Below are 57,671 nucleotides of genomic sequence, written 5' to 3'. Positions count from 1 at the left end.
TCGCGAGAGTCGCCGCCGGGGAAAAACCCTCCGGGAGCGTCAGTGCAACCCGGAAGGCGAGCCGGTGGATGCGCCCGAGGGGCTCGAGTTCCGAAGGATTCGACACCGCGAGACCGGGTTCGATGTCCGCCGCCAGGATGGTCAGTTCCCCGCTGCCTCTCGGGAGGTCGCCAAGCTGCATCAGTGCGCTTTCTTGTGCTTCGTCAGTCTTCGGCCACAGGACGTCATCGAGTGCCGCCTTGGCCGCGGGGGCATCAGCCCGTCGGAGCAGAAACCAGAAGTGGCGTTGCGCACCGGTGGCGGCCTGCCGCGCGGGCGTCGCGTACGACGTATTGAGCATCGTGGCATGCCGCCCGCGCCACGGCGGGGTGAGCGTGTAGATGTACGCGTCCCATTCGTCGGATCGGGACTGCGTCGGCCCGATCTCGAACTCCCAGCCGCTCTCGTCGCCTGAGGGTTCCAGGCGAAATGTCAGCCCCATGCCGAGATTGACGCGAAAGGCGTCCTGGCCCACGACCTCACCGTGGAAACTGATGCGTTGGCACGCCGACGGCGCGCCCAGACACGGGCCCGCGAAGAGCATCAGGGCAAGGACGGAGACGACGAAGAGGATCGCTCGTTCCATGAGGTGTCACCGAAGGCTGGGTCGCGCAGCAATGCTAGAGTTTTGGAGCGCAGTGCGCGAGCTCACGGGAGGTTGACGGAGATTGATAATTCATTCCAGCCGAAGCCGCTTCGCCAATCGGCTTCATTCGGGCGTTAGACGATGAGTAAAGATCTTCCAGCACAGAACCAGACAATCTCGGACAACATCCGGGCTTTTGGCTGGCACTGCCTCCATGTCTTTCCTACCCAGGACAATCAAGACAAGTTCACCTACTCGATTGGCTTCGGTGAATCCTATGGCGCGCCAGAGGTTCTGATCTTCGGCGTCGAGCGTGAAAAGGCACATGCCCTGCTCCATGAGTGCGCCTACCTGCTCAAGAACGGCCACACCATCCAGCCAGAAGTCGAGGACGAGAACATTCTGACTGGCGGTTATAGCGTCATCTTCAAGTGCGTCAGGCCCGAGCACTTCGATGAGTACCTGGGAACGGCTGTGCGCTACTACCAGGACAAGCCCTTTGCCGCCGTGGTCATGTTCTTTCCTGACAGGCAGCATCGTTTCCCGTGGGATGAGGGTTACGATTACATTCCCGCGGGCGAGCCACTGGCAATCGTCTGACAATTCATTCAAGCCCAAGCCGCATCGCGGCTCGGCTCGACTTGAATCGGGCTGCCCAGGAGAAGTGCGATGAACCCCCATCCCGCAGATGCAACAGCAGGCGCGACGACGCTGTATCACAACGCCCGCTGCTCGAAATCCCGTGGCGCGCTGGAACTGCTGCGCGAGCGCGGCATCGAGCCGCAGATCGTCCACTATCTCGACACGCCGCTCGACGCGTCGCAGCTGCGTGCCCTGCTCGACCTGCTGGGCTTGCCCGCACGCGACCTGCTGCGTACCGGCGAAACCGAGTTCGCCGAACTCGGGCTGGACGATCGCGCGCTCGATGACGCTGCCCTGATCGCGGCGATGGCCGCACATCCACGGCTGATCGAGCGACCCGTGTTCGTGCACCGTGGGCGCGCGGTGATCGGTCGTCCACCCGAACGTGTGCTCGACCTGCTGGACTGAGGCGCGCCGCACACTGCGGCCCGCCCTGCTCCACCGGGCACTGCAAACCCGCCCGCTAGAACGACTTGCTGTTCCGCATCGACTGCACCTTCTCGGGCGCGGCGAACGAATCACTGCGCGCGTTCGGCCAGAACGCCTGGAACACCGCGTGCTCGGGCACCTTGCCGATCAGATCGCCAGGGGCGAGGAATCGGTAGATGGCGCCAAGCGAGCGCACCTCGGTCGGCGACATCCGCCGCAGGATGTGCTCCGGACCGATCTGACCGGGGTGCCCGATACCCGATGCGCACAGCAGATCGCGCAAGGCCTTGAGCGTGTTGTTGTGGAAGTGGTGCACGCGCGATGCCTTGTCGGGCACGTCCAGGCGCCCCCATCGCGTCGGGTCCTGCGTGGCCACACCGCTGGGGCAGCGATCGGTGTGGCAGCTCTGCGCCTGGATGCAGCCCAGCGCGAACATGTAGCCACGCGCCGCATTGCACCAGTCCGCGCCCATCGCCAGCGTGCGTGCGATGTCGAACGCACTGGTGATGCGACCGGCCGCGCCGATCCGCACGCGGTCGCGCAATTCCAGGCCCACCAGGGTGTTGTGAACCAGCATCAGCGCCTCGTGCATGGGCACGCCGACATGGTCGATGAACTCCGCCGGCGCCGCACCGGTGCCGCCCTCGGCGCCATCGACCACGATGAAATCCGGCAGCAGACCGGTCTCGGCCATTGCCTTGGCAATGCCGAACCACTCCCAGGGATGGCCGATTGCCAGCTTGAAGCCGGTTGGCTTGCCGCCGGACAACTCGCGCAGCTGCGCGATGAACTCCAACAGGCCGCGCGGGGTGTCGAAGGCGGCATGGCGCGCGGGCGACACGCACTCCACGCCCTCCGGGACGCCGCGCGTGGCGGCGATCTCGGCGGTGACCTTGGCCGCTGGCAGCACGCCGCCGTGGCCGGGCTTGGCGCCTTGCGACAGCTTCAGCTCGATCATCTTGACTTGCGGGTCGTGCGCGTTCGCCGCGAAGCGCTCGGCATTGAAGCTGCCGTCGTCGTTGCGGCAACCGAAATAGCCCGAACCAATTTCCCACACCAGGTCGCCGCCGTTCTCGCGGTGATAGGGCGAGATCGAACCCTCGCCGGTGTCGTGGTAGAACCCGCCGCGTCGCGCGCCCTCGTTCAGCGCGCGAATCGCGTTGGGCGACAGCGAGCCGAAGCTCATCGCCGAGATGTTGAACACGCTGGCCGAGTACGGCTGCGCCGAAGACTCGCCGATCACCACCCGGAAGTCGTGCGAGCCATGCGGCGCGGGCAGCAGCGAATGGTTGATCCATTCGTAGTCGTTGCCGTACACGTCCTGCAGCGTGCCGAAGGGGCGCACGTCGTTGACCGACTTGCTGCGCTGGTAGACCAGTGCGCGCTGCTCGCGCGAGAACGGCACTTCCGCCGTGTCGGCCTCGATGAAGTACTGACGCATCTCGGGGCCGATGGATTCCAGGCCGTAGCGGAAATGCGCAAGGATCGGATAGTTGCGACGCAACGTGCTGCGCTTCTGCAGCAGATCGACGGTGCCAAGCACCGCGAGCGCCCCGAACCCTCCCACGCCCCACGCCCAGGCCGGGTCCGCTCGCATCAACAACAACGACAGCGCGGTCAGCAGCAGGCTCAGGGCATAGAGGGTGTAACGCGACATGCGGATTCCGACGGCGGTGGCAGACGCCGCAGCATAGCGCCCAGCATACGGCCGGCGACGGATCGCACGACCGCGCTTGGCGGCTATTTGCGGCCGCTTTCGGGCATCGGTGGCGGTGGGACGACGGGAGCGATCGCGGGCAGCGCGATCGGCACCTTTGCCGATGTCGCGGGCGATGTCGCAGGCGGTGTCGCAGCCGGTGCGCCATCGCGCAGCGCCCGCAGGATCTGCTGGCCGGCGCGGCCGTCGACGGGCTGCAAGCCGAGCCGCAATTGCTCCTGCTGGATTGCCTGGCGCGACAGCGTGCCGATCATGCCGTCGGCCTCGCCGATGGCATGCCCGCGCGCGAGCAACAGCACCTGCAACTCGCGTCGCTCGCTGCGTGACAGGCCCGGGTCCGGCGTCGGCCACGGTGTGCGCAGGCCGGTGCCGCCACGCAGCCGATCGGACAACAAGGCGATCGCGAGCGCGTAGCTTTCGGCCGCGTTGTAGGAGTAGATCGCGTCGAAGTTGCGAAAGACCAGGAACGCGGGGCCTTGCCGCCCGGCCGGCAGCAAGAGGGCCGCGGGCGTCGAAGGCGGAAGCGTGATTGCACCGCCGTCGGCGCGCACGATGCCTTGCGATGTCCAGTTGGACAATGGCAGCCGCTCGGTGCGACCGCTGACCGTGCCAGCGCCCGCTTCCGGCAACCGCACCTCATAGCCCCACGGCTCGCCGCTGCGCCAACCGGCAACCTTCAGGAAGTTTGCGGTCGATGCGAGCGCGTCGGGCACGCTGGCAACCAGATCGCGACGCCCATCGCCGTCGCCGTCCACGGCAATGCGCTGGAACGTGGATGGCATGAACTGCGTGTGGCCGAATGCGCCCGCCCAGGAACCCACCAACGCCTGCGCCTCGACATCGCCGGACTGCACGATCTGCAGTGCGCTGATGAGTTCGCCGCGGAAGAACGCCTGCCGTCGGCCCATGCACGACAGCGTGGTCAGCGAGACCAGCAGCGGGCGCTTGCCGAAATTCCTGCCGAAATTGCTTTCCACGCCCCACACCGCGACCACGCTGGGGGCGTCCACGCCGTACTGCGCTGCCACCCGCGACAGCGTCTGCGCATGCGTGGACAACATCGCCTTGCCGTCGTCGACACGCTCCTGGTCGACCAGTCCGGAGAGGTAGTCCCAGATCGGCGTCGAGAACTCAGGCTGCTTGTCCAGCAGCGGCAGCACCGTGAAATCGGGTGTCAGGTGGCGTACGTGCCGGTCGAACACGGCCGCGTCGACGCCGGCCGAAAGCGCCTGCGCACGTAGCCCGTCGATGCACTGCACGAACTCGGGCGGGAGCAAGTCGGGGGGGAGCATGTCGGACGGGGCGATCGTGCCCTGCGCGGGTGCGACCACCGGCGTCGGTGCCGCGTTGGGCACGGCGGAGGTCTGCAGCAGAAATGGCAGGAACAACGCGGACGCGATCGAAGCGGACGCGGTCAACGTGGATATCGACATGACGCTGCCTTCAACTGGGATCGGAGCGGAGGTCAACGTACAGGTTTGGGCGTAGTCGATGTGTCGGCAACGGTCGCGTCGTTCACCAGCACGTCATTCCTGGCCACGATCGTGGGCGCGCGCCGGGCGTCTTGCGCGCGAAGCCTGAGATGCTCGCATCGTGGCGGCTTGTGTGGCACGGACGCGGGATCGGATTCCCGCCGACCTGCGAGAGCGCCCTGGCGGCGCGGACCCACCGCATCGTGGGGCCGCCTGGTGCTCAATGGATTGGAAGATATCCAATCGCGTTTCGACGTGGTGCCCGAAGCCGGACTCGAACCGGCACAGCCGCAAAGCTGGCGGATTTTAAGTCCGCTGCGTCTACCGATTTCGCCATTCGGGCAGTCGAGGGGCGCTAGCTTACGACACGAACACACCGAGCCGCTGGGCCGCCGTCCAGGAACCGCGAGCGGCCGGTTGCCGTCGGGTGGGGCGTCGATCGGATCGAGCAAACCGCAGAAACGACAAACCCCGCCATGGCGGGGTCTGGTGCGTCCGATGGAGAACGGACGACGGAGGCACTAGGCCTGAAACTGGAGCGGGAAAAGGGACTCGAACCCTCGACCCCGACCTTGGCAAGGTCGTGCTCTACCAACTGAGCTATTCCCGCATTGTGAGGCGAAATTCTAACAAAGAATCTTCTGACTGAGAAACCCTTTGCGAAGCACGCTGCGAAGAAATTCTCGTCAACGAACCGCCGCGACACACTTCTGAAACCAATGATGAATCGTACTGCTATAAAACGTGAAGCTTGGAGGCCGAGGTCGGAATTGAACCGGCGTACGCGGATTTGCAGTCCGCTGCATAACCACTCTGCCACCCGGCCGGTGACTTCATTTGCCGTAGACCGAAGTCTGCGGCGACGGCTGCACGATACACCGTGCCGTCCGCCTTAAAAACAAAACCCCGCTAGCGGGGCTTTGTTGGAACCTGGAGCGGGAAAAGGGACTCGAACCCTCGACCCCGACCTTGGCAAGGTCGTGCTCTACCAACTGAGCTATTCCCGCGAGGCAGAACGAGAATTCTACCGATCACAGCGAACGTGTCAACTCCTGTCTTCCTCTTTCTTCAGCGTTGGCCACGCTGCGCGCAGGTATGCGGCGCCCGACCACAGGGTCAGAATCGCCGCCACCGCGAGCAGCCACTCGCCGATCGCGAACACCGGCAGTCCGAACAAGGGCTCCTTGTAGAGCAGGAACACCAGCGCGACCATCTGAACGATGGTCTTGAACTTGCCGATGGCGGCAACCTTGACCACGGCCCGCTCGCCCAGCTCGGCCATCCACTCGCGCAGCGCCGACACGGCGATCTCGCGGCCAATGATGACCGCGGCCCACAGCGCCATCCAGATCGTGTGGTGGCTCTGCACGGTGATCACCAGCGCCACGGCGACCATCAGCTTGTCGGCAACCGGATCGAGGAAGGCGCCGAACGCCGAGAACTGGTTATAGCGGCGCGCGATCCAGCCATCGAGCCAGTCGGTGACGGACGCAAACGCGAAGATGAAGGCCGCCGCGAAATTGGTCCATTTGAACTCCAGGTAGAACACCAGCACCAGCACCGGGATCAGGACGATCCGCAGCAGGGTCAGCATGGTCGGTACCGTCAACTTCATCCTTCACTCCGCGAACCGGTGTTGGGCACGTCCCTGGCCGGCGAATCCAGCCCGTGCAGGGTGGCATAGATACGCTCGGCCAACGCGGCGTTGACGCCTTCGACCCGGGAAATTTCCTCGACGCCGGCCGCCTTGAGTCCGCCCAGTCCGCCGAAATGCCGCAACAGGTTAGCCCGACGGCGCGGGCCGATGCCGGGAATATCCTCGAGACGGCTGCTGTTTCGCACCTTCTGGCGTCGACCACGGTGCCCGGTGATCGCGAATCTGTGCGCCTCGTCACGCACTTGCTGGACCAGCTGGAGAGCCGGGGAGTCGGCGCCCGGGCGCACGCTACGGCCGTCGGGCAGCAGCAACTCCTCGTCGCCGGGACGACGTGCCGGGCCCTTGGCCACGCCCACCAGTACCACCGCGTTGATGCCCAGCTCGTCGAGTACGGCACGCGCCTGTGCGACCTGCCCGGCACCGCCGTCGATCAGCAGCACGTCCGGCAACACGCCGAGGGGCTCGCCGCGCGCGCGTTTGCCGGCGGGCGCGGCTTCGGTGGGCACGGCATCGGGGAGCACGGCATCGGCGGACGCGTCGCCGCCCTGCCCTGACGCCATTCCCTCCGTCCCATCACGCAGCGCGGCCTCTTCGACCGCACGCCGGAAGCGCCTGTGCAGCGCCTGGTGCATGGCGGCGTAGTCGTCACCTGGCTCGATGCCGCTGATGTTGTAGCGCCGGTACTGCCCGCGTACCGGACCCTGCGCGTCGAACACCACGCACGAGGCGACGGTAGCCTCGCCCATGGTGTGGCTGATGTCGAAGCACTCGATGCGCGCGGCGATCTCTTCCAGGCCCAGCAACTTGCGCAGATCGTCGGCGCGCGCGTGCTGGGCCGCGTTGCTGGTCTGCTCGCCGGCCAGCGCGATGGCGGCGTTGCGTCGCGCCAGATCAACGTAACCGGCGCGCTCGCCGCGCACGTTGCACCGGATCTGCACGCGGCGATCGCCTGCGCTGGACAGCGCCTGCTCGATCAGCTCGCGGTCGGGAATATCGCGATCGAGCACGATCTCACGCGGCGGCATCTGCTCGCCGTAGTACTGCGACACGAACGCGGCCAGCACTTCTTCTGCGTTGTCGCTGCCGTTGGTCTTGGGGAAGAAGGATCGCGTGCCCAGATTGCGGCCATCCCGGAACGCCAGCAGCAGCACGCATGCCTGTGCGCCGTGCATCGCGCAGGCAAGCACGTCCAGATCCGCGGCGCGGCCATCGACGTACTGGCGCGCCTGCAGCGTGCGGATCGACGCCACCAGGTCGCGCAGGCGCGCAGCCTCTTCAAAGTCGAGGCGATCGCTCGCGGCCTGCATCGTGCGTCCGAGTTCGTCGGTCAGCTCGTCGCTGCGGCCGTCCAGCAGCAGCGTCGCGCGCCGGACGCTGTCGGCATAGTCGCGCGCCTGCACCAGCCCCACGCAGGGTGCGCTGCAGCGGCCGATCTGGTGCTGCAGGCAGGGTCGCGAGCGATTGCGGAACACGCTGTCCTCGCAACTGCGCAGGCGGAACAGCTTGTGCATGAGGTTCATCGTCTCGCGCACCGCCAGCACACTGGGGTACGGACCGAAGTAGCGCCCGGGCACGGCGCGCGGGCCGCGATGCATCGCGATGCGCGGCCACGGCTCGCTGGTCATCAGGACGTATGGGTAGCTCTTGTCGTCGCGCAGCAGCACGTTGTAACGCGGCTTCAACGACTTGATCAGCTGGTTCTCGAGGATCAGCGCCTCGGCCTCGGTCCGGGTGACCGTGACCTCCATGCGTGCGACCTGGGACAGCATCGCCATGATCCGCGCCGATTTTGGCGTCGCATTGAAGTAGCTCGACACGCGGTTTTTGAGCGCACCGGCCTTGCCCACGTACAGCACGCTGTCGTCGGCGGCGAGCATGCGGTACACGCCCGGCGCGGTGCTCAGCGCACGAACGAAATCCTTGCCGTCGAACAGCGGCGGCGCGACCGGGGACGTCATCGGGTGCGCTCCAGCTGGGCCCGCGCGCGCGGCGGCGCGCACGACGCGGGGCGCGCGGTCGTGGGCGGGAAGGCAAGCAACAGGGGCTGCAGGATGGCGGGCATCGACAATGAGATGGTATCGGCAAGCGTCACGATCAAGCACGTTGCCGTGATTGGGTCGAACCGCACACGGTCGGGTCGCGCAGCCCGGTCCGGATCGATCACGTACGACAATGCGTCGGGCGGCTCAGCTGCGCCAGCGGGAAACCGGCAACTGCAGCAAGCGTTGGACGGCGGCCTGCGCGGCGGTGTCCAGCAGCCGCCAGGCGTACTCGAATTCCGGCTCGCCGCCGGTGTACGGGTCCGGCACTTCCGCGCCCGCCACCGACCCGTCGCACCAGTCCAGCAGCAGCGCGGCACGCGCGCGGTCCTGGTGGGGCAGTCGCGCGCGAACGTCGCGCAGGTTGGTGGTGTCGGCGCACAGCAGCCAGTCGTGCTGGCCTGCGTCGACGACGCCGAACTGCCGCGCGCGCTGCCCGGAGATGTCGACGTGGTGCCGCGCCGCCATGGCCACCGCGCGCGGGTCCGGCGCATGCCCGACGTGCCAGTCGCCGGTGCCGGCCGAATCGACCTCGACCCGACCCGCCAGCGGCGACGCCGCGATGCGCGCACGCAGCACGCCCTCGGCCATCGGCGAGCGGCAGATGTTGCCCAGGCACACCACCAGCAGGCGCAATGGCTCAGCCATGGCCGCCGGCGAGGTGCGCCTCGGCGCGGATGAGGTCGTCAGGCGTATCGACGCCGGGAGGGAACGGCTCCGGCGTCAGCGCGACCGCGATGCGATGACCGGCCTCAAGCACACGCAACTGCTCCAGCGATTCGACCTGCTCCAGCCGCCCGGCGGGCATCGCCGCGAACTGCTGCAGGAAGCCGGCGCGGTAGCCGTAGATGCCGATGTGGCGAAGCCAGTGTCCACCCGAAGGCAGGCGCGAGCGATCCGCGGCGAATGCATCGCGCGGCCAGGGCAACGGGGCACGGCTGAAGTAAAGGGCGTCGCCATTGGCGGCACGCACGAGCTTGACGGCGTTCGGATCGAACAGGGTGTCGACGTCGTCGATCGGCGTCGCCAGCGTGGACATCACCGCCCCGCTCGCCCGCAGGCACCCCGCCACGGCGCGGATGCCGGCCGCGGGCGCGAAGGGTTCGTCGCCCTGCAGGTTGACGACGATGGTGTCATCGCTCCAGCCGGCGATACGCGCGCATTCGGCGAGGCGATCGGTGCCGGACGCGTGGTCCGGCGATGTCATGGCGACGCGCACGCCGCAGCCGGTCAGCGCGGCGGCGATGCGATCGTCATCGGCAGCGACCCACACCTCGCGCGCGCCAGCGGCCAGCGCCCGGCGTGCGACGTGCAGCACCAGCGGCTCTCCGGCAAGCGCACGCAACGGCTTGCCGGGCAATCGCGATGCGGCGTAGCGCGCCGGGATGGCCACGACAAAACCGTCGGCATCGCGGGGGTCGGCTGGTGTCATTTGGGCTCCCTGGCCGGTCGTGGCAGGCGATCGAGCAACGCGACCCAGAAGGCCTCGGGCAGATCGGCGCGCACCGGCACGCTGTAGTGCAGCTCGGTGACGAATTCGGCGCACTTGACCGCGTCTTTTTCGGTCATCAGCACCGGCAACCGGCTACCGAACTCGAAGTCTTCCGCGCTGTACCGATGGTGATCGGCAAACGCGTGCGGCACCACGGCAATGCCCAATCCACGCAGCATCGAGAAGAAGCGCTCGGGATCGCCGATGCCGGCGACCGCGTGCACGCGTAGTCCGGCAAACGACACCAGCGGCCGCGGACGACCACCGCCCAGCGGCAACGCCTGGTCAGCGAGCAGTCGCATCGGCCATTCGCCGAATCCTGCACCGGGCTGCCCTGGCCCACCGCCGTTGACCACGCGGAAATCGCAGGCCGCTCCGCGCTCCGGCGGTTCGCGCAGCGGTCCGGCTGGAAGCAGTTGGCCGTTGCCGTAACGGCGCCGGCCATCGACGACCTCGATCTCGACATCGCGGGCGAGCCGATAATGTTGCAGGCCGTCGTCGCAGACCACGATATCGCAGCCCGCCGCGGCCAGCGCGCGCGCAGCGGCCGCGCGATTGCGGTCCACGCGCAGGCGCACGCCGGTGCGTCGCACGATCAGCACCGGTTCGTCGCCACCTTCCACCGGATCCATGCCGCGCTCGACCCAGATGGGTTTGCGGGCGTTGTTTCGGCCGTAGCCGCGACTGGCCACGCCCGGGTTCCAGCCGGCCGCGCGCAGCCGTTCGACCAGCTCGATCGTCAATGGGGTCTTGCCGGCGCCGCCGGCGGTGATGTTGCCCACCACCAGCACCGGAACACCCGGATGACGGCGACGCAGGAGGCCCGCGTGATATAGGCGGCGACGCAATGCGGTGACACCGGCATACAGCCCGGCGAGCAGGCGCGCGTGCAGCGGAACGGGCGTATCGCCGTACCAGTAAGGCGGTTGTTGCCCGCGCGGGGCGGATCCGGGTCCGCTCATTGGCCCTCGCGGAACTGCATGCGGTGCAGGTGCGCGTACAACCCGTCCCTGGCCAGCAGTTCGCGATGGCTGCCGCGCTCGACGATGCGTCCCTCGTCGAGGACCAGCACCTGGTCGGCGTGCTCGACCGTGGACAGCCGGTGGGCGATCACCAGCGTGGTGCGATCGGGCATCAGCCGTTCGAGCGCGTCCTGCACGAGGCGTTCGGATTCGTTGTCGAGCGCGGCGGTGGCCTCGTCGAGAATCAGGATCGGGGCGTCCTTGAGCATCGCCCGGGCGATCGCCAGGCGTTGCCGCTGACCACCGGACAACTTGCCGCCCTTGCTGCCGATGCCCGCCTGCAGCCCGTCGGGCAGCCGTTCGACGAACTCCATCGCGTTGGCGTCGCGGATCGCCTGCTGGAGGTTGTCGGCACCGGTATTTTCCAGCTCGCCATAGGCCACGTTGGCCGCAACGCTCCCGTCGAACAGCATGACCTGCTGGCCAACCAGGGCGATCTGCCGGCGCACGTCGGCCAGCGGATAGTCCTGGATCGGGTGGCCGTCGAGCAGGATCTGCCCGGCCTCGGATTCGTAGAAGCGCGGAATCAGCTTGATCAGGCTGGACTTGCCGCTGCCCGAACGTCCGACGATCGCGGTGACCGTACCCGGACGCGCGGTGAAACTGATATCGGCCAGTGCCGGCCGGTCCTGGCCCGGGTAACGCGCGGTGACGTCACGGAACTCGATCAGGCCCTGCGCGCGTGCCAGCGGACGCGTTCCCTCGTCGATCTCGTCCGCGGCGTCGAGCACGCTGAACAAGCGCTCGGCCGACGCCACGCCACGCTGCACCATGCCCTGCACGTTGGTCAGCTGCTTGAGCGCGGGGATCATCGCCATCATCGCCATCATCAGCGCGACGAAGCCGCCGGCGCTGAGCCGTCCGGCCGCGGCCTCGCGACCGGCAAAGAACAGCAGCAGCGCCAGTGCCACCGAGCCCATCAGCTGCACCATCGCCGAGGAGATGCTGCGCGTCGCCTCGACCTTCATGCTCAGCTTGAGGCCAACGTTGGCCTGGCGGGCGTAGCGCTCCAGCTCAACGCCCTGGGCGCCGTAGATCTTCACTTCCTGCTGGTTGGACAGCGCCTGGTCGGCAGCTTGGAGCAGCAGTGCACCGCTTTCCTGCACGCGGTGGCTGATGCTGCGGTAGCGCCGTCCGACACGGTCCATGATCAGCGCCAGCGGTGGCCCCAGGACCAGGATCGCCATCGTCACCTGCCAGCTGGTGGACAACATCACCACCAGCGCACCCAGGATCTGGAACGACTGCTGCAGCATGACCTTGAACGCGTCGACCGCGGCCTGTGCGACCTGGTCACTGTCCGAGCCCAGCCGCACCAGCATCGACGGCACCGGTTCGTTGTCGAAGCGCAGGCCCGGCAGGCGCAGGTATTTGCCCAGCACGTTGACGCGCATGTCGCGGGCGACGCTGCGTCCGGCGCGCGCCATGTTGGTGTCGGCGACGTAGCCGGCGATGCCGCGCACCACGAACAGTCCGACGATCGCCAACGGCAGCAATACGCTCAGGCGCGCATCACGCTCGATGAAGGTGTCGTTGACCACCGGCTCCATCAGCTTGGTGAAACCGGCACCGGCAGCCGCTTCCAGCAGCATCCCGACCAGCGCCAGCAGCAGCAGGCCGCGGTAGGGCCGGGCGAAGGAGATCAGCCGGCGGTAGGTCTGCCACGGCGATTCGGCCGTGGTCACCGGGTGGCACCTGCGGCTGCCCGTGCCTCGGGCGCGGTGGCGATCATTACGCGGCGGAAGCCGAGCTGGCCAAGCGCGTCGTACGCGGTGACAACCGCCTGGTGCGGCGTGCGCGCATCGGCGCGCAGCAGTACCGGGCGTTCCCGATCGCTGCCGACCACCTCGACCAGGGTCACCTTGAGCGACTCGATATCGTCGCGCAGCACCTCGCGGTCGTCCACGAAATAGCGACCGTCGGCGTTGACCAGGAGGCTCAGTGCCTTGTCGGTCTCGCGGGCTGGCTCACCGGTGGCGCGCGGCAGTTCGATCTTGAGGATCGAGCGGGCGTCGAAGGTGGCGGTGACCACGAAGAAGATGATCAGCACCAGGATCACGTCGATCAACGGAACCAGGTTGATCTCCGGCTCGTCGTCGGCGCGGTGGTCGCGAATGCGCATGCGGGCGGGACCTCAGGCGGTCTTCTTGGCCACGGGCGCGGGCGCCGGCGCGACCGGGCGCACCGCCGCGTGCGGCTCGATCACGTCGAGCAGCTGGATGGCCTCGTGCTCCATCGCGACGATGTACTCGGAAATGCGACCGCGGAACCAGCGGTGCGCCATGAGTGCCGGGATGGCAACGATCATGCCCGCGGCGGTGCACACCAGCGCCTTGCCGATACCGCCGGCGAGCTGGGTCACGTCGCCAATGCCGTGGTCGAGGATGCCCAGGAACATCTGGATCATGCCGACCACCGTGCCGAACAGGCCCAGCAGCGGACCGGCAGCGGAGATCGTGCCGAGCGTGTTGAGGTAGCGCTCCATGCGGTGCACGAGATGGCGACCGACGTCCTCGATGCGCTCGCGGATCAGGTCCCGCGGACGGTGACGGACGTCCAGGGCCGCGGCCAGCAGCTCGCCCAGCGGCGAATTGCTGCGCAGGGATTCGATGTGGGCCGGGTCGAGCTTGCCGCCCGCAGCCCAGGTCCGGACTTCCTTGCCCAACGCCGGTGGCAGCACCACCTTGCGACGCAGTGTCCAGGCCCGCTCCGCGATGATCGCCAGGGCGATCGCCGACAACAGCAACAGCGGGATCATCGGCCAACCGCCGGCCTTGACCAATTCCAGCACGCGAACCTCCGGCCCAAGGCCGTGTTATTCAGGCCGATAGGATAGCCCAGCCGGCGCCGTTGCCGACCGCCGGGCGGCGTCCCAGAAGCGCGGGCGTGCCGCACGTCGCGTTTCGACCTCCACCCCGGTTGCCAGCAGCCGCACCCGGACCGCGCCGTCGCGGGCGGTATCCACGGATTGCGCGCCAACCTTGGCCCACCGCGCAAGCACGTCCGGCTTGGGATGCCCGAACCGGTTGCCGTGGCCGGACGACACCAGCACCCGCTGCGGGCGCGTTGCCTGAACGAACCCCGGATCGGACGAGCCACCGCTTCCGTGGTGGGCCGCCAGCACCACGTCGGAGCGCAGCTCGTCCCCATGCAGACGCACCAGGTCGCGCTCGACCACCTGGCCGATATCGCCGGTCAGCAACGCCGAGCCGTGCCGGGCACGAATGCGAAGCACGCAACTCGACTCGTTGCCCAGGTAGGGAAAGTGCGGTGGAGGGTGCAGGAAGGCGAACTCGACCTCATCCCAGGTCCAGCGACGCCCCGCCTCGCACAGCGCCTTGCCCGCGACCGGCGAATCGGCCGGCGCGTAACCCGCATCGGCCGGAAACACGGCAGCGACGGCCGGGTAGCCGCCCGCGTGGTCGTTGTCGCCGTGACTGACGACGGCAGCGTCCAGCCGGCGCACGCCCAGCGCATGCAGCGCCGGAACCACGGCGCGCTCGCCGGCATCGAAGCCATCGCGCACGGCCGGCCCCATGTCGTACAGCAGGGTGTGATGGCGGGTACGTACCAGCACCGACAAGCCCTGCCCCACGTCGAGCATGGCCAGTTCGGCCTCCCCCGTTGCCGGCAGGTGCCGCTGTGGCCACAGCAACGGCAGCCACAGCAGCAACGCCAGCGCCTTGCCGGGAACGCCACGCGGTAGCAACAGCCAGAATGCGCCGAGCAGCGCGAGCGGCAACGCGTACCACGCTGCCTCTGGCAGCCACCACAGCGCCAGTCCGCTGCCGGCCAGCCAATCGAACAGTGGCCAGCTTTGCTGGAAGCACCATGCGGCCGCCTGCCAGCACCACTGCCCCCACCCCGCGTGCAGGCCTTCCAGGCCCGTACCCACCAGCGCTAGTGGCACCACCACCAGACTCCACCATGGCACCGCGATCAGGTTTGCGATCGGCCCGGCCAACGATGCCTGGCCAAACAGCACCACGCCCAGCGGCAACAACCCCAGCGACGCAACGCCCTGTGCCGACACCAGGTCGCCGATCATGGCGCCGCGGCTCGCGGGCTCGGACGATGGCGGCAGGCACCAGAGCAACCAAGCCACGCCAAGAAAGCTCAGCCAGAATCCCGCGGCGAGCACCGCCAACGGATCCACCAGCAACATCGCGATCGCCGCCAGCGCGAGCGTGTCGAACCCGCCGAGCGGGCGCCGTGCGACACGGACCAGGGCCAGGATGGCGATCATCAGCAACGTGCGCACTGTCGGCAGGGCAAACCCGGCGACCGCCGTGTACAGGCTGGCGCCCGCCACGGCAGCCAGCGCCGCGGCAATCTGCCGGGGCCAACGCCGCGCAAGACCGGGAAGCAGCCACCACAGCACGCGCGCCAGCAGGCTGAACAGCCCGGCCACCAGGCCGACGTGGAATCCCGAGATCGCGACAAGGTGGGTCAGGCCATTGGCGCGCAACACTGCCCAGTCGCCATCGTCGAGGCCGCGCGTGTCGCCAACCGACAGGGCCTGCACGAATCGCGCCGCCGGATTGGAAACGCTACCCGCAATACGCGTCGACATGCGTTCGCGCCAGGCCTGGAGTCCCGTGGGGGATGCCAGGAGCCGGGCAAGCGAGGGTTCGCGGATGTACCCGTTGGCCGTGACGCGGCGTGCCATCGCGTGCATCTCGGCGTCCATGCCACCGGGATTGCGCAGCCCGCGCGGTGCTCGCAGCCGCACGTCGAACTGCCAGCGCTGACCGGCCAGCAACTCGCGGCGAGCTTCCGGGTTGTCGCTGTACCAGGCCAGGCGCAGAAGCCGACCCCGCAGAGCAGCCGGCTGCGAGACATCGTTGTCGACGCGGACATCCAGCCGCGTGCGACGCGGCTCGTGCACGGGCAGCTCGACGATGCGCCCGGCAATCCGCGTTTCGAGGCGGGTCAGGTCTGCCGGCAATTGCAGCGAGAGGGCATGCGCGGCGTGCAGGCTGGCCAGCGCAAATCCCGTCAGGAGGGGGCCGTACCAGCGCCCAGCCCGGCCGTGCCACCAGCCGGCGACCCCGATGCCGAGCACGGCGAGCGCCAACCACCAAGGCGAAAGCCAGGGCAGCCCGAGGGCGGCGGTGGTTCCGATCAACAACGCCGCTGCGGCGGCAGTTCCAAACGGCGGCGTCCTTGCCGCGTCGTCCATGGCGACACCTCGTGCGGGCCAGTTGCTTCAGCGTGCCCTCGTGAGGGCGGCTGTGGTTCCGATCAACAGCGCCGCTTTGGCGGCAATTCGAAACGGCGGCGTCCTTGCCGCGTCGTCCATGGCTACACCTCGTGCGGGGCCAGTTGCCTCAGCTTGCCCTCGTGCAGTTCCAGCACGCGGTCCAGGCGCCGCGCGAGGCGGCGGTCGTGGGTTACCAGCACCAGACTGGTGCCCTGCTCCCGATTAAGCGAGAGCATCAGGTCGAACACGGTGGCTGCGGTTTTCTCGTCGAGATTGCCGGTGGGTTCGTCGCCGAGCACGCAGGCCGGACGATTGACCAGCGCCCGCGCCACGGCGGCACGCTGGCGCTCGCCACCGGAAAGCTCACCGGGTTTGTGCTGCAGTCGGTGGCCCAGGCCTACCGATTCCAGCAGTTCGCGCGCGTGCCGGCTGGCCTCGGCCACCGACGGACTGTCACGCCCGGTCCGCAGCAGCACCGGCAACATGACGTTCTCCAGCGCAGTGAACTCGGGCAGCAAGTGGTGGAACTGGTAGACGAAGCCGAGCGCGCGATTGCGCAGCGCCCCGCGTGCCGCGTCCGACAAGGCACTCATCATCGTGCCGGTGACGTACACCTCACCGGCCGAAGGTGTGTCCAGGCCCCCCAACAGGTGCAGCAGGGTGCTCTTGCCGGCGCCGGAGGCACCCAGCACGGCGACGGTCTCGCCCCGGCGCACGTCCAGCTCGAGGCCATCGAATACCGGCGTGTACAGGGTTCCTTCGGAATAGGTCTTGCTCAGGCCTTCGCAGCGCAACACCACCTCGTCGTGGCGTTCGCGCGCGGTTGCAGCACTGGTGTCGGATGGATTCTGGTGCATCGCCTCACTCATAGCGCAGCGCCTCCGCCGGCGGGGTACGCGCGGCGCGCCACGCCGGGTAGATCGTTGCCACGAACGCCATCAGCAAGGCCACGATCGCAATGGTGACCACGTCGGTGGTCTGCAGCTCGGTGGGCAAACCGGTGATGTAGTACACATCCTCGGGCAGCAGTTGGACGCCCAGCGCCCATTCGATTGCCGCCAGGATGTACTCCAGGTTGAGGGTCAGCAGCACGCCGCCGATCACACCCAGCACGGTGCCGATCACGCCGATAAGTGTGCCCTGCACCACGAACACCTGCATCACCGCGCGCGGTGCCAGCCCGAGCGTGCGCAGGATGGCGATGTCGGCCTGCTTGTCGGTGACCAGCATCACCTGCGAGGACACCAGGTTGAACGCGCCCATCGCGATGATCAGCGACAGCAGGATCGCCATGATGGTTTTCTCCATCTTGAGCGCGCGGAACATGTTGGCGTTCTCGCTGGCCCAGTCGCTGACGCGATACGGCCCGCCGAGCTTGAGCGCGAGGTCGCGCGCCACCTCGAATGCCCGGTCCATGTCGTGCAGTTTCAGGCGCACGCCGGTGACGCCATCGCCCATGCGCAGCACGCGCTGCATGTCGTGCATGTTGGCGAATGCCATGCCGCGGTCGAACTCGCTGTAGCCGGCCTCAAAGATGCCGCTGACGGAAAAACGCTTGAGTTGCGGCACCGCGCCCAGGGGGGTGCTGCGGAAATCGGAGGTGGTGACCACCACGCTGTCGCCAACGCCGACGCCCAGCCAGATGGCCAACTCCTTGCCGAGAATGATGTTGAAGCGGCCGGCGACCAGCGAGTCGAGACGGCCCTGCCCCTTGACCATCTTCTGGCCCAGCACCGACACCTTGCCTTCTTCGGTTGGCAGCACGCCGCGCACGATGGCCGGCTGGTTGCGCGAACCGGCCAGCAGCGCCTCCTTCTCGACGTAGGGCGCGGCGCCGGCGACGCGTGGATCGGCAGCGGCGACGGCGATTGCGCGCTGCCAGTCGGCGAGCGGCTCGCCGGCGGCGCTGACCGTGGCGTGCGACGCCATCTGCAGCATTCGGTCGCGGATCTCGCGCTGGAAACCGCTCATCACCGCCAGGGTGGTGATCAGCGCCGCCACGCCCAGGGCGATGCCGAGGATCGAGGCCATCGAGATGAAGGAGATGAAACCATTACGGCGCTTGGCGCGCAGGTAGCGCAGGCCGATCGCTACGGGGATGGGTTTGAACATGGGGCATCTATGCCTGCGGGGCCGCTATGGTGCCATCGATCGCGCCGGTGGCGCAGGCCGCCGCGCCACCATCGCCAGTCGCAGTTCACGCCGCCCCCGACGATCGAGGGTGTCGGGCCAGGCCGACATGCGCTGCAGGCGCCCTTTGGGATCACGCCAGCGCAGAAACGCCAGGGGGCCGCGCCAGACCACGCTGACGGAGGCCATGGCCTCGCCATCGAGCGTGGCGATGCCGTCGCCCTCGGGCAGCACCAGCTTGCGCGGAGGCAGCCGCCACTGGCGCCGGGCCAGCCAGGTCGCATGCGCCAACGCAGCCAGCGCCAACGGTACGGCGGTCGAACGTGGCATTTCACTGGCCAGCACCGAGAACCCGGAAAGCATTCCCAACATCAACAGCAACCCCGCGAGCAGACGCGAGGCGTGCCACTCAAGGCGGCAGGGTGCGGATGTGGTCGACCAGTGTGGCGAGTTCGGCATCGGTGGGACGCTCGTGGCCCATGAACCAGTGCCAGAGCCTATCGTCCTCGGTGTCGAGCAGTCGAAGGAAAACTACGCGTTCGTCGGTGGGCGCTTGCCGCCAGCAACGGTCGAGATACCGCCCGAGCAACTGGTCGAGTTCGCGCATGCCGCGCCGGCAACGCCAGCGCAAGCGACGCAGCTCGATCTCGTCGGCGTCGCTGAGCGGCGGTTGGGTCATGCCTGTAGCAGGCCGATTGCCAGCACGGCCCACAACGCCCACAGCATCGCGGCACCAGCGGCGTACGCGTAGAAGCGGTGCATCACCTTGTTGTAGCCGCACTGGATGGCGCTGTGCAGGACGCGAAGCCCCACGAACGCCCACGCCAGGCCGAGGATCGACGGCGCGACCTGCCCGGTCAACGCGGCCACCACCAACGCCAGGTAGAACAGCACCGGCAACTCGAACAGGTTGCGGAAGTTGTCGGCGGCGCGGCTGTCGGTCAGGCGCGCGGTGGCCTGGGACGATGTGGCCACGGCCTGCGGGTGGATGCGGTCGCGCTTCATCTGGCCCACGCGGAGGAAAAACATCCGCAGCCAGACCATCAGCGTCAACGTCGCCATCGCGACGGCCGGAAGGAAGATCGCCTTGCTCTCCATCAACAACCTCGTACTGGTTGTGGCCGTCCATGCCGGACGGCAAAGGTGCGAACGCACCGGGGGATCTACCACGCGCAGCGACGGTCAGCCGCTGCGGCACCTTGCCTGCCGGGAAACCCGGTCAACGCCGCTTCCGGGTGACGGAAGCGGTAGCACACCTGCCACCGTCAATCAGGCGCGGCGCGCGAGCATCAGCTTCTTGATCTCGCCAATCGCCTTGGCCGGATTCAGCCCCTTCGGGCAGGTCCGCGCGCAATTCATGATGGTGTGGCAGCGATACAGCTTGAACGGGTCTTCGAGATCGTCCAGGCGCGCACCGGTGTCCTCGTCGCGCGAGTCGACGATCCAGCGGTAGGCCTGCAGCAGCACGGCCGGGCCGAGGTAACGGTCGCCGTTCCACCAGTAGCTCGGGCAGCTGGTCGAGCAGCACGCACACAGGATGCATTCGTACAGACCGTCGAGCTTCTTGCGGTCTTCCGGCGACTGCAGGCGCTCGCGATCCGACGGGGTGGCGCTCTGCGTGCGCAGCCACGGCTTGATCGACGCGTACTGCGCGTAGAAATGGGTGAGGTCCGGGACCAGGTCCTTGACCACTTCCATGTGCGGCAGCGGGTAGATCGGCACCTCGGCCTTTTCGCAATCGCTGATCGCCTTGGTGCAGGCCAGCGTGTTGGTGCCGTCGATGTTCATCGCGCACGAACCGCAGATGCCTTCACGGCACGAACGCCGGAAAGTCAGGGTCGGATCGATCTCGTTCTTGATCTTGATCAGCGCGTCCAGAACCATCGGACCGCACGCCGCCATGTCCACCTCGTAGGTGTCCACGCGCGGGTTCATGCCGTCATCGGGATTCCAGCGGTACACCTTGAAGGTGCGCGGCTGCTTGGCGCCCTGGGCCGGGAAATGCCGGCCCTTCTGGATCTGCGAGTTTTTCGGGAGAGTGAATTCGGCCACGGTGATGCTCGCTCCAGATCAGTAGACGCGCTTCTTCGGCGGGATCACGGACACGTCGTCGCTCAACGTGTACATGTGCACCGGGCGATAGTCGATGCGGGTCTCGCCCTTGTCGTCCAGCCAGCACAGGGTGTGCTTGTGCCAGTTGACGTCGTCGCGCTCCGGGAAGTCCTCGCGGGCGTGCGCGCCACGCGACTCGGTGCGGTTTTCCGCCGAGACGATCGTGGTCAGCGCCTGGCCCAGCAGGTTGGACAACTCGTAGGTCTCGATCAGGTCCGAATTCCAGATCAGCGAACGGTCGCTGACCTTGACGTCGGCGAACGAGGCGTTGATCTCGCGGATCTTCTTGACGCCGTCGGCCAGGGTCTCGCCGGTGCGGAACACCGCAGCGTCGGCCTGCATCGTGCGCTGCATCTTGTCGCGGATGACCGCGGTGGGCGTGCCACCACTGGCGTTGCGCAGCTTGTCCAGTCGCGCCAGCGCCTGGTCGCAGGCATCGGCAGCGAGCTTGGCGTGCTTGCCGTCGCGCTTGACGGTCTCGGCGGCGCGGTTGGCCACCGCGCGGCCGAACACCACCAGGTCGAGCAGCGAGTTCGAGCCCAGGCGGTTGGCGCCGTGCACCGACACGCAGGCCGCTTCGCCGATGGCGTACAGGCCCGGCACGACTTCGTCGGGGTTGCCGTTCTTCAGCTGCACCACTTCGCCGTGGTAATTCGTGGGGATGCCGCCCATGTTGTAGTGCACGGTCGGGATCACCGGGATCGGCTGCTTCTCGACGTCGACGTTGGCGAAGATGCGCGCCGATTCGGCGATGCCGGGCAGCTTCTCGTGGATCACTTCCGGTCCGAGGTGGGTCAGGTCGAGCAGGATGTGGTCCTTGTGCTCGCCGACGCCGCGGCCTTCGCGGATCTCGATGGTCATCGAACGGCTGACCATGTCGCGCGGGGCGAGGTCCTTCACGCTCGGGGCGTAGCGCTCCATGAAGCGCTCGCCATTGCTGTTGCGCAGGATGCCGCCCTCACCACGCACGCCTTCGGTGATCAGGCAGCCGGCGCCGTAGATGCCGGTCGGGTGGAACTGGACGAACTCCATGTCCTGCAGCCCGAGGCCCGCGCGCAGCGCCATGCCGCCACCGTCGCCGGTGCAGGTGTGGGCCGAGGTTGCCGAGAAGTACGCGCGGCCGTAGCCGCCGGTGGCCAGCACGGTGCCCTGCGCCTTGAACAGGTGCAGCGTGCCTTCGGCCATGTCCAGCGCGAGCACGCCGCGGCAGGCGCCGTGCTCGTCCATGATCAGGTCGAGCGCGAAGTACTCGATGAAGAACTGCGCGTCGTGCGCCAGCGACTGCTGGTACAGCGTGTGCAGGATGGCGTGTCCGGTGCGGTCGGCGGCGGCGCAGGTGCGCTGCGCCGGCGGGCCTTCGCCGTACTGGGTGGTCATGCCACCGAACGGGCGCTGGTAGATCTTGCCTTCGGCCGTGCGCGAGAACGGCACGCCCTGGTGCTCGAGCTCGATGATCGCCGGGATCGCCTCGCGGCACATGTACTCGATCGCGTCCTGATCGCCCAGCCAGTCCGAGCCCTTTACGGTATCGAAGAAGTGGTAGCGCCAGTCGTCCTCGCCCATGTTGGCAAGCGCGGCCGAGATGCCGCCCTGCGCGGCAACGGTGTGCGAACGGGTCGGAAACACCTTGGTGATGCAGGCGGTCTTCAGGCCCTTCTGGGCCAGGCCGAAGGTCGCACGCAGGCCCGCGCCGCCGGCGCCGACCACGATCATGTCGAAGGTGTGTTCCTGGATCTTGTATGCGGCAGGCATGGTGTTCAGTTCCCCAGCGCGATGCGGATGACGGCGAGCACGCTGGCGATGGCAGCGAGGACACAGATAAAGCGGACGGCAAGCTGCGAGGCGAACGCCAGGCCCGGGGCATGGACGTAGTCTTCGATGACCACCTGCATGCCGAGCTGGGCATGCCAGAACGCCGTGACCAGGAACGCCACCAGCAGCACGGCGTTGCACGGGTTGGCGACGGCCGCGCGCACGGTCGCGTAGTCGGCACCGGCATGCCATACCACCAGGCCGACGACGTAGGTCGCCAGGAAGATCAGCGCCACGGCGGTGATGCGCTGGACGATGAAGTGGTGCGTACCGTCCTTCGCCGAACCCAGGCCGCGCGCGGTCTTGAGCGGGTTACGCAGGTTGTTGCCGTTCATGCGCCACCCCGCTGCATCATCGCTACGATCCAGATCAGGCTGGTCAGCGCGAGGCTGCCGAACACCGAGATCCAGCTGCTGCGCACGAACGCGGCGATGGCGTAGCCGTAGCCGGCGTCCTGGACCAGGTGACGGATGCCGTTGATCAGGTGGTAGGCAAATGCCCAGCTCCAGCCAAACAGCACGATGAAGCCCAGCGGCGAGCGCGCGCACGCGCTGAACTGCGCCCATGCGTCGGGCCCGGCGGCCAATGCCAGCAACGCCCACACGATCAGCAGGCTGCCGAGGGCAAGGATCACACCGGTGGCCCGGTGCACGATGGAGGTCATCATCTGGACCTGCGGGCGATACACCTGCAGATGCGGTGACAACGGACGTTCGCGATTCGCCATGGGCGTGCGCTGTCTCTCGGCTGGGCGGCGTGACGCCGCGTGGCGGGACGAAATGGTGGGGGAGCGGTCGGGTGCAGCGGTTGAAACGGGTCGGTATGGCGTCAGAAATCGATGCAGCGGCCGTTCTTTTCCCAGTCGCCGTAACGGGTAGGCTCGGGCCCTTCGCGACCGCCCACTTCCTTGGGCGGCTGGACGTCGGCATCGGCCTTTTCGGCCGGCGGCGAGGTCGGTTGGGCTGCGGTGTCCGTGGTGGTTTCGCCTATCATTTCAGCGCCAAAGCTTAAGTCCCGACCTCATGCATGACAACCCGCAGGCCGCATCCGGCCGTCATTTCGCCCTGTCCGGCACGTCCGTGGCCACGCTCGAGGGGCGCGATGCGGCGGCTTTCGCGCAGGCGCAGTTCTGCAACGACGTGACCGCCATCACGCCAGGACAGTGGCAATGGAGCGGCTGGTTGACCCCGAAAGGTCGCGTAATGGCGCTGTTCGCCCTGCTCAAGCGCAGCGACGAGTCGCTGCTGCTGTGGCTGCCCGATGCCAACGCGGTCGCCTTCTGCGATGCGCTGCGGCGCTTCGTGTTCCGCAGCAAGGTGGTTGTCAGGCCACGCGAAGACCTTTTCGCCAGCGGGCGCTTCGAGGCCCCCGCCGTCGCCAATGGCAATACGTTCGATGACCGGGCCGGCAGCGGCGCCCTGGAACTGGATCTGGAGCTGGACCTGGGCGCCGACGGTGGACCGCGGTGCCTGCGCATCGGCGCGGACGCAGGGGCCGAAGACGCGGCGGCGATGGCGCAATGGGCGGCGTTCGATCTGGCCCACGGCCTGCCACGCCTGCCGGAGTCGCAGGTCGAGCACTGGACGCCGCAACAGTTGTCGCTGCAGCGCCTGAATGCCTTCAGCGTCAAGAAGGGCTGCTATCCGGGCCAGGAAATCGTGGCCCGCACCCATTTCCTGGGCAAGGTAAAGCGCGGCCTGGCGCTGCTCGAAGGCGGCGGCAGAATCGACCCCGGCGCCGAAGTGCGCGCCGGCGACACTGCGATCGGCAACGTGGTGTGCGCGGCCGGCAACCGGTTCGCGCTGGCGGTACTGCCGTTGGAACGCACACCGTCGGCATTGGCCATCGGCGGCATGCCGGTGCAGGAACTCACGTTGCGCGAAGGGCTCGCCCGCTAGCGGCGCGCCAGACCGCTACCGGCCCGCTGCGGGGTGCTCCGAAAGTCCGGACCGACCCGCACGCGTGATCCACCAGGGCGCCGACGTGGCGCCGGGCTGACACCTCGCCCGGTCACCACGATCCAGCCCCCGTTTCCCGCGGTCAGCCGGCCAGCCTGTCTGCCGCGGCCACGATGTCGTCCTCGCCCGGGATCACCAGGAACGCGGCACCGGCCAGCGGGGTGTAGGTGTCGACACCAACCACGCGCTGCATCGGCACGTTGCCGAGACCGCCCTCGGCCAGCGCGGTGATCACACCCTCGCCGACGCCGGCGCTGCGACGGCCTTCGTCGACCACGATGATCCGGCGGGCATTGCGCGCCTGCTCGACGATGAACGCATCGTTGAGCGGCACCAGCCAGCGCAGGTCGACCACCCTCGCCTTCCAGCCGTGCTTGCGGCCGATCTCGCGCACTGCACGCAGGCTCATCGGCACGCCGTTGCCGTAGCTGAACACCACCAGGTCGTCGCCCTCGCCACCCGCTTCGGGCGGGTAGACACGCCCTTCGCCGAGCGTCATCGCCTCGTCGGCCTTCGGGTAGCTGGTCAACCAGCCGCCGTCGCCGGGCTCGTACAGGTCCTTGGTCATGTACAGCGCGATCGGTTCGAGCAGCGCGCAGACGCGACCGTCAACCTTGGCCAGCGCCATCAGCGTGCGCAGCATGGTCGCCGCGTCGTCGCCGCGCGACGGACAGCCCACGACGAGGCCGGGGATATCGCGCAGCGCGGTGATCGAGTTGTCGTTGTGGAAGTGCCCGCCGAAGCCGCGCTGGTAACCCAGGCCAGCGATGCGCACGACCATCGGGTTGCGGTACTGGTCGTTGCTGAAGAACTGCAGGCTGGCCGCCTCGCCGCGGATCTGGTCGCAGGCGTTGTGGAAGTACGCCAGGTACTGGATCTCCGGCAGCGGCAGCATGCCGACGTTGGCGAAGCCCTGCGCCATGCCCAGGATCATCGTCTCGTCGAGCAGCGTGTTGAACACGCGACGCGGGCCGAACGCCTTCTGCAGGCCCTTGGTGACGGTGTACACGCCGCCCTTCTGCGCCACGTCCTCGCCGAACAGCAGGGTCTCGGGGTATTTGGCGAACACGTCGTGCAGCGCGTTGTTGATCTGGATTGCCATATGCCGCGGCGGTTGGTTTTCCGGCAGCTTGGCCTCGCTACCGAACACCTGCAGGCGCTTGTCGTCGTAATCGGCGCGCACGGCCTCGCGCTGCACCGCCTCGGGCGAGTACGGCGCCAGCGGCGCGATCACATCGTCCAGGCGATCGAGCTTGGGTCGACGGTCGGCCTCCTCGGCGGCGGCGAAGCACTTGGCACGGGTGGCTTCGTACAGCGCCAACACCTCGTCCTTCGACATCAGGCCCGACTCAAGTGCGATCGCCGCCGAGCGCAGCAGCGGATCGGTGGCCTCGACCGCGCACAGCTCCTCGATCGAACGCCATTCAATCTCGAAGTCGGTGCCGGCGTGACCCATGATCCGGGTCGTGCGCAGGTGCAGGAAGGTGGGACGGCGCGTGCGACGGCAGTGCTCGACGGCGCGCTGCACGTCGCCGTATCCGCCAGCCAGGTCCAGGCCGTCGGCGTAGAAGTAGTCCAGGTCAGGGCGTTGGGCGAAGTTGCGTGCCACCCAGCCATCGGGCGTCTTCACCGAAATGCCGATGCCGTTGTCCTCGCACACGAACAGCACCGGTGCGGGGAGCTTCTGGTAGGCGGTCCAGGCAGCGGCGTTGAACGCGGTCTGCGCGGTGGCGTGGTTGCTGGATGCGTCGCCGAACGAGCAGATGGCGATGCTGTCGTCGGGAATCGGCAAGGCGTGGCCGTTGCGGCGACCGGCCTCGATTGCCACCGCGGTGCCCAGCGCCTTGGGCAGGTGCGAGGCGATCGTCGAGGTCTGCGGCAGCACCCACAACGGCTTGCTGCCCCACACCTTGTGGCGGCCGCCGGATGCCGGATCGTCCTTGCTGGCGGCGAAGCTCAGCGCCGAATCCATCACCGGATCCATGCCCGGCAACTTGCGGAAACGCTCGGCCATGAAGCCGCCGCTGCGGTAGTGCAGGAACGCCGGATCGGTGTGGCGCGTGAGGCGCGCGACCATCGCGTTGCCTTCGTGGCCGGAGGAACCGATCGTGTAGAAGACCTTGTTCTGCACGCGCAGCACGCGCGCCATCAGGTCCAGGTGCCGGCTGACCAGCTGCGACTCGAACAGCTCGCGGAAGCCGCGCGCGTCCAGTGCGCTGCCGTCCAGGATCGCCTCGTCCGGCGACGGCCGGGCGTCGCTGCGACCGTTCCAGGCGTGCACGAACTCGCTGAAGTTGACGTCGCAGATCTCGGCGCGGTTGAGGCCCTTCATGCGCGCGAGAATGGGGTTGGACTGGGCGGACATCGGATTCACTCGGAAGGCGGGATTGGGGTCACCGTCGGTGCCACGGGGCAACCGTCGATGGGTGGCTGGCACGGCGCTTCGCGCCGGCACCAGCCGTTTGCGATGAAGGTCAGTCGGACCGGGCGATACGCGCGGTGGCCTCTGCATCGGGGTCGGGCATCGCGACAAAGCCCGGCGTCTTGCGGACCCGCGCAAGCCAGTCGCGAAGCGCCGGATACGCGGAGAGATCGAAGCCGCCGTCGCCGGCGACATCGGTGTAGGCAAACAACGCGATGTCGGCAACGCCGTAGTTGTCACCGGTGAACCAGGGCTGCGTCGACAGGTGCCGCTCCATCACCGCCAGCGCCTGGTGGCCGCGCTCGCGCAGCCGCGGCAGGTCGGCGCGACGCGGAGAATCCAGCGGCGTCCAGCCGCAGATGAAACGCGCGACCGCCACGAAGGGTTCGTGGCTGTACTGCTCGAAAAACATCCAGCTCAGCGCCTGTGCGCGCTGCCAGCTGTCCACCGGCAGGAACGACGAACCCTCGGCAAGCCAGCACAGGATCGCGTTCGACTCGGTCAGCACGCGGCCGTCGTCGAGCTCCAGTACCGGCACCTTGCCGTTCGGATTCAAGGCCAGGAACTGCGGCGTGTGGGTCTCGCCCTTGCTGGGGTCGACCTCGTTCCAACGGTACTCGCGACCGAGCTGATCCAGCAGCAGGCGCAGCTTGTGGCAGTTGCCGGAGGGGGAAAACCCGTGGACGGTGATCATGCGCGGGCTCCCTGGCCACGGCGGTGGGCAAACCAGGCTTCGCGGGTCTGCTTCCAGACCTCGACGGGCTCGTCATTGAACGGTTCCGGCAGCAGCTTGCCGACGTGGCTGAACTGCGAGCCGAGCCGGGCGGCCAGCGCCTTGGACGCGGTGTTTTCCGGGGAGATGGTGTGGATCACCTCCTGCCAGCCCAGCGTGTCGAACGCCCAGTCGATGGCCGCCGTGGCGCCTTCGGTGGCGTAGCCCTTGCCGGCAACATCGCCGATCACGCTCCAGCCGACCTCGGTACCCGGCCAGCCCTCCGGGCACCAGGGTCCGAGCCGGCCAACCCAGCGTCCGGTGTCCTTCTCGATCACCGAGAACATCGCATAGCCGCGCATTGCCCAGCAGCCGATCATCGCCGCGAGCCCACGCCAGGCGACCGGCCGTGCCTGCGCGCCACCGATGAAGCGGGTGCGTTCTTCGTCGGCCATGAACGCCGCCCACGGCTCGAAGTCCGCCTCGCAAGGTGGGCGCAGCAGCAGGCGTTGCGTTTCCAGCTGGATGTCGGGAATCTGCATTCGGCGCTCCTTGCTCCACTTCGCTTCGGACGTGGTTGGGGTGAGGGCCGTTCCGGCGGCACTCCACCGGGACGCCCATCCGGGCTGCGGCACGGACCGGACGTGCGACGCGATCGCACGCCCGACGGTCACGCCCCGAGTGCGGCCCTTCCCGATGTCCGGGAAAGGCCGCGACGCGATCAGAACGCGCTGATGCCGGTCAACTCGCGACCGATCACCAACTGGTGCACGGTCTCGGTGCCTTCATAGGTGATCACCGACTCGAGGTTCAGCGCATGGCGAATCGCGCCGTGCTCGGTGGTGATGCCGGCGCCGCCGAGCAGGTCGCGGCACTCACGGGCAATGTCGATCGCCATGCGGCAGTTGTTCCACTTGGCCAGCGACACCTGCGCCGGCTGCATGTTGCCGGCGTCCTTCAGGCGACCCAGTTGCACGACCAGCAGCTGCGCCAGCGTGATGCGGCGGGCCATCTCGGCCATCTTGATCTGCGCGCTCTGCGTGGCGGCCACCGGGCGGTCGAACAGGATGCGTTCCTTGGTGTAGGCCAGCACTTCGTCGAGGCAGGCGATCGCCGCGCCGATCGGGCCCCAGGTGATGCCGTAGCGGGCCTGCGTGAGGCAGCCCAGCGGACCCTTGAGACCCTTCACGTTCGGCAGGCGGTTGGCGTCCGGAACGCGCACGTTGTCGAAGAACAGCGCGCTGGTGACCGACGCGCGCAAGCTCATCTTGTGCTTGATCTCCTGCGCGGTGAAGCCGGCCATGCCCTTCTCGACGATGAAGCCCTGGATGCCCTCGTCGGTCTGGGCCCAGACGATGGCGATGTCGGCGACATTGCCGTTGGTGATCCACATCTTGGAGCCGTTGAGGACCCAGTCGTCGCCATCACGCTTGGCGTTGGTCTTCATGTTGGCCGGGTCGGAACCGCCGTGCGGTTCGGTCAGGCCGAAGCAGCCGATCACCTTGCCCGCGGCCATGTCCGGCAGCCAGCGCATGCGCTGCTCTTCCGAACCGTAGGCATAGATGGGGTACATGCACAGCGAGCTCTGCACGCTGACGAAACTGCGGATGCCGCTGTCGCCGCGCTCGAGCTCCTGGCAGATCAGACCGTAGCTGACGGCATTGAGGCCGGCGCAACCGTACTTTTCCGGCAGCGAGGAGCCAAGCAGGCCCAGCTCCGCAATCTCGGGGATCAGTTCCTTCGGGAAGCGGCCCTGGTCGAACGCGTCACCGATGATCGGCAGCACGCGCTCGTTGGTGAAACGCGCCACCGTGTCCTGTACCGCGCGCTCCTCGTCCGTGAGCAGGGAGCGAACGTCGTACAGATCGAAGGGATGCAGGGCCATGGCGCACTCGGGCTTGGGGAAAAGAGCGCCATTGTAAAGGCCGTGCGTGGGCGGGGTAACCCCGCCCGGCTGCCGCGGCAGCGCGCCGTGCGTCGTCACAAAAACAAACGGGGCCGGATGGTCCGGCCCCGTCGGGGAGTCGCGGTTGTCGCGGGATCAGCCGCGCGCGCTGTCCGTGTCGACGGCGGCGGTCTGCGTGACCACCTGGCCATTCACGACCGGCAGGCGGTCGCCGGGGCGCTCGTCCATGCGGATGGTGCGTTCCTGGCCTTCGTAACGGTAGGTCACGTTGTAACCGACGACCTCGTTCTCGCTGCCCAGCGAGATGCGGCTGCCCGGCTTGGAGCCGGTGCGCATCGTGCCGGTGGTGCCGTCCGGATTGCGGTAGGTCACGTTGTAGGCCACCACGCGCGAGGACGTCGAGCTGTCCGAAACGGTGCGGCACTGGCGCTCGGTGCGGCTGACGACCTTGCCGCCGACGTGGTTGCGGTCGACGCGGTTGCCGATCAGGCCACCGGCCACGGCACCGGCTGCGGTCGCGGCTTTCTTGCCGTTGCCGCCGCCCACCTGGTTGCCGATCAGGCCGCCGATCACGGCGCCAGCGACGGTGCCGCCGACGTTGCCGTCACGTTCCGGCGCGCGCTCCTCCACGACGACGTCCTGGCAGACCTCGCGCGGGGTCGAGCTGGTGCTGGTTTCGCGGACCGGTTCGGTGCCGATCACGGTCGCGTACAGCGCCTGCTTCTCGTTGATGGGCTTGACGTCGACGACGTCGGCGTAGGCCAGTTCCTGACCGTTGATGCTGCCGTCAGCCGGCAGGTCGCCGTTGACGCCGGCAACCGGCGCGCCGCCCTGCAGGGCCGGCGCGGTGACCAGGTCGGCCTGCGCGGGCTTGCCGCTGAAGCTGTTGTAGGCCGCGACGGCAACGCCACCGACGACCAGCGACGCAACGGCAACAGCGATCATGTTCTTGTTCATCGGGGCTCCTGCTGCGGGTCGTTGCCCGCGGTTCGTTTGTTGGGCGCATTCGAACACCGCCAACCTGAACAAGCCCCCTACCGTTTCGACCGCGGATCCACAAGTGCAACGAGTGTCAACAACTGCTACGAACGACAGGCTCGCGTGCTAGCGTCGTGGCATTCGTTCGAGGAGTTCCGCCATGGCCAGCCCCCTGCTTGCGCCCGTCATGGGCTTCCTGAGCCGCCTGAGCTATCCGCGCCTGTTCATGCTGACCGGCGCGCTGTTCCTGATCGACCTGGTGGTGCCGGACTTCGTTCCTCTGGCCGATGAGATCCTGCTCGGCCTGGGCACGCTGTTGCTGGCCAGTTGGAAGAACCGTCGCGGTGACCCGTCGGTGATCGATATCCGCAAGGAGTGATCGCACGCCGGCGATCGACCTTACTTTCGACCACCCTCGCCGCCGATGCGCGCGCGACGATCGATGACGCCACGCCCTTGCCCCTTCACCCCATGATCCTGGTCGACAGCCACTGCCACCTCGATGCCGACGCGTTTGACGTCGACCGTGCACAGGTGATTGCCCGCGCGCGCGCCGCCGGCGTGACCCGCCAGGTGGTGCCTGCGGTCGACGCCGCCGCCTGGCCGAAGCTGCGCGACGTCTGCGCCAGCGATGACGGGCTGTTCCCGGCGTACGGCCTGCATCCGATGTACCTGGCATCGCACCGGCCGGAGCACCTGGCATGGCTGCGCGACTGGATCGAACGCGAGCGTCCGCTCGCCGTGGGCGAATGCGGGCTCGACCATTTCATCGAAGGCCTCGATCCGGAGCAGCAGCACCGGTACTTCGACGGCCAGCTGGCGCTTGCCCGCGATTTCTCGCTGCCGGTGATCGTGCACGCGCGGCGCGCGGTGGACGCGGTCATCGCGGCGATCCGGCGTATCGGTGGCCGGCACGGTCTGCGCGGCGTGGTCCACAGCTACTCGGGCAGCCCCGAACAGGCGCGGCAGCTGTTCGACCTGGGATTCCTGCTTGGCCTGGGCGGCCCGGTCACCTACGACCGCGCCAACCGCCTGCGCCGGCTCGCCGCGACGATGCCGGTGGAGTTCCTGCTGCTGGAAACCGATGCGCCCGACCAACCCGACGCGGGCATCCGCGGGCAACGCAACGAACCGTCGCGACTGGCCAGCGTGCTCGAAACCATCGCCGGCCTGCGCGGCGTCGAGCCCGGCGACGTCGCCCGGGCCACCACGGCCAACGCGCAGCGGCTTTTCGCCTTTCCACCGCCCTGAGACGACCGCGTCGCAGACCTGACGCGGGCGCCGGGATCATGCCTTCGACGCGGCCTTGGGCTTCAGCAACAGCTCGATTGCGCGACCGACCGCGGCGAAGGCGAACACGCCGGTGATGTGCGTCGCCGCGCCAAGCCCGGCGCCGCAATCGAGCTTGAGTGCAGCGTCACCGCCCACCGGCGGCCGCAGGCCGCACACCGATCCGTCCGGCTGCGGGTACTTCACGTTTTCCAGCGAGTACACCGCCGAAACGCTGAAGTAGCGATCGGCGTTCTTGGGAAAGTTGAACTCGCTGCGCAGCTTCTTGCGGATCAACGCGAGCATCGCGTCGTGCTCGGTGCGCGACAGATCGCGCACGCGCACCAGGGTCGCGTCGGTGCGTCCGCCGGCCGAGCCCGACACCACGATCGGCAGCTTGCGGCGGCGGCACCAGGCGATCAATTCGACCTTGCTGCGAAAGCTGTCGCAGGCGTCCAGCACCAGGTCGAAGTCGCGATCGAGCAGCGCCTCCAGGTTGGACGCGGTGAGGAAACTGGGCACGACCTCGACCGACATCGCGGGGTTGATCGCGCGGCAACGCTCCGCCATCGCCTCCACCTTGGCGCGCCCGTACTGGCCGTCGTGCGCGGGCAACTGACGGTTGGTGTTGGACACGCAGATGTCGTCGGCATCGATCAGCGTGAGGTGGCCGATGCCGGTGCGCGCAAGGGCTTCGACTGCCCACGATCCCACGCCTCCCATGCCCACCACGGCCACGCGGCAGGCTGCGAATCGCGCCACCGAACCGGTTCCATAAAGCCGGTCGATGCCGGCGAAGCGTTCAAGCCAGGAGGCCGCAAGTGCATCATTCTTCATGTGCATATTGTAGGCGGCGCGCGCGGCCGGGTCGCGCGCAACGCATGCTATCGTCCCGCCCAACGCCGACGGAGACCCTGCATGAGCACGCCCAGCCCCATCCAGCCATCGCGCACGAATGCCGCCAAGAGATACCTGTTCCTGTTTCTGCTGGGGCTGCTGATCGGCGCGATCTGCGTGGTGATGATGCTGCGTGCATTGGAGGGCCGTAAGACGTGGCGCGACCACTACCCGGATGCGGCGATGCACTTCATGGACGCCCAGGTGAAGCAGCTTGGCGAAAGCGTCACCGCCAACCGCTGCGCCCCGACCGACACGTTGCCGCGGATCAAGGCGCTGCGCACCATCGCCGACGACCTCGAACCGGCACTGCCGTCGCTGCGCGACGATCCGCGTTTCATCGCCGCGGCCAGCAAGCTGCGTGGCACGCTCGACGCGGCAATCTCGTCACCGCCGATGAATTGCGACAGCGTGACCAAGCTGACGGCAGCCATCGGCGAGAACTGCAAGGCCTGCCACCAGGACTTCCGCTGAGCCAGCGGATGGCTGGCTGACGTCATCCAGGCCGCGTCGTCGATGCCACCTCGACGCGGCGCCACAGAATCTCGTCACGAACTCTGCGTCGCCATCTGCGCCGCCGAATCTGGATCCCTGGGTTGGATCCCTGAGCTGGATCGTCGAACCGACGATCGATGCGCCGCCGGCCACCAGCTGAATCAATGCCGACGACATCATCGCGATTGACTGGCAGTTCACGCATCGCTGCCTACGGTGGCTGCACGTGACCGAAATCGGTCACTCGCCCCATGCAGGAGATCCGCATGAACATCCGCACAAACATCCCGCTGCTTGGCGTGGCGATGGCCGGTTCGCTTGCTCTGGCCGGCTGCGCGACATCACCGGGCTACGGTTCCGGGCCCGGGTACAACAACACTTCCGGCTACGGCAACAGTTCCAGTGCCTGCTATGACTGCGGCACCGTGACTCGCATCGAGCAGACCGGCACGCAATCGGCACCTCGCGCTACGGGCGCGGTGTTGGGCGGTGTGGTCGGCGCGGTGGCCGGTCGCAAGATCGCCGACAACCAGACCGACAGCGAGGGCCGCAAGAACGCCGCGACCGTTGCCGGCGCCGTGGTCGGCGCGGTGGCCGGCAACGCCATCCAGAACCGCACGGGCGGCAATCAGTACAACGTCTACGTGCGCATGAACGATGGCCGCAGCACGGTGGTCACGCAGAACAACCTCGACGGAATCCGCGAGGGCTCGTACGTGCGCGTTTACAACGGCCGCGCCTGGGCGCAGTGACGCACCCACGTACGTCGTCGCATGGCGCACGCGACTTGCCACAGGGGCCCGCCACCGCGCGGGCCCCGTTTGCTTGCACCACGCGTGATCGCCGCGTGCGATCGCCACGCGCAATCACTTGCTGCGCAATCACGCCGCAATCGGCCGGTCAAACCACGGGCGCGGCGCCCGATCGATATACCGAATGGAAACTGTGCCTGTAAGGATTCGCAGGGTGATCAGAAAAAAGAAAACCCGGCACCAGGCCGGGTTTTCCTCGATCAGCGTCCGCCTTGCGGCGGAGCGGCCGTGGGCCTACTGCGGTTCGACCGCGTCAGCCTGCAGGCCCTTCTGGCCCTGGACGACCACGAAGGTCACCGTCTGGCCTTCCTTGAGGCTCTTGAAGCCCTGGGACTGGATCGCGCGGAAATGCACGAACACGTCCTCGCCATTCTCGCGGCTGATGAAGCCGAAGCCCTTGGCATCGTTGAACCACTTGACGGTACCGGTTTCACGGTTCGACATTTTCTGCATGCTCCCTGGAACGAATGGTTGAAACGCCGCCGACGCGACGCTGCTGGTTCCAAGGAGGAAGCGAGGTACAGATGTAGCGGATCGAATGGATCTACCGCATCGGGCCACGATTCACGGTGACCCTTGGCAAACGCAGCGAGCGCACGGTACCCCGGCAAAAGTGAAAATGCAATCGCGTCAATACCCCCTTGGATGGAGTCAGGATTGGATACTCAACTGGTTTGTTTCGTCGTGGCCGCGATACTGGTTGTGGTGGGTATTGCCGGCACCGTATTACCCGCGCTTCCGGGCCTGCCCCTGGTGTTCGCCGGCATGCTGCTGGCGGCCTGGGCGGACGATTTCCAGAAGGTCGGCCCGCTCATGATCGGGACGCTGGCGGTACTGACCGTGCTCTCGATCGCGGTCGACCTGCTGGCCACCGCCGTCGGCGCCAAGCGCGTGGGCGCCAGTCGTCTGGCCGTGGTCGGGGCGGTGGTGGGTACGTTTGCCGGATTGTTCTTCGGGCCGATCGGGCTGTTGGCCGGTCCCTTCGTCGGCGCGCTCATCGGCGAGCTGCTCAACAGCCGCGAGCTGGGCAAGGCCGCCCAGGTCGGGTTCGGCACCTGGTTGGGCCTGCTGGTCGGCGTCGTGCTCAAGCTCGGGCTGGCGTTTGCGATGCTTGGCCTGTTCGCGTTCGCCTGGTTGTTCTGAACGAACCCAACGCGGTGGCGCTGCAAGGACGACGCGATGATGCGACCCTGTCGCCCGCTCCGCCCTACGCAACGACGATGACGAACACCGCAACACCCCGCCTCCGCCCCGCTCCCCTGGCTGCAGCGCTTGCCGGCGCGCTAGCCGGAGCGGCGTTTCCTGCCATCGCCCAGCAGGCGCCAGCCACCCCCGAGGCCTGCACCGCCATCGAGAGCAACGCCGAGCGCCTGGCCTGCTACGACGCCGCGCTTGGGCGCGACGCCAGCAACCCGCAGGTCGCCGACGACATCGCACAGGACGCCGCCGCAGCCAAGCACGACATCGCCCAGTACCAGCGGCTGGAACGCGACGCACTGCCGCCGGCCGAACGCGCCCAGCGCGTGGTCAGCGACCTATTCCGCAGCGAAGGCCCGGCGGTGTTCGACGAACAGATCGCCAACGCCGGCAAGGGCGGCATGCTCGACAGCCGATGGGAACTGGCCAGGGATTCCAAGCTGGGCGTGTTCAATCTGCGCGCCTACAAGCCGGTGTACCTGTTGCCTGCGTTCTGGAGCAGTCATCCCAACGAACACCCTGCCAGCTCCAATCCCGATGTCCCGGCCGACTCGCAGACGCTCAGTGACGTCGAGACCAAGTACCAGCTCAGCTTCAAGACCAAGGCGGTCGAGAACCTGTTCGGCGACAACGGCGACGTGTGGATGGGCTACACCCAGAGCTCGCGCTGGCAGGTCTACAACGCCGAAAATTCGCGTCCGTTCCGCGAAACCAATTACGAGCCCGAAGTGCTGCTGGTGCTGCGCAACAACTACAGCATTGCCGGGTGGAAAGGCCGCATGACCGCGATCGGCATCAACCACCAGTCCAACGGCCGTGCCGATCCGCTGTCGCGCAGCTGGAACCGGGTGATGCTCAACATCGGCCTGGACCGCAAGGACTGGGCACTGACGCTGCGGCCATGGTGGCGCATCTCCGACGGAGCCGAGGACGAGAACCCGAACATCGAGGACTACGTCGGCCGAGGTGACGTCACCCTGGTGCACCGTCGCGGCGGCCACGAGTTCGCGCTGATGGCACGGCACTCGCTGCGCGCCGGCGACGACTCGCGAGGTGCGGTGCAGTTCGACTGGGGCTTCCCGCTCAACAGCACGCTGCGCGGCCACCTGCAGGTGTTCGACGGCTACGGCGAAAGCCTCATCGACTACAACCATCGCGCCACCTACATCGGCCTGGGCATCTCGCTGCTGGAGTGGTACTGACCGGGACACGGCAGTGCGCCACGTGACGCAGTCCGTGCGACGGCCGTCTGCGACACTGGGCCATCCTCGCGAACGGAAGCGCACACGATGAAGGCACGACGCATCCTGTCCCTTGATGGCGGCGGCATCCGCGGCATTGTCAGTTGCCGCTGGCTGGCGGGGGTCGAGGATGCCCTGCGCGATGCCGCGAAACCGGGGCTGCTGGGCAGCTTCGACCTGCTTGCCGGCAGTTCCACCGGCGCACTGGTGGCGTGCGCGCTGGCCATTGGGCTGGCACCGGAGCAGATCGCCGAGGTCTACCGCTCACAGCGCCACGAGATCTTTCCCGGCCTGGCCGAACGCCTGTGGTCGCGCACCACGCGCCTGATCAGCGAAGGCGTCTCCGCGCCGCGTTACGACGGGCGCGGCCTGGACCGCGTGCTGAAGCAGGTGTTCGGCGACACCCGGCTGGGGCAGACGCAGGTACCGCTGATGGTCACCAGCTACGACACGCAATCGCGCACGCCGGTGATCTTCAAGAGCTTCAAGCCCGAGCACGCCGACCTGCCGATGTGGGAGGTCTGTCGCGCCTCGTCGTCGGCACCGACGTATTTCCCGGCGCACGCGATGACGGTCGAAGGACAGCACTGCGCGCTGATCGACGGGGGGCTGGTTGCCAACAACCCCACCGCCTGCGCCATCGCCGAGGCCCTGCGCAAGGACGCCGGCGTGGACCGCAGCCAGGACCTGGTGGTGCTGTCGGTCGGCACCGGACAGCGCAACCGCCCGATCCCGCTGAAGCAGGCGCGGGAATGGGGCGCGCTGGAATGGGCGATCCCGATCATCGACGTGCTGTTTGACGGCAACACCGACTCGGTCGACTACATCGCCCGGCAGCTCGTCGGCGATGGTTACTTCCGCCTGCAGACCGAGCTGCTGATCGGCCTGGACGACCTGGACGACACCAGCGCGACCAACATCGCCGCGCTGGAGATCATGGCCACGCGCTACCTGCAGCAGGCGCAGACCCAGGACCAGCTGCGACGGCTCGCGGCGATGGTGTAGGGGCGGTCCTCCCGCCCCCGTTGAGCTGGCAGCGCGCTCCCTTGAAGCGGGTGCGCTGCCTTGCGGTTTCCGCCGCGCCTGGCCGCAACCGGGCCCGGCGAGCCGCCCTAGCCCACTACCACCGGAATCTTGCCGATGCGCGCCTGCCATTCCTTCGGCCCGGTGTTGTGCACCGACTCGCCGGTGGAATCGACCGCCACCGTCACTGGCATGTCCTGCACGGTGAATTCGTAGATCGCTTCCATGCCCAGGTCGGCGAACCCGACCACGCGGGCGGCCTTGATCGCCTTGGACACCAGGTAGGCCGAGCCGCCCACCGCCATCAGGTACGCCGACTGGTGCTTGCGGATCGCCTCGATCGCGGCCGGGCCGCGTTCGGCCTTGCCCACCATTCCCAGCAGGCCTGTCTGGCTGAGCACCTGCTCGGTGAACTTGTCCATGCGCGTGGCGGTGGTGGGACCGGCCGGGCCGACGACTTCGTCGCGCACCGGATCGACCGGGCCAACGTAGTAGATGAAGCGCCCGCGCAGATCCACCGGCAGCGCTTCACCGCGGTTGAGCATGTCGACCATGCGCTTGTGCGCCGCGTCGCGGCCGGTCAGCAGGCGGCCGTTGAGCAGCAGCACCTCGCCCGGCTTCCAACTGGCGACTTCCTCGCGGGTGACCGTGTCCAGATCGACACGACGCCCCTTGCTGGCGTCGTACGTCAGCGTCGGCCAGTCTTCCAGCGACGGCGGGTCCAGCATCACCGGGCCGCTGCCATCGAGCGTGAAATGCGCGTGGCGCGTGGCGGCGCAGTTGGGGATCAACGCGATCGGCAGGTTGGCGGCGTGGGTCGGGAAGTCCTTGACCTTGATGTCCAGCACCGTGGTCAACCCGCCCAGCCCCTGCGCGCCGATGCCCAGCGCATTCACCTTCTCGTACAGCTCCAGGCGCAGTTCCTCGGCGCGATTGGACGCGCCGCGCGCCTGCAGGTCGGTGATGTCGATCGGCTCCATCAACGATTCCTTGGCCAACAGCATCGCCTTCTCGGCGGTGCCACCGATGCCGATGCCGAGCATTCCCGGCGGGCACCAGCCCGCGCCCATGGTCGGTACCGTCTTGAGCACCCAGTCGACGATCGAGTCCGATGGATTGAGCATGGCGAACTTGGACTTGGCCTCCGAGCCACCGCCCTTGGCCGCGACGATCACCTCCACGGTGTTGCCCGGCACCACCTTGACGTTGACCACGCCCGGCGTGTTGTCCTTCGTGTTGATGCGCTTGCCGGCCGGATCGGACAGCACCGAGGCGCGCAACTTGTTGTCGGGGTGGTTGTAGGCGCGGCGCACGCCTTCGTGGACCATCTCCTCCACACCCATCGTGGCGTCATCCCAACGCACGTTCATGCCGATTTCGAGGAACACCGTGACGATGCCGGTGTCCTGGCATATCGGCCGGTGGCCTTCGGCGCACATGCGCGAGTTGATCAGGATCTGCGCGATGGCGTCCTTGGCAGCCGGCGACTCCTCGCGTTCGTAGGCGGCGGCGAGGTTCTTGATGTAGTCGACCGGGTGGTAGTACGAGATGTACTGCAGCGCGTCGGCGACCGACTGGATCAGGTCGTCCTGCCGGATCGAAACGGGCGGGAACGAGGACGGATCGGCGGACTGGTTCGAGGATGCGGTCACGGCGGGCGATGGCTGGCGGTGGGGGCGACATTCTACTCCGGTGCCGCGCCTCACCCGCCCAAGGGATGCGCTGGGGCGAGGTGCGCGACGGGCTGCCGCACCTCGGCGGCGCCGCGCCCAGGGAGCCGTCGACCGCACGGGGCCGGCACATCCATCGCCTGGCGTCGGAGGGGCGCCACGGCTACGGACCGACGGCCGCCCGCCCCGGCACCTCCAGCAGGGTGAATCGCACGCGGGTCCAAGCGCCGCTGTCGGCCAAGGCGGTGAGCGTGTGCGGGCCGGTTTCGGTGAACGTCTGCATGAAGCTCGCGTTTCCGCGCGACTCCGCCATCAGCCGGCCGTCCAGCAACCAGCGGACCGGGGCGTCGCTGCCGATCGCACGCAACGACAACCGCAGTGGCTGCGTGCTGCCTGGCGGACGCGCCAGGGTGGCGTTGTCGTCCAACCCTTCAATGCGCAGTTCTTCGACCGCATCACGGCCGTCGTCGCTGCAGTCCGCGGCCAGGGGCGGCAGGCGCGAGGCGATGCGTGCTTCGGTCGCCAGCCACGGCGACGCCAGCGCCGGCCAGCGGGCAACTTGCGCGGGCGTGCGCTCGTGCGGTGCCCGGCAGTCGCCCGACAGGCGCTTGCCGGTGCGCGAGTCCACCTCGAAACGCTCCACGCCGGGGCTCCAGAGGCGCGCGTCGCGCTCGGCAAAGGTTGGCGGTACGGAGCCGTCGAGGGTCCAGGCGTCGCGCTTCTTCTGGCACAGCCCGGGTGCGAGCTCGTCCGGCGGCAGGCCCAGCGGCCAGCACACGGTGATCTGCTCGACGTTGCGCGGCGGCGGCCGGGTGGCGCCATCGCCCCGCTGCGCCGGCAGGCTGTCGATGACCTCCAGCAGCAACGGCAAGGCCGTCACGGCGCCGTACTGGCCCGGCAACGGCGTGCCGTCGGGCCGGCCGACCCACACGCCGACGCTGTGGCGGCGCGTGCTGCCCAAGGCCCAGGCGTCGCGGAATCCGTAGCTGGTGCCGGTCTTCCAGGCCACGCGCGCGCGGCCGCGCATGTCGAAAGTGTCGGCAACGCTGCCCGGACGCGGGTTGGCTTCCAGGACATCGCGGATGATCCACGCCGCACCCGGCGACAGCAGTCGGCGTTCGACGCGCGGCGCCGACGGGACGTAGCGAACGCGCCCGGCGATGCCATCGCGGTTCAACGCCGCGTAGGCACCGACCAGGTCCTCCAGGCGCGCGCCGGTGCCACCCAGGATCATCGACAGGTTGGGTGCCGCGCCGCGCGGCCACTTCAGCACGATGCCAGCGTGCGCCAACCGCGCCGAGAAGCGCGACGGCCCGACACGATCGAGCAGGTCCACGGCGGGAACGTTGAGCGACAGACGCAAGGCTTCTGCCGCACCTACCGGGCCGTTGAACGCCATGTCGAAATTGCCGGGCCGGTAGTCGCCAAACGCCTGCGGTGCATCGATCAGCAGGCTTTCGGAGTGGATGAGACCGTCGTCCAGCGCGAGCCCGTACAGGAACGGCTTCAGCGTCGAACCGGGCGATCGCCAGGCCTTGACCATGTCCACGTGCCCCAGCCGCTGCCTGTCGCCGAACTCGACCGAGCCCACGTAGGCCCGCGCCTCGAGCGTTGCGTTGTCCACCACCAGCAAAGCCGCCGAGGTGCGTTCGGGCAGGCTCGAGAAGTACGCTGCCACGCGCTCCTCGAGCGTGCGCTGGAGTTCGATGTCGATGGTGGACAGCACCCGCGCCGACCGCGGGTTGGCCTCGCGCAGCCGCTGCGCGAGCAACGCGGCGTGCAGCGGCGGCTGCAGCGAGCGCGCGACCACCGGCTCCACCCGCGCGTCGGCGACCACCGCCGGCGTCCACACGTGCAACGCCGCCATGCGCGCCAGCACCTTGTCGCGGGCAGCGCGGGCGCGCTCTGGCTCGCGATCCGGGCGAAGTCGGCTCGGAGACTGTGGCAGCACGGCCAGCAACGCCGCCTCGGCATGCGACAGGCGCGACGCCGGCTTGCCCAGGTAGGCCCAGCTCGCCGCTTCGACGCCTTCGATGGTGCCGCCGAACGGCGCGTGGTTGAGGTAGATCTCGAGAATCTGGCGCTTGGACAGGTGCACTTCCAATTGCAGCGCACGGAACACCTGGGCGAGCTTGGCCCACGGCGTCCGGCTGCGACCGCGCGCCGGCGGGTGCAGGATGCGCGCGACCTGCATGGTCAGCGTCGATCCGCCCGACACCACGCGCCGGTTGCGCAACCACTGGCCACCGGCGCGCAGCATCGCCACCGGGTTGATGCCCGGGTGCCGCCAGAACCAGCGGTCCTCGTAGGCCAGCAGCGCCTGGCGATACAGCGGCGACACATCCTCCATCGCCACCGGGTATCGCCAGATGCCATCGGGATCGGCGAACGCCCGCAACGGGGTGCCATCACGCGCCAGCACCACCGCGCCTTGCTGGCTGGCGCGCGGCAGGCGCAACGGAAACGCGATGTCGAGCAGCATCGCCACCGTCAACAGCGACAACACCGCAAGCAGTCCGACGAGCGCTCGGCGGCGCCACCGGTTGGATTCCCTGTTGCCTGATGTCACGTTGCCCACCGCCCTGCCCGCGATTTCCGTTCCACATCCAAACCCGACCACGCACGCCTCGAACACGCCTCACGCGGTCCGGCGCCGTCATCCGTGATCTGCCGATCGCGGGGCCGCGCACGCTGCGCCGCGTGCGGGCCCGGACCGGCATCGCACCGGCCCCTTCACCACGACAATGCGACTCAGCGTCCTGGCTGGCGCACCGTCATCGTCGCCGGCGTAGCCTTGCCGACGCCGCGCAGATCGGGCCGATACATGTCCTCCACCAGCGACGGCGGCACCGAGTAGATCCCGGGCGTCACCGCGCGTACCAGGTAGTACAACCGCGCGCGCCGGCCCACGTCGAGCTTGAGCGCGGCGACATAGCGATCGTCGCGGAACTCCTCGTGGCGGACTTCGGCCTGGCTTTCGCGCTCGCTGAGTTCGACGCCGTCCACCACCACGTCGGCCCACTGCTTGGCGTCGCCAAGGTTGAAGTTTTCGATCTCCAGGCCCGCTGGCAGCAGATCGGTCAGCAGGGCATCGGGCATCGCGCGGCTGGAGGTGATGCTGACCGCGACGATCAGCGCCTCGCCCTCCTCCAGCGCACTGCCGTCCCACCGCTTGCCGTCGGTGCGGAACCACTCGCGTTGCACGTCGATCAGGGAGTTGTCCGGCGCCGGGGCGGCGCGCGGAATGCCGGCGACCTCGATGCTGGCGTACAGCGGGGGCTGGCCCTGCGGATCGAAGCTGATGCCACTGGCCAACTGGTCGTGATCGAACACGCGGGCGATGTACTTCGCCGCGGTGGCACTGGAGGTGTCGCCGCCGATGGTCCAGCGCCCCGACACCAGCTTGGCCTGGTCGGCCATCAGCGCCTTGCCCAGACGGGCCAGTGCCACCTGTTCCTGGGTGCTGAGCCACATCCAGCCGCGGTTGCGACGGGCATCCAGCTCAAGGCCCAACGCCACCGCACGGGTGTCGTACGCCGGGGTGGCGTAGCCGCGTTCGTGCACCAGCGCGATCATCAACGCGTCGTCGCGCACGCGGCTGCCGTAGTCTCCCAGGTACTCCGGGCGCTGCGCGGAATCACGCTTGAAGCCTTCCGCCATGGCCTTCTGGCCGCGCGCCTTGTCGCCCTGCAGCGAGAGCGCCAGACCCAGGTGCACCATCGGAAGTCCGGTGATCGACTTGCTGCGCTCGTTGTCGTACAGCGCGCGCAGCGTCCCCAGCGGTGCACGGTTGACGCGCGCCAGCACGTAACCGGCATGCGCCTGGTAGGCAAACTTCATGTGGTCGCGCCGGTCGTAGCCGAAGAACGGCACGCCGCCGGCCAGCAAGTCCTCGTTGAGCCGTGTCAGTGCCTTCTGCAGCATCGAGTCGGGGACCGCGAAGCCGCCCTCGCGGGCATCCAGCAGGAACTCGACGATGTAGGGAGTGATCGACGGATTGACGTAATCGCCATCGCCCCACATCGAGAAGTGCCCCGAGCCGATCTGCATCGCCGCCAGCCGCCCGAAGGCGCCTTCCATGCGGGTACGGCGAGCGGCCGCATCCAGACCCTTCACACCAAGCATGCGCGCAGTGGCGTCGTCGAGTTCGAGCGCGGCGTACCCCTTGCTGGTGGTCTGCTCGGCACACCCGTACGGATAGTCGAGCGCGCCCTGCAACGCGCTTGCGAACGGAATCGGCGGCAACGCGCTAACCGCCAGACGAGCGTTGACCGAGCCGGGCATCAGGCCATCGGCGAGCCCGGCGCCGAGTTGAATCGGCGTGGTGGTGTCCAGCACCTGGGTGCGTGAGCGCAGCACCTGCGGCCAACCGGCTCGCACCGGCAGGTCATAGCGGCGATCAACCTTGAAACCGTTGCCGTCCACCCGCACGCGCACCTGCGCGGTGGTGTACCCCTCGCGCGCGGTCAGCGGGAAGGTCAGTGTGGTCTTTGCCTCCACGCCAAGCTTTGCGGTACGCGTGCCCTCGCCGATCGCCAGCGGTCCGATGCCATCGACGCGCACCTGGAACTCCCCGGCCTTGCCGGTGAAATTCTGCACATCGAGCGTCACGCTGCTGCGGTCACCCGGCGCCAGCACGCGCGGCATGCTCGCCTCGGCCAGCACTGGCGCCCGCACGACGGTTTCGCGGTCGCGGTTGCCGTAACGCCCGCCGGCGAAGACCAGCGCAGAGACCCGCAGCGTGCCGTTGAAATCCGGCACCGCCAACGTCACCCGCGCGTTGCCCTGCGCGTCCAGGCGCACCGGCCCGGTGAACAAGTCCACCGTCTGCACGCGCGAGGTGGGGCGGCGCGCCTGCGGCAACGCAGCCAACGCCATGTCGCCGCCGAACCGTATGCGTGCCACCTCGCCTTCGAAACTCTCGATGACGCGGCCGTACACGTCGTAGGCATCGACGCCGAGCCTGCGCTGGGCGAAGAAGTGCCCGGCCGCGTCCGGCACCGGGAAGCGGGTGATGTTGAGGATGCCCACATCAACCGCGGACACGGTGACCCAGGCCTGCTGCCCCGCCAACTGCGGGACGCTGACGGTCACCGGGAGGTTGCTGTCCGGACGCATCAGTTTCGGCACCACCAGGCCCACCGCGACCTTGCGCTCGCGCCGATCCATCGGCACGTGGGCGACGCCGACCGCGCGCGCCGGGGTGATCTTGCTGGGCGCGCTGCCGCCACGGAACACCAGTGCGGTCACGTAGACGTCGTGGCGCTCCCAATCCGCGGTGACGGGAATCTCGAACGTGCTGCCGGGCTTGGCATCGATCGCCTGCACGTACAGCATGCGGTCGCTCTCGACCATCAACAGCCCCCTGCCGGCATGCGGCGGGGTGAGCGTGACCTTGAGCGTGTCGCCGGCGCGATAGCCCGTCTTGTCGAGCGCGAGCTTGACCTTGTCGGGGCGCGCGTCGAGTCCCCGGTTCTGGTCGTCCCAGCTCCAGCCGGCGCGGAACGGATAGCGCATGGTGAGCTTGGTCGCCGGATCGAACACGTCGACGCGGTACTCGCCCCATTCGACCGGGAAGTCGAGCTTGAGCGGCGCGCTGCCGGCGTCGACAACACGGACCACCTTGTCTTCATAGCGGCGCGTGAAGTCGTAGTCCCAGCCGCCTTCGTCGTCGTGGCTCCAGTGGTAGTCGCGGTGTTCGCGAACCAGGGTGACGCGCAGGCCCTTGGCCGGGCGCGGCGCGCCGTCGCTGCCAACGCGCACGAGTTCGAAGCGCGCGTTGGCGTTGGCGTCGCTGCCTTCCTTGTCGTCGAACAACGGGCGCACACCGACCAGCGCGTCGGCCGGCCAGAGCACGCGCTTGATGCTGCGGTTGACGCTGCGGCCGCCGGTCTCGAACACGCTGCCGGTGACAATTGCCGCGATCGTGCTGACCGGCTTGGCCTCGGCCGGCAAGGCGATGTCACGCTGCAACTTGCCATCGGCGCCAAGCTCCTCGTCGATGACGTCCTTGGCTTCCTTGGGCAGCGTCACGGTCGGGTCGCCGAAGAAGTAACCCGGCAGTTGTTCGAGCGGATGCTGCTCGACGGCAACGGCGAGCTTGGCGGTGAAACGATTGCCCGCCGCCGGCGCGCCGTACAGATAGGCGGCGTTGGCGCTGAGCTTGAAAGGCTGGCCCGGGCGAATGACCGGCGGCGCGTCGAGTTCGAGCTTCATGCGCTCGGGCAGGAACTCCTCGATGCGCAGCGTCATGCCCTGCACGGCTTCCTTGCTGGCCGGGTCGGTGCGGAACTCGACCTTCCAGCGGCCGGTCGCGGCGTCGGCCGGGATCAGCTGCCGGTGGCTCACGTAGCCCTGCGCGTCGGGCTGCAGGCGCGTTTCCAGCAACGTCTTGCCATCGGGCTGGACGTAGCGGACGAACACCGGCTGCACGCCGGACTTGCCCTTGGCGGTGACGGGCTTGCCGTCGTTGTCGCGCAGCAGCGCCGACAGGCGCACCGTCTCGCCGGGGCGGTAAAGATCGCGACCGGACCAGGCGAACACGTCGAACCAGGCCTGCTCCCGCCCGGCCACCGCGAACTCCGACAGATCGAGCGCGGGTTGGTTGAACGGCAGCATCGAGACATCGCGGCCGCGCTGCGCGACCAGCACGTGTCCGGCGTCGAGGGTGTAGTTCAGCAGCGCATTGCCGTTGCCGTCGGTCTCGCCCTTGAACACCGGCTCGCCGGCCGCGTCGAGCACCTTGAGCTCGACGCCAGCCACCGCACCACCGCTCTCGAGCGAGGCGGTGTGCACGAACAGCTTGTCCTTGTAGGCACGCGTGTGCAGGCCCAGGTCGCTGACCGTGAAGAACGCCGTCTCGAACTCGTCCTTGAATTCGCCGCTGCGCTTCATCACCGCGAAGTACAGGCCGGGTTGCTGCAGTTCTTCGATGTCCTGCAAAGGCAAGTAGGTCAGCACGCGCTCGTTGGGCTTGCCACCCAGCACGAAGCGATTGACGTAGACGGACTGCGCGAGCTTGGAGATCGGGGTGTTGTCGGAGTAGTCGCTGCCAAGTTCCCAGCTGCCACGGCGACCGGCGCGCTGGTACTCGGCGAAGAACTTCGGCAGTTCCTTCTCGTGCACGCGCAGGAACTCGACATCGACCTCGGGCACGTTGATCGACACCACCGGCAGGCCCCGGCTGTCGCGAGCCGGCAGCACGCTGCCCTGCGAAGCGAAGCCGACGGCGGGTTCGAGCGGCCCGGTGTACACCTCGCGCCGAAGCTCTCCGGGCAGACGCTCGCCGCTGGCGGCGGTGAGTCCGGCCTTGATGGTGACGATGTAGTCCTTGCTGGCCTCGACGTGCGGGAACCGCAGCACCTTGCCGCCATCGTCGAGCACCCAGCTGCCCTTTACCACCGCGCCGTTCTTGTCGGTGACGGCCAACAGCGAATCGAACGTCTGCGTACCGACCAGCGGCCGGCTGAACTCCAGTGCGATCGCGAGCTGCTCGTCTTCTTTCTGGTCCGGGTAGGCCGACACCAGGCCGAAGCCCTTGACCTCGTCGCGCTTGGCCTGCACGGCCTCGCCGCCGGCCGCCGGCAGCTGGCCGTCGCGGTCGCGATCGCAGCCGGCAAGCGAGAGCGCCAGCAGTGCAAACAGAAGCCCGCGCAACAGGCGGGCGGAAACGGTGCCACGTGCGGTCGCGGTCCTGCAGGCCATGCGTTCCTCCTGGAATTGGGGCCGAGTATAGACCGCGATTCCGGTCACGAATCGGCGCGTTGGTGACGACGTGGACCCCGCCTCGGTCGCGCGCTCCATCGCCGGGCGGGGGCAACAAAAAACCCGGCTTTCGCCGGGTTTCCTGCTTGCCGGAATCGCCGTCGAAACGGCGGCGGCATCACTCGCCGGGCTGGGCGTCCTCGCCACCGGCGGTGGCATCGGCGCCCGGCACCACGATGTCGAACGCGACGCTGAGCGCAGCGGCACCATCGGCAGCACCTTCAACCAGCGCCTCGACTTCCTCGTCGAGCGAGGCGTCGAGGCGTTCGATGGCCTGCAACGTCTCATCCGCGGCCAGGCGCATCAGGGTCACGCCCTGCGTGTTGCGGCTGACCTGCGAGATCTCCGCCGCACGCGTGCGTACCAGCGTGCCGCCGTCGGAGATCAGCAACACCTCGTCCTTGCTGCCCACCAGCACCGCGCCCACCAGCTTGCCGTTGCGCTCGGTGGTCTGGATGCCGATCACGCCCTGGGTGCCACGACCCTTGCGCGGGTACTCGGACAAGGGCGTGCGCTTGCCGTAGCCATTGGCCGTGGCGGTGAGGATGCAGGCGATGCTTTCGTCGGCGATGCGCAGCACCTCGCCCTCGATGCCCTCCGGCACCGCAACCTCGACCACCTCGTCGACGCCGTCGTCTTCCACCGCCTCGCCGGCGCTGTCGGCCACGATCAGGCTGACCACTTCCTCGCCATCCACCAGGCGGATGCCGCGCACGCCGGTGGAGTTACGGCCGGTCGAACGCACCGTGCTTTCGGCAAAGCGCACCGTCTTGCCGTTGCTGGCGAACAGCATGATGTCGCGCTCGCCGTTGGTGAGCTCGGCGTTGACCACGGCATCGCCCTCGTCGAGGTTGATGGCGATCTTGCCGCGCTGCAGGCGGAACGCGAACTCGGTCAACGGGGTCTTCTTGACGGTACCGTTGCGGGTCGCGAAGAACACGTACTTGCCGTTCTCATACTCGCGCACCGGCACCACCGCCTGGACCTTCTCGCCTTCTTCCAGCGGAATCCAGTTGATGATCGGACGGCCGCGGGCGTTCGGACCGGCATCGGGCAGCTGGTACACGGACAGCCAGAACACCCGACCGGCACTGGTGAAGGTGAGCAGGGTGTCGTGGGTGTTGACCAGCCACAGCTTGTCAATGAAATCCTCGTCCTTGGTTGCCGCCGCGTTGCGGCCGCGGCCGCCGCGCTTCTGCGCGCGGTAGGCACTGACCGGCTGGCGCTTGGCGTAGCCCGCGTGCGACAGCGTGACCACCACGTCTTCCGGCGCGATCAGGTCGAGGATGTCGAGGTCTTCCTCGCTCTGGCGGATCTCGGTGCGGCGCGCGTCGCCGAACTCGGCCTTGACGTTGTGCAGCTCGGTGCGGATCACGTCGAGCAGCACCGCGGGGTCTTCGAGGATCTCGATCAGGCCCCGGATGGTCTCCAGCAGCAGCTTGTACTCCTCGGTGAGCTTGTCCTGCTCCAGCCCGGTCAGGCGGTGCAGGCGCATCTCGAGGATCTGCTGCGCCTGGGTCTCGGTGAGCTGGTACCTGCCATCGTCGACCAGGCCCACGCCCTGCGGCAGGTCGTCCGGACGCGAGGCATCGGCGCCCGCGGCGGCGAGCAGCGCGCCGACCAGGCCCGGTTCCCAGGTGCGGGCGAGCATGCGTTCGCGCGCCTCGTTGGGGTTTGCCGACGTCTTGATCAGCTCGATCATCTCGTCGATGTTGGCCAACGCAACGGTCAGGCCTTCGAGGATGTGGGCGCGCTGGCGGGCCTTGCGCAGCTCGAAGATCGTGCGGCGGGTGACCACCTCGCGGCGGTGGCGCACGAACACTTCCAGCAGGTCCTTGAGGTTCAGCAGCTTCGGACGGCCATCGACGATGGCGACCATGTTGATGCCGAACACCGACTCCATCTGCGTCTGCTGGTAGAGGTTGTTGAGCACGACCTCGGCCGAGTCGCCGCGCTTGACCTCCACGTAGATGCGCATGCCGTCCTTGTCGGACTCGTCGCGCAGCTCGCTGATGCCTTCGAGCTTCTTTTCCTTTACCAGCTCGGCGATCTTCTCGATCAGCCGCGCCTTGTTGACCTGGTACGGGATCTCGGTGACGACGATCGCCTCGCGGCCGTTGTCGGCAACTTCGACCTCGGCGCGCGCGCGCATCCGCACGCGGCCACGGCCGGTGCGGTACGCGTTGATGATGCCGGCGGTGCCGTTGATGATGCCCGCGGTCGGGAAATCGGGGCCCGGGATGTACTGGATCAGCCCGTCGACATCGATCGTCGGCTCGTCGATCAGCGCGATGGTCGCGTCGATGACTTCCGTGAGGTTGTGCGGCGGGATGTTGGTCGCCATGCCGACCGCGATGCCGGCAGAGCCGTTGATCAACAGGTTCGGAACCCGGGTCGGCATGACCGTGGGTTCGAGTTCCTTTTCGTCGTAGTTGGGCTGGAAGTCGACGGTTTCCTTGTCGATGTCGGCCATCAGCTCATGCGTGAGGCGCGCCATGCGCGCCTCGGTGTATCGCATGGCCGCGGCGTTGTCGCCGTCGATCGAGCCAAAGTTGCCCTGCCCGTCCACCAGCATGTAGCGCAGCGAGAACGGCTGCGCCATGCGCACCAGCGTGTCGTACACCGACTGGTCGCCGTGCGGGTGGTACTTACCGATGACGTCACCGACGATACGCGCCGACTTGTAGTACGGCTTGTTGCTGTGCGCGCCGAGCTCGTTCATCGCGTACAGCACGCGGCGATGGACAGGCTTGAGGCCATCCCGGGCGTCGGGAAGCGCACGCCCCACGATCACGCTCATCGCGTAATCGAGGTAGCTCTTGCGCATCTCGTCTTCGAGATTGACCGGGATGATTTCCTTGGCGAGTTCGGCCATCAGGTTTCCGTTCTTGTTGAGTGTCCGCGCACGGGTGCGCGGGCTCTTGCGAGGGATTCGCGGCTGGACTGTGGCCCTGGTGGCCCTGCCAAAACGCGCCCGCGGGCGCGTGTTTCGCAGCGCGCCCGGGGCGGCATCAGAAAGACGTTAAATCCTAGCACGAAACGGCCACTCGAAGCGGCCCCATTCCTACGCAGAAACAATGGGTTACGTGCGTTTTTCGCGCTCGCGACGGGCAAATGGCGCTCAGCCGCCGAACGCGGCCCGCATCGCAGCGCCGTCGGGGCGCTCGATCACGCCACGTTCGGTGACGATCGCGTCGATCAGGGCGTGCGGGGTGACGTCGAAAACCGGGTTCCAGGCATCGATCTCGGCCGCCGCGGTACGCACCCCGCCCACGGCGAACAACTCGCCCGGATCGCGCTCCTCGATGTGGATGAGATCGCCCGACGCCGTGTCCATGTCGACCGTCGAGGACGGCGCGGCGACCATGAACTTCACGCCGTGGTGGCGCGCGGCGATCGCCAGCTGGTAGGTGCCGATCTTGTTGGCCGTATCGCCGTTGGCGCAGATGCGATCGGCGCCCACCACCACCCACTGCACCGCGCCGGTGCTCATCAGGTGCGCGGCAGCGGCATCGGCGACCAGGGTCGGGGCGATGCCGTCCTGCTGCAGCTCCCACGCCGTGAGGCGCGCGCCCTGTAGCCACGGGCGGGTCTCGCCGGCGTACACCTTGTCGATGCGCCCCTGGGCGACGCCGGCGCGAATGACGCCCAGTGCGGTACCGAAGCCGGCGGTGGCCAGCGAGCCGGTGTTGCAATGGGTCAGCACGCCGCTGCCGGGAGCGATCAAAGCCGCACCCAGCGCGCCCATGCGACGGTTCGCGGCCAGGTCCTCGCTGGCGATCGCGTCGGCTTCGCGCGTGATCACTTCGCGCCAATCGGCACCCGATGCCGCCAGCACGCGACGCATGCGCGCCAGCGCCCAGGCCAGGTTGACCGCGGTCGGGCGGGCGTCGTTGAGTCGCTGCATTGCCGGCGCGAGCCGGGTGGCTGCCTGGGTGCCGTCGTCGGCGTCCACGGTACGCGCAGCCAGCACCACGCCCCAGGCAGCGGCAATACCGATCGCCGGCGCGCCGCGCACGGTCAGGGCGTGGATGGCCGCGGCAACCGCGTCGCTGTCGGTGCAGGTGACGTACTCGACGGTGAACGGCAACTTGCGCTGGTCCAGCAGTTCCAGCGCATCGCCGGTCCATCGGATCGGGCGGATGCGGTCATAACGGTCGAAATCGATGCTGTCGTGGCTGGTGGTGTCGCTCATGGTGCGGTTCCCGATACAGATCGCGACATGCTCCCGGTCAAGGCGCCGGCATGCAACCGGCAGTCACGCCGGCGGGCACTGCCTCGGGCACCCCGGCCGCGGCCGGGGCGATCAACGGGGGTCCTGGGTGGCGCGCTGGAACTCGAAATCGCCGCGACAACCGTGGTCGACCCAGATCTCACCCGGTCGCACTCCCCAGCTCTGCCCTTCGACACAAGGCGCATCCGACAGCTGTCGCAGCAACCGCACGTTCGGGCCCGCGTCGGCGTCGCAGCTCGCGTGGCCACCGCCCTTGGATTCGCAGCGCACGCGCTGCATGGCCGCGTCGGCGTGGCGCCCACCGGGAACCAGGAAATCGGCGCGACACCCGTCGGTTACCCAGATGGCCTGCTCGTCCCAGCCCCAGTCCTCGCCGAAGATGCACTGGCTCTTGGACAACTGGCGCTGCAACTGGACGCCCTCGCGCGTATCGGCCGGGCAATGGGTCGAACGTCCGTCGCGCGACTCGCAACGCAGCGTGCGCCCCTCGCCGTGACCGGTCACCGCGAACTGTGCGCGGCAGCCACTGGAAACCCAGATGGCATCGCGATTGCGACCCCAGCTGCGGCCCTCCACGCAGGGCATGCGCGACAGCTGACGCGACAGTTGCACTTCGTCATCGGCCGCGACCGCGCACTCGCGCGTGCGGCCACCAATGGATTCGCACTGCAGGTAGCGCCCGCCGGGCTGACGCTCCGCCTGCTGCGCAACCGCATCACGCGCTGGCCACAGCACGGCGACCATCAGCGCGAGTGTCGCGACGGTGTGCTTGTGCATGGTCAACCCCCGTTGGCGACGATGTAGCGAAATCTAACCATGCAACATGAACCCTGGATCACAGTTCGCGCGTTGCCGCGCATTGTGCAGTGTCCATTCACGCGTCTGCCAACCACATGCACCGCCCGCATCAGGCGCGCGCGAAGTCGAAGGCCAGCACATCGGCAATGCTGCCCGTTCCCAGCATCGCCATCATGAGGCGGTCGACACCCAGCGCCACGCCGGCGCAGTCGGGGAAGCCATCGGCGAGCGCGGCCAGCAGGTGTTCGTCGCGCGGCGGCGCCGCCTGCCCACGTGCGTGGCGCATCTGCCGATCGCGATCGAATCGCGCGCCCTGCTCGGCGGCGTCGGCCAACTCGTGGTAACCATTGGCCAGTTCCAGCGGCCCCAGGTAAAGCTCGAAGCGCTCCGCGACCGCACGTCCATCGGGCTCACGGCGAAGGCGCGCCAACGCGCACTGCGATGCCGGGTAGTTGACCACGGCGAGCAGGCGCTGCGGATCGAACGTCGGCTGCAGGCGATGGGTCATCAGCAGGTCCAGCCAGTCGTCGCGCACCAGGCCATCGGGATTGATCACGACATCGCCCAGTGCGGAGCGCAATTGCGCGACATCCGCCGTTTCGGTGTCGATGCCCAGGCGCTCCCGGTACAGCTCGCGATAGCTCACCGTGTCCAGGGGCGCATGACGATCCACCAGTGCCAGAGCGGCGTTGACCAGCTCGGCGGTTTCACCGACCAGGCGCGTGTGGTCCCATCCGGTGCGGTACCACTCGAGCATCGTGAACTCGGGGTTATGGCGGCCGCCGGCTTCGCCATCGCGGAACACGCGGCCCAGTTCGTAGCAATCGCCAAAGCCCGCCGCGAGCAGGCGCTTGAGCGGGAACTCGGGCGAGGTCCGCAACCAGCGCGTACGCGGCGCGCCGTCGGTGCGGCCGCTGAACTCCAGCGAGAACGAGGCGATGTTGGCATCAGTGTTACCGGCGACCGACATCACCGGAGTCTCCACCTCGGTGACGCCGCGCTCGGCGAAGTAGCCGCGCAGGCGCGCATTGAGCGCGGCCCGCAGACGCAATGCCGTGAAGCTCGCCGTGGGGTGCCAGTGGGTGCTCATCGGATGGTGTCGGACGCGTGACAGTTCATGCGTGCTCGTTTCATGCGTGCTCGTCGAGGAACGCCACCAGGCGGGCTTCGTCCCACACCTCGACACCCAGCTCGGTGGCCTTGTCGAGCTTGGAACCGGCGGCCTCGCCCGCCACCACGAAGCTGGTCTTCTTCGACACGCTGCCCGACACCTTCGCGCCCAGGGCTTCGAGCCTGGCCTTGGCGTCGTCGCGGCTCATCGCCTGCAAGGTGCCGGTCAGCACCGCGGTCTGACCCTCCAGCGGCAGCGATTGGCCGCTCTGGTTGGCCACCGGCGTGATCGCCTCCAGGCGCGCCAGCGCTTCGCCGGTGGCGATCAGCAGGCGGGCGTGGGCGTCGTCGGCCAACCAGTCGGCCAGCGACTGCGCCGTGTCGGCCGGCAGGCCGGCCGCGATGTAGTTGTGGATCGAGGCGTCGAGCAGGCCTTCGGCGGAGCCGAACGCGGTCACCAGCTGGTCGGCGCGGATACGCGTCAGCCTGGGCACTTCCAGATCGGTCAGCAGCGTGGCCAGGCGCAGCTCGGCGCGCAGCTTCGGCGAAGGCGGATGTGCGTCGCCGATTGTGACGCCGCGCGCCAGCAACTCGTCGATGACCTTCTGGTTGCCGGGTTGTTCGAAGAACTGGCCGATCGAACGCGCCGACTCGCCGCCGATGTCGGGCACGCGCTTGAACACCGGCCACGGCAGGTGGCGGATCAGTTCCAGGTCGCCAAACCAGTTGGCCAGGCCCTTGGAGGTGTTCTCGCCGACGTTGGGGATGCCCAGCGCAAACAGGAAGCGCTCGAGCGTCGTGGTGCGACTGGCGTCGATGGCTTCCAGCAGGTTTTCCGCCCAGCGCGTGGCGACCTTGCCGGCCTTGACGGTCTCGGGCGTGGTGCCGTCGCGCTCGTCGGCGCGCCGCTTCATTTCCAGCAGGTCCTCCAGGCGCAGGCGGTACAGGTCGGCGATCGACTCGACGTAGCCCAGGTCACTGAGCGCTTCGATGAAGCGATCGCCGAGGCCGTCGATGTCCATCGCCCGACGCGAGGCGAAGTGCCCGATCGCTTCCTTGCGCTGCGCAGCGCACGCCAGCTCGCCGGAACAGCGCCACACTGCCTGGCCTTCCTCGCGCAGGATCTGCGAACCGCATACCGGGCACTGCGTGGGCATGGTCCACGGCTGGGTGTCGGGCCCGCGCTGCTCGACAACCACGCGCGCGATCTCCGGAATGACGTCGCCGGCACGGCGCACGATCACCGTGTCGCCGATGCGCACGTCCAGGCGTGCGATCTGGTCGGCGTTGTGCAGCGTGGCATTGGTCACCACCACGCCGGCGACCTGCACCGGCTTCAGGCGTGCGACGGGCGTTGCCGCGCCGGTGCGACCAATCTGGATGTCGATGCCCTCCAGCAGCGTCGACTGCTCCTGCGCCGGAAACTTGTGGGCGATGGCCCAGCGTGGTGCGCGCGATACGAAACCCATCTCGCGCTGGCCTGCGTAGTCGTCGAGCTTGTAGACCACGCCATCGATATCGAACGGCAGCGCGTCGCGCTTGGCACCCATCTGCCGGTAGTAGCCGAGCAGGCCCTCGACACCAGCAACCACGCGGCTCTCCGCGCTCACCGGGAACCCCCACTCGCGCAGCTGCGCAAGCGTTTGCGAGTGGCTGGCCGGCAGTTCCCAACCTTCGACCACGCCGATGCCATAGGCGTAGAACGCCAGCGGCCGCTGCGCGGTCACGCGCGGATCGAGCTGGCGCAGCGAACCGGCGGCCCCGTTGCGCGGGTTGGCCAACACCTTGCCCCCGTCCTTCAGCGCGCGCTCGTTGTACGCCTTGAAGCCGGCCAGCGGCATGTAGACCTCGCCACGCACCTCCAGCACATCCGGCCTCTCGCCGTCGCGCAGCTGCAGCGGAATCGCCTTGACCGTGCGCAGGTTGCCGGTGACGTCCTCGCCGCTGGCGCCGTCGCCACGCGTGGCGCCCTGCACGAAGCGGCCCTGCTCGTAGCGCAGGCTGATCGCCAGGCCATCGAGCTTGGGCTCGACAGAAAAACTCGGCTGCGCGCGATCGGTCTGCTCGACGATGCGGCGCACGAAGTCGGCCACCTCTTCGTCGCTGAAGGCATTGCCCAGCGACAACATCGGGATCGCGTGCTGCACGGTAGCGAACGCCGACGACGGGGCGTTGCCGACGCGCTGCGTCGGCGAGTCGTCCCGGCGCAGCTCGGGGTGCGCGGCTTCCAGTTCGTCGAGCTCGCGCAGCAGGCGGTCGTAGTCCGCATCGGCGATCGCCGGATCGTCGAGCACGTGGTAGCGGTAGTTGGCGTCTTCGAGCTGACGACGCAGTTCGGCGATGCGGGCAGAGATGTCGGTCATGGGCGGCCGGGAGCTACGTTTTCAGGGCGCGGAGTCCGGGCGGACGATTCGCGGAGGGAAAGGCGTGGGCGCCAGCGCAGGCACGTCGCCCGGTCGCGATCATGGGCGTGGCCCGATCGCTCCGCGCTGTCGGCCAATGCCGGCAGCAGACCCGACCGCATCGTCCGATGACGACCCGAACGAAGGCGCGATATCGCCGGCCTTCGCATCGATCCGCACCGGAACCGTGAGGTTGCGTGCCGACAGGCGCGCTACCAGCGCGCGGGCTTGGTCAGCGGCGGCGCCTCGCGCTGGCGGTCGTAGGCGCGCAGTTCGTCGCGCAGGTGCGCCACACGCTGGCGGCCGAGTGCATTGCGCTGCTCGTCGAGCACGATGCCGCCCAGCAGTTCTGCCATGCGTTCGGCGGTGGGCAGCATGGTTTCCCAGGCATCCAGTGCGGCCACCGGCGCCGGCAGCGTCAGGAAGAACGCGATCGCCGGCGTTTCCAGCGATTGGATGTCGCCCATGTCGAAACTGCCGGGCTTCATGATGTTGGCGACGCTGAACACCGGACCGCGCTCGGGGTGGCCTTCGACCAGGCGGTGGAAAACGCCCATGTGGCCGTAGACCAGCCCGGCCTTCTCGGCCGCGACCACGATGTCCGGTCCATGCAGTTTCTCGCCGGCGCGGGCGGCCAGGTACAAGGTCACGATCTTGTCGAACTCGTCACTGACACGGCGGCCGAGATCGCTGTTGGCGGCATGGCCATCGGGCGTCCGGTCGATGAGATCCAGCTCCGCCTGCGTTGCAGCATCGCCGTCACTGGCGCCTTGCGCCGCGGCCAGTTGCTCGCCCAGCGTCGGCTCCACCCTGCCCGCGTCCTCCGTCTTGCTGCCGCGTGCCTCGCGTGCCACCCGCTTGCCCTGACCGGGCTTGCGTGGACGCCCGAAAAACACGATCGCGGCGATCAGGATCAGGCCGGCGATCAGGATTCCGATCCGCAGCAGGGTCACGTCCGACATTTACTTCTCCCTTGGTGTGCAGTCCGCGCGGGACCCGGCAACACGGTGAATCCGGTCTGGTTGTTTGGCTGGCGATCTGCGCGCACGACGCCGACCGCTTACGCGGCGCCGGCCAGGCGCGCGGCCTCGGCGAGGTCGACCGACACCAGGCGGCTGACGCCGGGTTCGCGCATGGTCACGCCCGACAGCTGCTGCGCGACTTCCATCGTCGCCTTGTTGTGGGTCACGAAAAGGAACTGTACCTGTTCGCTCATCTCGCTGACCATCGCCGCGAGGCGGCCGACGTTGGCTTCGTCCAGCGGCGCGTCCACCTCGTCGAGCAGGCAGAACGGCGCGGGGTTGAGCTGGAAGATCGCAAACACCAGCGCCACCGCGGTCATCGCCTTCTCGCCACCCGACAGCAGCGAGATGCTCGACACGCGCTTGCCCGGTGGCCGCGCCATGATCGCAACGCCGGTGTCGAGCAGGTCTTCGCCGGTCAGTTCGAGGTAGGCGTGTCCGCCGCCGAACAGACGCGGGTAAAGCTGCTGCACGCCGGAGTTGACGCGATCGAACGTGTCCTTGAAGCGGCCGCGGGTCTCGCGGTCGATCTTGCGGATCGCGTCTTCCAGCGTCTCCAGTGCGGTGCTCAGATCGGTGTGCTGCGCGTCGAGGTAGTCCTTGCGCTGCGCGGCCTCGGCGTGTTCGGCGATGGCGGCAAGGTTGACCGGTTCGAGTCGGCGCAGCTTGCCGTCCAGCTCGGAGACGGCGCGCTCCCATACAGGCGCCTGCATGTCGTCGGTCAGGGTGTTGACCACGTCTTCGAGCACGAAGCCGGCGTCGCTGATCGCGGCCGCAAGCTGCTCGGCCTTGAGCACCAGCGCCTGTTGTTCGAGACGGCGCTGGCCGATCGCTTCGCGCTGCTGCAGTGCCTGTTCGTCGCGCTGCTGGCGGGTCTGTTCGTACTTGCGCAGGTCGTGGTCGATGCCGTCGAGCGTGCTGCGCGCCGACGACAGCACCTGCTCGGCACTGACACGCTGTTCGAGCGTGACCTGGCGGCGCTCTTCGAGGTCCTGCACCGGGGCGTCGCCCTCGGCCAGCTGCATCACCAGTTCTTCAAGACGCGTGTCGAGCTGGCCGCGCTGGCCGCCCATGCGCTCCAGGGTCTGCGACAGGCCCGCAATCTGGGTGCGCTGCGCCTCCAGCGTCAGCGCCAGTGCGTGCGCGGTGTCGCGCGATTCGCGCGCCGCGTTGCGGCTGGCATCGCGCGCTTCCGACAGGTTGCGCCGCTCGGCGTCGAGCGCGTTGCGCACGTCCTCGAGCTCGCCCATGCGCGCCACGGCCTCTTCCTGGCGGCCGCGCGCCTGGCGCGCCTGCTCGCTCGCCGATTCGTGCGTGCCCGCCAGCTGTTCGAGCTCCAGGTCGATCTTCTCGATCCGTCCGCGCGCGGAATCCAGTCGACCCTGCTGGCTCTGCAACTGGCCGGCAAG

At 68.0% G+C, this 57,671-nt stretch carries 48 protein-coding genes, 4 tRNA genes and 1 pseudogene (2 of these 53 only partly in view); 10 read left to right on the top strand and 43 right to left on the bottom strand.

The features are described from left to right. Positions 1–625, bottom strand: partial view of a hypothetical protein gene (locus EER27_RS11925; RefSeq protein WP_123088336.1) — the 5' portion only. Its footprint begins 53 nt before the window's first position; 625 of the gene's 678 nt are visible here — the first part of the coding sequence; it begins with the start codon at positions 623–625; its stop codon lies beyond the left edge, outside the window. Positions 626–766: 141 nt separating this feature from the next. On the opposite strand from EER27_RS11925, the gene EER27_RS11920 reads away from it, so the two are divergent. Next, complete coding sequence (locus tag EER27_RS11920) at positions 767–1,225, top strand: DUF4262 domain-containing protein (RefSeq protein WP_123088335.1); 459 nt, start codon at positions 767–769, stop codon at positions 1,223–1,225. A 69-nt stretch (positions 1,226–1,294) separates the two neighbouring features. Then, complete coding sequence (gene arsC, locus EER27_RS11915; protein WP_123088334.1) at positions 1,295–1,675, top strand: arsenate reductase (glutaredoxin); 381 nt, start codon at positions 1,295–1,297, stop codon at positions 1,673–1,675. Between the two features lie 55 nt (positions 1,676–1,730). Here the strand turns inward: arsC and EER27_RS11910 are convergent, their stop codons facing one another. From EER27_RS11910 to EER27_RS11785, 25 genes and pseudogenes are all read right to left on the bottom strand, one after another. Next, positions 1,731–3,353: an FMN-binding glutamate synthase family protein gene (locus tag EER27_RS11910; protein ID WP_123088333.1), complete on the bottom strand. Its 1,623-nt coding sequence runs from the start codon at positions 3,351–3,353 to the stop codon at positions 1,731–1,733. 83 nt (positions 3,354–3,436) lie between these two features. Then, positions 3,437–4,846, bottom strand: coding sequence for a lytic murein transglycosylase (locus tag EER27_RS11905; protein ID WP_425480840.1), 1,410 nt, complete (start codon positions 4,844–4,846; stop codon positions 3,437–3,439). Positions 4,847–5,141: 295 nt separating this feature from the next. Then, a tRNA-Leu gene (locus tag EER27_RS11900) sits at positions 5,142–5,228 on the bottom strand. 191 nt (positions 5,229–5,419) lie between these two features. Beyond that, positions 5,420–5,495: transfer RNA gene (locus tag EER27_RS11895), tRNA-Gly, on the bottom strand. A gap of 142 nt (positions 5,496–5,637) precedes the next feature. Next, positions 5,638–5,711 (bottom strand) — tRNA-Cys (locus EER27_RS11890). A gap of 105 nt (positions 5,712–5,816) precedes the next feature. Further along, a tRNA-Gly gene (locus EER27_RS11885) sits at positions 5,817–5,892 on the bottom strand. Positions 5,893–5,930: 38 nt separating this feature from the next. After that, the gene (gene pgsA, locus EER27_RS11880; protein ID WP_123088332.1) at positions 5,931–6,500 is read right to left on the bottom strand and encodes a CDP-diacylglycerol--glycerol-3-phosphate 3-phosphatidyltransferase; all 570 of its coding nucleotides are present in this window, start codon (positions 6,498–6,500) and stop codon (positions 5,931–5,933) included. Next, entirely contained in the window at positions 6,497–8,500 is a 2,004-nt protein-coding gene (gene uvrC, locus EER27_RS11875) for an excinuclease ABC subunit UvrC (protein WP_123088331.1), read from the bottom strand. The genes pgsA and uvrC overlap by 4 nt, the downstream gene beginning before the upstream one ends. Before the next feature lie 228 nt (positions 8,501–8,728). Then, entirely contained in the window at positions 8,729–9,217 is a 489-nt protein-coding gene (locus EER27_RS11865) for a low molecular weight protein-tyrosine-phosphatase (protein WP_123088505.1), read from the bottom strand. A 4-nt stretch (positions 9,218–9,221) separates the two neighbouring features. Further along, positions 9,222–10,013 carry a 3-deoxy-manno-octulosonate cytidylyltransferase gene (gene kdsB, locus EER27_RS11860; RefSeq protein WP_123088329.1) on the bottom strand — a complete coding sequence of 264 codons (792 nt, stop codon included), beginning with the start codon at positions 10,011–10,013 and terminating at the stop codon, positions 9,222–9,224. After that, positions 10,010–11,035, bottom strand: coding sequence for a tetraacyldisaccharide 4'-kinase (lpxK, locus tag EER27_RS11855; RefSeq protein WP_123088328.1), 1,026 nt, complete (start codon positions 11,033–11,035; stop codon positions 10,010–10,012). Before lpxK ends, kdsB begins: the two co-directional genes overlap by 4 nt. Continuing rightward, a complete protein-coding gene (msbA, locus tag EER27_RS11850; protein ID WP_223807304.1) occupies positions 11,032–12,780 on the bottom strand; it encodes a lipid A export permease/ATP-binding protein MsbA in 1,749 nt (582 codons plus the stop codon). Before msbA ends, lpxK begins: the two co-directional genes overlap by 4 nt. Beyond that, entirely contained in the window at positions 12,777–13,217 is a 441-nt protein-coding gene (locus EER27_RS11845) for an ExbD/TolR family protein (RefSeq protein ID WP_123088327.1), read from the bottom strand. The genes msbA and EER27_RS11845 overlap by 4 nt, the downstream gene beginning before the upstream one ends. A 12-nt stretch (positions 13,218–13,229) precedes the next feature. Further along, entirely contained in the window at positions 13,230–13,886 is a 657-nt protein-coding gene (locus EER27_RS11840) for a MotA/TolQ/ExbB proton channel family protein (RefSeq protein WP_123088326.1), read from the bottom strand. Beyond that, positions 13,780–16,277: pseudogene (locus tag EER27_RS11835) on the bottom strand (DNA internalization-related competence protein ComEC/Rec2); the annotation flags it as partial. The gene EER27_RS11840 and the pseudogene EER27_RS11835, both read right to left, overlap by 107 nt. A gap of 122 nt (positions 16,278–16,399) precedes the next feature. Continuing rightward, positions 16,400–17,155 (bottom strand): lipoprotein-releasing ABC transporter ATP-binding protein LolD, encoded by a 756-nt coding sequence (lolD, locus tag EER27_RS11830; RefSeq protein ID WP_123088324.1) that lies wholly within the window; start codon positions 17,153–17,155, stop codon positions 16,400–16,402. 4 nt (positions 17,156–17,159) lie between these two features. After that, positions 17,160–18,410, bottom strand: a complete 1,251-nt coding sequence (locus EER27_RS11825) for a lipoprotein-releasing ABC transporter permease subunit (RefSeq protein ID WP_123088323.1) — start codon at positions 18,408–18,410, stop codon at positions 17,160–17,162. Between the two features lie 24 nt (positions 18,411–18,434). Next, on the bottom strand, positions 18,435–18,800 hold the full coding sequence (locus tag EER27_RS11820; protein WP_223807303.1) for a hypothetical protein: 366 nt from the start codon (positions 18,798–18,800) through the stop codon (positions 18,435–18,437). Between the two features lie 37 nt (positions 18,801–18,837). Further along, positions 18,838–19,107, bottom strand: a complete 270-nt coding sequence (locus EER27_RS11815) for an FAD assembly factor SdhE (protein WP_123088321.1) — start codon at positions 19,105–19,107, stop codon at positions 18,838–18,840. Beyond that, positions 19,104–19,526: an MAPEG family protein gene (locus EER27_RS11810; RefSeq protein WP_123088320.1), complete on the bottom strand. Its 423-nt coding sequence runs from the start codon at positions 19,524–19,526 to the stop codon at positions 19,104–19,106. The genes EER27_RS11815 and EER27_RS11810 overlap by 4 nt, the downstream gene beginning before the upstream one ends. A 171-nt stretch (positions 19,527–19,697) precedes the next feature. Further along, positions 19,698–20,480 (bottom strand): succinate dehydrogenase iron-sulfur subunit, encoded by a 783-nt coding sequence (locus EER27_RS11805; RefSeq protein WP_123088319.1) that lies wholly within the window; start codon positions 20,478–20,480, stop codon positions 19,698–19,700. A gap of 18 nt (positions 20,481–20,498) precedes the next feature. Next, positions 20,499–22,292 (bottom strand): succinate dehydrogenase flavoprotein subunit, encoded by a 1,794-nt coding sequence (gene sdhA, locus EER27_RS11800; protein WP_123088318.1) that lies wholly within the window; start codon positions 22,290–22,292, stop codon positions 20,499–20,501. Positions 22,293–22,297: 5 nt separating this feature from the next. Further along, the gene (sdhD, locus tag EER27_RS11795; protein WP_123088317.1) at positions 22,298–22,687 is read right to left on the bottom strand and encodes a succinate dehydrogenase, hydrophobic membrane anchor protein; all 390 of its coding nucleotides are present in this window, start codon (positions 22,685–22,687) and stop codon (positions 22,298–22,300) included. After that, entirely contained in the window at positions 22,684–23,079 is a 396-nt protein-coding gene (sdhC, locus tag EER27_RS11790) for a succinate dehydrogenase, cytochrome b556 subunit (protein WP_123088316.1), read from the bottom strand. Before sdhC ends, sdhD begins: the two co-directional genes overlap by 4 nt. A gap of 101 nt (positions 23,080–23,180) precedes the next feature. Then, positions 23,181–23,345, bottom strand: coding sequence for a DUF1674 domain-containing protein (locus EER27_RS11785; protein ID WP_123088315.1), 165 nt, complete (start codon positions 23,343–23,345; stop codon positions 23,181–23,183). A 29-nt stretch (positions 23,346–23,374) separates the two neighbouring features. On the opposite strand from EER27_RS11785, the gene ygfZ reads away from it, so the two are divergent. Further along, complete coding sequence (gene ygfZ, locus EER27_RS11780) at positions 23,375–24,250, top strand: CAF17-like 4Fe-4S cluster assembly/insertion protein YgfZ (protein ID WP_123088314.1); 876 nt, start codon at positions 23,375–23,377, stop codon at positions 24,248–24,250. Positions 24,251–24,392: 142 nt separating this feature from the next. On the opposite strand, the gene EER27_RS11775 is transcribed toward ygfZ, so the two are convergent. The 5 genes from EER27_RS11775 to EER27_RS11755 all read right to left on the bottom strand — a co-directional run bounded on the left by EER27_RS11775 (position 24,393) and on the right by EER27_RS11755 (position 30,307). Further along, positions 24,393–26,675, bottom strand: a complete 2,283-nt coding sequence (locus EER27_RS11775) for a thiamine pyrophosphate-dependent enzyme (RefSeq protein ID WP_123088313.1) — start codon at positions 26,673–26,675, stop codon at positions 24,393–24,395. A 109-nt stretch (positions 26,676–26,784) separates the two neighbouring features. Further along, entirely contained in the window at positions 26,785–27,426 is a 642-nt protein-coding gene (locus EER27_RS11770; RefSeq protein WP_123088312.1) for a glutathione S-transferase family protein, read from the bottom strand. Further along, the gene (locus tag EER27_RS11765) at positions 27,423–27,986 is read right to left on the bottom strand and encodes a GNAT family N-acetyltransferase (RefSeq protein WP_123088311.1); all 564 of its coding nucleotides are present in this window, start codon (positions 27,984–27,986) and stop codon (positions 27,423–27,425) included. Before EER27_RS11765 ends, EER27_RS11770 begins: the two co-directional genes overlap by 4 nt. Before the next feature lie 179 nt (positions 27,987–28,165). Then, complete coding sequence (locus EER27_RS11760) at positions 28,166–29,329, bottom strand: acyl-CoA dehydrogenase family protein (RefSeq protein WP_123088310.1); 1,164 nt, start codon at positions 29,327–29,329, stop codon at positions 28,166–28,168. 156 nt (positions 29,330–29,485) lie between these two features. Further along, positions 29,486–30,307, bottom strand: a complete 822-nt coding sequence (locus tag EER27_RS11755; RefSeq protein ID WP_317843127.1) for a glycine zipper 2TM domain-containing protein — start codon at positions 30,305–30,307, stop codon at positions 29,486–29,488. 181 nt (positions 30,308–30,488) lie between these two features. Here EER27_RS11755 and EER27_RS11750 point away from each other — a divergent pair, with 181 nt between their 5' ends. Beyond that, complete coding sequence (locus tag EER27_RS11750) at positions 30,489–30,707, top strand: DUF6116 family protein (RefSeq protein ID WP_123088309.1); 219 nt, start codon at positions 30,489–30,491, stop codon at positions 30,705–30,707. A 92-nt stretch (positions 30,708–30,799) separates the two neighbouring features. Further along, a complete protein-coding gene (locus EER27_RS11745) occupies positions 30,800–31,579 on the top strand; it encodes a TatD family hydrolase (protein WP_123088308.1) in 780 nt (259 codons plus the stop codon). Positions 31,580–31,615: 36 nt separating this feature from the next. On the opposite strand, the gene EER27_RS11740 is transcribed toward EER27_RS11745, so the two are convergent. After that, positions 31,616–32,434, bottom strand: a complete 819-nt coding sequence (locus EER27_RS11740; RefSeq protein WP_123088502.1) for a tRNA threonylcarbamoyladenosine dehydratase — start codon at positions 32,432–32,434, stop codon at positions 31,616–31,618. Between the two features lie 81 nt (positions 32,435–32,515). Between EER27_RS11740 and EER27_RS11735 the strand changes: the two genes are divergently transcribed. Both EER27_RS11735 and EER27_RS11730 read left to right on the top strand, forming a co-directional pair. Beyond that, a complete protein-coding gene (locus tag EER27_RS11735) occupies positions 32,516–32,968 on the top strand; it encodes a hypothetical protein (RefSeq protein WP_123088307.1) in 453 nt (150 codons plus the stop codon). Between the two features lie 287 nt (positions 32,969–33,255). After that, entirely contained in the window at positions 33,256–33,741 is a 486-nt protein-coding gene (locus tag EER27_RS11730; RefSeq protein ID WP_123088501.1) for a glycine zipper 2TM domain-containing protein, read from the top strand. A gap of 294 nt (positions 33,742–34,035) precedes the next feature. Here EER27_RS11730 and EER27_RS11725 read toward each other — a convergent pair whose 3' ends face one another. Then, positions 34,036–34,245 (bottom strand): cold-shock protein, encoded by a 210-nt coding sequence (locus tag EER27_RS11725; protein WP_123088306.1) that lies wholly within the window; start codon positions 34,243–34,245, stop codon positions 34,036–34,038. Positions 34,246–34,458: 213 nt separating this feature from the next. On the opposite strand from EER27_RS11725, the gene EER27_RS11720 reads away from it, so the two are divergent. The 3 genes from EER27_RS11720 (at position 34,459) to EER27_RS11710 (ending at position 37,244) form a co-directional block, all read left to right on the top strand. Next, positions 34,459–34,944, top strand: a complete 486-nt coding sequence (locus tag EER27_RS11720; RefSeq protein ID WP_123088305.1) for a DUF456 domain-containing protein — start codon at positions 34,459–34,461, stop codon at positions 34,942–34,944. A gap of 77 nt (positions 34,945–35,021) precedes the next feature. After that, complete coding sequence (locus tag EER27_RS11715; protein ID WP_123088304.1) at positions 35,022–36,200, top strand: phospholipase A; 1,179 nt, start codon at positions 35,022–35,024, stop codon at positions 36,198–36,200. An 87-nt stretch (positions 36,201–36,287) separates the two neighbouring features. Continuing rightward, the gene (locus tag EER27_RS11710; protein ID WP_123088303.1) at positions 36,288–37,244 is read left to right on the top strand and encodes a patatin-like phospholipase family protein; all 957 of its coding nucleotides are present in this window, start codon (positions 36,288–36,290) and stop codon (positions 37,242–37,244) included. 107 nt (positions 37,245–37,351) lie between these two features. Here the strand turns inward: EER27_RS11710 and EER27_RS11705 are convergent, their stop codons facing one another. From EER27_RS11705 to smc, 10 genes are all read right to left on the bottom strand, one after another. Beyond that, a complete protein-coding gene (locus EER27_RS11705) occupies positions 37,352–38,914 on the bottom strand; it encodes a fumarate hydratase (RefSeq protein WP_123088302.1) in 1,563 nt (520 codons plus the stop codon). 181 nt (positions 38,915–39,095) lie between these two features. Next, positions 39,096–41,510 (bottom strand): penicillin-binding protein 1C, encoded by a 2,415-nt coding sequence (pbpC, locus tag EER27_RS11700; protein ID WP_425480839.1) that lies wholly within the window; start codon positions 41,508–41,510, stop codon positions 39,096–39,098. Positions 41,511–41,683: 173 nt separating this feature from the next. Beyond that, positions 41,684–46,636, bottom strand: a complete 4,953-nt coding sequence (locus tag EER27_RS11695) for an alpha-2-macroglobulin family protein (RefSeq protein WP_123088301.1) — start codon at positions 46,634–46,636, stop codon at positions 41,684–41,686. A 178-nt stretch (positions 46,637–46,814) separates the two neighbouring features. Next, entirely contained in the window at positions 46,815–49,571 is a 2,757-nt protein-coding gene (gene gyrA / locus EER27_RS11690) for a DNA gyrase subunit A (protein ID WP_123088300.1), read from the bottom strand. A 246-nt stretch (positions 49,572–49,817) separates the two neighbouring features. Then, the gene (gene mtnA / locus EER27_RS11685) at positions 49,818–50,891 is read right to left on the bottom strand and encodes an S-methyl-5-thioribose-1-phosphate isomerase (RefSeq protein ID WP_123088299.1); all 1,074 of its coding nucleotides are present in this window, start codon (positions 50,889–50,891) and stop codon (positions 49,818–49,820) included. A 111-nt stretch (positions 50,892–51,002) separates the two neighbouring features. Next, on the bottom strand, positions 51,003–51,707 hold the full coding sequence (locus tag EER27_RS11680) for a DUF3011 domain-containing protein (RefSeq protein ID WP_123088298.1): 705 nt from the start codon (positions 51,705–51,707) through the stop codon (positions 51,003–51,005). 130 nt (positions 51,708–51,837) lie between these two features. Beyond that, positions 51,838–52,818: an EF-P lysine aminoacylase EpmA gene (gene epmA, locus EER27_RS11675; RefSeq protein WP_123088297.1), complete on the bottom strand. Its 981-nt coding sequence runs from the start codon at positions 52,816–52,818 to the stop codon at positions 51,838–51,840. Between the two features lie 40 nt (positions 52,819–52,858). Then, positions 52,859–55,201, bottom strand: a complete 2,343-nt coding sequence (gene ligA, locus EER27_RS11670; RefSeq protein ID WP_123088296.1) for an NAD-dependent DNA ligase LigA — start codon at positions 55,199–55,201, stop codon at positions 52,859–52,861. Between the two features lie 251 nt (positions 55,202–55,452). Beyond that, positions 55,453–56,202, bottom strand: a complete 750-nt coding sequence (zipA, locus tag EER27_RS11665) for a cell division protein ZipA (RefSeq protein WP_123088295.1) — start codon at positions 56,200–56,202, stop codon at positions 55,453–55,455. Between the two features lie 98 nt (positions 56,203–56,300). Next, positions 56,301–57,671, bottom strand: the 3' portion of a protein-coding gene (gene smc, locus EER27_RS11660) for a chromosome segregation protein SMC (protein WP_123088294.1). It continues 2,133 nt past the right edge of the window; only the last 1,371 of its 3,504 coding nucleotides appear in the window; the start codon falls outside the window, past its right edge; the stop codon is at positions 56,301–56,303.

Source organism: Montanilutibacter psychrotolerans (assembly GCF_003719825.1).
In the GTDB taxonomy this organism is placed as follows: domain Bacteria; phylum Pseudomonadota; class Gammaproteobacteria; order Xanthomonadales; family Xanthomonadaceae; genus Montanilutibacter; species Montanilutibacter psychrotolerans.
Note: the sequence above shows the minus strand (reverse complement) of the source record. Positions and strands in the feature narration are given on the sequence as shown.

Bases quoted from the DNA above. Each gene is read 5' to 3' on its own strand.
- EER27_RS11920 (WP_123088335.1), top strand. From the start codon at position 767: ATGAGTAAAGATCTTCCAGCACAGAACCAGACAATCTCGGACAACATC.
- arsC (WP_123088334.1), top strand. From the start codon at position 1,295: ATGAACCCCCATCCCGCAGATGCAACAGCAGGCGCGACGACGCTGTAT.
- EER27_RS11910 (WP_123088333.1), bottom strand. From the start codon at position 3,353: ATGTCGCGTTACACCCTCTATGCCCTGAGCCTGCTGCTGACCGCGCTG.
- EER27_RS11905 (WP_425480840.1), bottom strand. From the start codon at position 4,846: ATGTCGATATCCACGTTGACCGCGTCCGCTTCGATCGCGTCCGCGTTG.
- pgsA (WP_123088332.1), bottom strand. From the start codon at position 6,500: ATGAAGTTGACGGTACCGACCATGCTGACCCTGCTGCGGATCGTCCTG.
- uvrC (WP_123088331.1), bottom strand. From the start codon at position 8,500: ATGACGTCCCCGGTCGCGCCGCCGCTGTTCGACGGCAAGGATTTCGTT.
- kdsB (WP_123088329.1), bottom strand. From the start codon at position 10,013: ATGACACCAGCCGACCCCCGCGATGCCGACGGTTTTGTCGTGGCCATC.
- lpxK (WP_123088328.1), bottom strand. From the start codon at position 11,035: ATGAGCGGACCCGGATCCGCCCCGCGCGGGCAACAACCGCCTTACTGG.
- EER27_RS11845 (WP_123088327.1), bottom strand. From the start codon at position 13,217: ATGCGCATTCGCGACCACCGCGCCGACGACGAGCCGGAGATCAACCTG.
- lolD (WP_123088324.1), bottom strand. From the start codon at position 17,155: ATGCACCAGAATCCATCCGACACCAGTGCTGCAACCGCGCGCGAACGC.
- EER27_RS11825 (WP_123088323.1), bottom strand. From the start codon at position 18,410: ATGTTCAAACCCATCCCCGTAGCGATCGGCCTGCGCTACCTGCGCGCC.
- EER27_RS11820 (WP_223807303.1), bottom strand. From the start codon at position 18,800: ATGTTGGGAATGCTTTCCGGGTTCTCGGTGCTGGCCAGTGAAATGCCA.
- EER27_RS11815 (WP_123088321.1), bottom strand. From the start codon at position 19,107: ATGACCCAACCGCCGCTCAGCGACGCCGACGAGATCGAGCTGCGTCGC.
- EER27_RS11810 (WP_123088320.1), bottom strand. From the start codon at position 19,526: ATGGAGAGCAAGGCGATCTTCCTTCCGGCCGTCGCGATGGCGACGTTG.
- sdhA (WP_123088318.1), bottom strand. From the start codon at position 22,292: ATGCCTGCCGCATACAAGATCCAGGAACACACCTTCGACATGATCGTG.
- sdhD (WP_123088317.1), bottom strand. From the start codon at position 22,687: ATGAACGGCAACAACCTGCGTAACCCGCTCAAGACCGCGCGCGGCCTG.
- sdhC (WP_123088316.1), bottom strand. From the start codon at position 23,079: ATGGCGAATCGCGAACGTCCGTTGTCACCGCATCTGCAGGTGTATCGC.
- EER27_RS11785 (WP_123088315.1), bottom strand. From the start codon at position 23,345: ATGATAGGCGAAACCACCACGGACACCGCAGCCCAACCGACCTCGCCG.
- ygfZ (WP_123088314.1), top strand. From the start codon at position 23,375: ATGCATGACAACCCGCAGGCCGCATCCGGCCGTCATTTCGCCCTGTCC.
- EER27_RS11775 (WP_123088313.1), bottom strand. From the start codon at position 26,675: ATGTCCGCCCAGTCCAACCCCATTCTCGCGCGCATGAAGGGCCTCAAC.
- EER27_RS11770 (WP_123088312.1), bottom strand. From the start codon at position 27,426: ATGATCACCGTCCACGGGTTTTCCCCCTCCGGCAACTGCCACAAGCTG.
- EER27_RS11765 (WP_123088311.1), bottom strand. From the start codon at position 27,986: ATGCAGATTCCCGACATCCAGCTGGAAACGCAACGCCTGCTGCTGCGC.
- EER27_RS11760 (WP_123088310.1), bottom strand. From the start codon at position 29,329: ATGGCCCTGCATCCCTTCGATCTGTACGACGTTCGCTCCCTGCTCACG.
- EER27_RS11755 (WP_317843127.1), bottom strand. From the start codon at position 30,307: ATGAACAAGAACATGATCGCTGTTGCCGTTGCGTCGCTGGTCGTCGGT.
- EER27_RS11750 (WP_123088309.1), top strand. From the start codon at position 30,489: ATGGCCAGCCCCCTGCTTGCGCCCGTCATGGGCTTCCTGAGCCGCCTG.
- EER27_RS11745 (WP_123088308.1), top strand. From the start codon at position 30,800: ATGATCCTGGTCGACAGCCACTGCCACCTCGATGCCGACGCGTTTGAC.
- EER27_RS11740 (WP_123088502.1), bottom strand. From the start codon at position 32,434: ATGAAGAATGATGCACTTGCGGCCTCCTGGCTTGAACGCTTCGCCGGC.
- EER27_RS11735 (WP_123088307.1), top strand. From the start codon at position 32,516: ATGAGCACGCCCAGCCCCATCCAGCCATCGCGCACGAATGCCGCCAAG.
- EER27_RS11730 (WP_123088501.1), top strand. From the start codon at position 33,256: ATGAACATCCGCACAAACATCCCGCTGCTTGGCGTGGCGATGGCCGGT.
- EER27_RS11725 (WP_123088306.1), bottom strand. From the start codon at position 34,245: ATGTCGAACCGTGAAACCGGTACCGTCAAGTGGTTCAACGATGCCAAG.
- EER27_RS11715 (WP_123088304.1), top strand. From the start codon at position 35,022: ATGACGAACACCGCAACACCCCGCCTCCGCCCCGCTCCCCTGGCTGCA.
- EER27_RS11710 (WP_123088303.1), top strand. From the start codon at position 36,288: ATGAAGGCACGACGCATCCTGTCCCTTGATGGCGGCGGCATCCGCGGC.
- EER27_RS11695 (WP_123088301.1), bottom strand. From the start codon at position 46,636: ATGGCCTGCAGGACCGCGACCGCACGTGGCACCGTTTCCGCCCGCCTG.
- gyrA (WP_123088300.1), bottom strand. From the start codon at position 49,571: ATGGCCGAACTCGCCAAGGAAATCATCCCGGTCAATCTCGAAGACGAG.
- mtnA (WP_123088299.1), bottom strand. From the start codon at position 50,891: ATGAGCGACACCACCAGCCACGACAGCATCGATTTCGACCGTTATGAC.
- EER27_RS11680 (WP_123088298.1), bottom strand. From the start codon at position 51,707: ATGCACAAGCACACCGTCGCGACACTCGCGCTGATGGTCGCCGTGCTG.
- epmA (WP_123088297.1), bottom strand. From the start codon at position 52,818: ATGAGCACCCACTGGCACCCCACGGCGAGCTTCACGGCATTGCGTCTG.
- ligA (WP_123088296.1), bottom strand. From the start codon at position 55,201: ATGACCGACATCTCTGCCCGCATCGCCGAACTGCGTCGTCAGCTCGAA.
- zipA (WP_123088295.1), bottom strand. From the start codon at position 56,202: ATGTCGGACGTGACCCTGCTGCGGATCGGAATCCTGATCGCCGGCCTG.